This window comes from Stenotrophomonas sp. GW821-FHT09E08 (assembly GCF_059416125.1).
This window is the reverse complement of record NZ_JBWKOO010000012.1, coordinates 1-43,500: the sequence shown is the minus strand read 5'-3', so window position 1 is coordinate 43,500 and position 43,500 is coordinate 1. Positions and strand designations below refer to the sequence as shown.

Annotated in this window: 38 protein-coding genes; 13 read left to right on the top strand and 25 right to left on the bottom strand. The window is 67.0% G+C overall.

Features of this window, described 5'->3' with window-relative positions; translation table 11 throughout:
* Positions 1-29: 29 nt before the first annotated feature.
* Positions 30-881 (bottom strand): formyltetrahydrofolate deformylase, encoded by an 852-nt coding sequence (gene purU / locus AC07M7_RS15005; protein ID WP_136639137.1) that lies wholly within the window; start codon positions 879-881, stop codon positions 30-32.
* A gap of 114 nt (positions 882-995) precedes the next feature.
* Between purU and AC07M7_RS15000 the strand changes: the two genes are divergently transcribed.
* On the top strand, positions 996-1,907 hold the full coding sequence (locus tag AC07M7_RS15000) for a LysR family transcriptional regulator (protein ID WP_495207753.1): 912 nt from the start codon (positions 996-998) through the stop codon (positions 1,905-1,907).
* A 3-nt stretch (positions 1,908-1,910) separates the two neighbouring features.
* Here AC07M7_RS15000 and AC07M7_RS14995 read toward each other — a convergent pair whose 3' ends face one another.
* The 3 genes from AC07M7_RS14995 to AC07M7_RS14985 all read right to left on the bottom strand — a co-directional run bounded on the left by AC07M7_RS14995 (position 1,911) and on the right by AC07M7_RS14985 (position 4,379).
* On the bottom strand, positions 1,911-3,011 hold the full coding sequence (locus AC07M7_RS14995) for an NADH:flavin oxidoreductase/NADH oxidase (RefSeq protein WP_428709774.1): 1,101 nt from the start codon (positions 3,009-3,011) through the stop codon (positions 1,911-1,913).
* Between the two features lie 107 nt (positions 3,012-3,118).
* Positions 3,119-3,922 (bottom strand): NAD-dependent protein deacetylase, encoded by an 804-nt coding sequence (locus tag AC07M7_RS14990; protein WP_136639095.1) that lies wholly within the window; start codon positions 3,920-3,922, stop codon positions 3,119-3,121.
* A gap of 55 nt (positions 3,923-3,977) precedes the next feature.
* Positions 3,978-4,379, bottom strand: a complete 402-nt coding sequence (locus AC07M7_RS14985; RefSeq protein WP_065724127.1) for an acyl-CoA thioesterase — start codon at positions 4,377-4,379, stop codon at positions 3,978-3,980.
* 152 nt (positions 4,380-4,531) lie between these two features.
* Here AC07M7_RS14985 and AC07M7_RS14980 point away from each other — a divergent pair, with 152 nt between their 5' ends.
* Positions 4,532-5,167, top strand: coding sequence for a LysE family translocator (locus tag AC07M7_RS14980; RefSeq protein ID WP_253079592.1), 636 nt, complete (start codon positions 4,532-4,534; stop codon positions 5,165-5,167).
* 157 nt (positions 5,168-5,324) lie between these two features.
* Here the strand turns inward: AC07M7_RS14980 and AC07M7_RS14975 are convergent, their stop codons facing one another.
* Positions 5,325-6,344, bottom strand: a complete 1,020-nt coding sequence (locus tag AC07M7_RS14975) for a ribonucleotide-diphosphate reductase subunit beta (RefSeq protein WP_012509755.1) — start codon at positions 6,342-6,344, stop codon at positions 5,325-5,327.
* A 140-nt stretch (positions 6,345-6,484) separates the two neighbouring features.
* Positions 6,485-8,896 (bottom strand): ribonucleoside-diphosphate reductase subunit alpha, encoded by a 2,412-nt coding sequence (locus AC07M7_RS14970; RefSeq protein WP_004136104.1) that lies wholly within the window; start codon positions 8,894-8,896, stop codon positions 6,485-6,487.
* Positions 8,897-9,471: 575 nt separating this feature from the next.
* Here AC07M7_RS14970 and AC07M7_RS14965 point away from each other — a divergent pair.
* On the top strand, positions 9,472-10,308 hold the full coding sequence (locus AC07M7_RS14965) for a YggN family protein (RefSeq protein WP_495207752.1): 837 nt from the start codon (positions 9,472-9,474) through the stop codon (positions 10,306-10,308).
* 93 nt (positions 10,309-10,401) lie between these two features.
* Here the strand turns inward: AC07M7_RS14965 and zapE are convergent, their stop codons facing one another.
* Complete coding sequence (gene zapE / locus AC07M7_RS14960) at positions 10,402-11,502, bottom strand: cell division protein ZapE (protein WP_136640094.1); 1,101 nt, start codon at positions 11,500-11,502, stop codon at positions 10,402-10,404.
* On the bottom strand, positions 11,499-12,170 hold the full coding sequence (locus AC07M7_RS14955; RefSeq protein WP_495207751.1) for an alpha/beta hydrolase: 672 nt from the start codon (positions 12,168-12,170) through the stop codon (positions 11,499-11,501). Before AC07M7_RS14955 ends, zapE begins: the two co-directional genes overlap by 4 nt.
* Positions 12,171-12,213: 43 nt before the next feature.
* Between AC07M7_RS14955 and AC07M7_RS14950 the strand changes: the two genes are divergently transcribed.
* Positions 12,214-13,071, top strand: a complete 858-nt coding sequence (locus tag AC07M7_RS14950) for an EamA family transporter (protein WP_253079477.1) — start codon at positions 12,214-12,216, stop codon at positions 13,069-13,071.
* 301 nt (positions 13,072-13,372) lie between these two features.
* Here AC07M7_RS14950 and AC07M7_RS14945 read toward each other — a convergent pair whose 3' ends face one another.
* The 3 genes from AC07M7_RS14945 to AC07M7_RS14935 form a co-directional block, all read right to left on the bottom strand.
* Positions 13,373-14,818 carry an ExeM/NucH family extracellular endonuclease gene (locus AC07M7_RS14945; RefSeq protein WP_428709779.1) on the bottom strand — a complete coding sequence of 482 codons (1,446 nt, stop codon included), beginning with the start codon at positions 14,816-14,818 and terminating at the stop codon, positions 13,373-13,375.
* Positions 14,819-15,001: 183 nt separating this feature from the next.
* Positions 15,002-15,520: a c-type cytochrome gene (locus AC07M7_RS14940; protein ID WP_135271957.1), complete on the bottom strand. Its 519-nt coding sequence runs from the start codon at positions 15,518-15,520 to the stop codon at positions 15,002-15,004.
* A 197-nt stretch (positions 15,521-15,717) separates the two neighbouring features.
* Complete coding sequence (locus tag AC07M7_RS14935) at positions 15,718-16,335, bottom strand: TetR/AcrR family transcriptional regulator (protein ID WP_495207750.1); 618 nt, start codon at positions 16,333-16,335, stop codon at positions 15,718-15,720.
* Between the two features lie 160 nt (positions 16,336-16,495).
* Here AC07M7_RS14935 and AC07M7_RS14930 point away from each other — a divergent pair, with 160 nt between their 5' ends.
* Genes AC07M7_RS14930 through AC07M7_RS14920 form a run of 3 tightly spaced genes read left to right on the top strand, consistent with a single transcriptional unit; the run spans position 16,496 to position 21,304 of the window.
* Positions 16,496-17,659, top strand: a complete 1,164-nt coding sequence (locus AC07M7_RS14930) for an isovaleryl-CoA dehydrogenase (RefSeq protein WP_482998517.1) — start codon at positions 16,496-16,498, stop codon at positions 17,657-17,659.
* 10 nt (positions 17,660-17,669) lie between these two features.
* Positions 17,670-19,280 (top strand): carboxyl transferase domain-containing protein, encoded by a 1,611-nt coding sequence (locus AC07M7_RS14925; RefSeq protein WP_495207749.1) that lies wholly within the window; start codon positions 17,670-17,672, stop codon positions 19,278-19,280.
* An 8-nt stretch (positions 19,281-19,288) separates the two neighbouring features.
* Positions 19,289-21,304, top strand: coding sequence for an acetyl/propionyl/methylcrotonyl-CoA carboxylase subunit alpha (locus tag AC07M7_RS14920; RefSeq protein WP_495207748.1), 2,016 nt, complete (start codon positions 19,289-19,291; stop codon positions 21,302-21,304).
* Between the two features lie 18 nt (positions 21,305-21,322).
* Here the strand turns inward: AC07M7_RS14920 and AC07M7_RS14915 are convergent, their stop codons facing one another.
* A complete protein-coding gene (locus tag AC07M7_RS14915; protein WP_495207747.1) occupies positions 21,323-22,519 on the bottom strand; it encodes a putative peptide maturation dehydrogenase in 1,197 nt (398 codons plus the stop codon).
* A 119-nt stretch (positions 22,520-22,638) separates the two neighbouring features.
* Here AC07M7_RS14915 and AC07M7_RS14910 point away from each other — a divergent pair, with 119 nt between their 5' ends.
* On the top strand, positions 22,639-22,926 hold the full coding sequence (locus tag AC07M7_RS14910) for an NHLP-related RiPP peptide (RefSeq protein ID WP_136639972.1): 288 nt from the start codon (positions 22,639-22,641) through the stop codon (positions 22,924-22,926).
* Between the two features lie 4 nt (positions 22,927-22,930).
* Here the strand turns inward: AC07M7_RS14910 and AC07M7_RS14905 are convergent, their stop codons facing one another.
* The 4 genes from AC07M7_RS14905 to aceB all read right to left on the bottom strand — a co-directional run bounded on the left by AC07M7_RS14905 (position 22,931) and on the right by aceB (position 29,912).
* The gene (locus AC07M7_RS14905; protein ID WP_495207746.1) at positions 22,931-25,420 is read right to left on the bottom strand and encodes a putative peptide modification system cyclase; all 2,490 of its coding nucleotides are present in this window, start codon (positions 25,418-25,420) and stop codon (positions 22,931-22,933) included.
* A 42-nt stretch (positions 25,421-25,462) separates the two neighbouring features.
* A complete protein-coding gene (locus AC07M7_RS14900) occupies positions 25,463-26,506 on the bottom strand; it encodes a GGDEF domain-containing protein (RefSeq protein ID WP_046984329.1) in 1,044 nt (347 codons plus the stop codon).
* Positions 26,507-26,923: 417 nt separating this feature from the next.
* The gene (gene aceA / locus AC07M7_RS14895; protein WP_004153647.1) at positions 26,924-28,225 is read right to left on the bottom strand and encodes an isocitrate lyase; all 1,302 of its coding nucleotides are present in this window, start codon (positions 28,223-28,225) and stop codon (positions 26,924-26,926) included.
* A gap of 64 nt (positions 28,226-28,289) precedes the next feature.
* A complete protein-coding gene (gene aceB / locus AC07M7_RS14890; protein WP_495207745.1) occupies positions 28,290-29,912 on the bottom strand; it encodes a malate synthase A in 1,623 nt (540 codons plus the stop codon).
* Between the two features lie 110 nt (positions 29,913-30,022).
* Here aceB and AC07M7_RS14885 point away from each other — a divergent pair, with 110 nt between their 5' ends.
* Both AC07M7_RS14885 and AC07M7_RS14880 read left to right on the top strand, forming a co-directional pair.
* Positions 30,023-30,991, top strand: coding sequence for a LysR family transcriptional regulator (locus AC07M7_RS14885; protein WP_495207744.1), 969 nt, complete (start codon positions 30,023-30,025; stop codon positions 30,989-30,991).
* A gap of 205 nt (positions 30,992-31,196) precedes the next feature.
* Positions 31,197-32,105 (top strand): LysR family transcriptional regulator, encoded by a 909-nt coding sequence (locus tag AC07M7_RS14880; protein WP_495207743.1) that lies wholly within the window; start codon positions 31,197-31,199, stop codon positions 32,103-32,105.
* A 117-nt stretch (positions 32,106-32,222) separates the two neighbouring features.
* Here AC07M7_RS14880 and AC07M7_RS14875 read toward each other — a convergent pair whose 3' ends face one another.
* Positions 32,223-33,479, bottom strand: coding sequence for an MFS transporter (locus AC07M7_RS14875; protein ID WP_430767122.1), 1,257 nt, complete (start codon positions 33,477-33,479; stop codon positions 32,223-32,225).
* Positions 33,480-33,603: 124 nt separating this feature from the next.
* Positions 33,604-34,230, bottom strand: coding sequence for a signal peptidase I (lepB, locus tag AC07M7_RS14870; RefSeq protein ID WP_495207742.1), 627 nt, complete (start codon positions 34,228-34,230; stop codon positions 33,604-33,606).
* Between the two features lie 249 nt (positions 34,231-34,479).
* On the opposite strand from lepB, the gene AC07M7_RS14865 reads away from it, so the two are divergent.
* Both AC07M7_RS14865 and AC07M7_RS14860 read left to right on the top strand, forming a co-directional pair.
* Entirely contained in the window at positions 34,480-34,881 is a 402-nt protein-coding gene (locus tag AC07M7_RS14865; protein ID WP_495207741.1) for a hypothetical protein, read from the top strand.
* A gap of 3 nt (positions 34,882-34,884) precedes the next feature.
* Positions 34,885-35,331: a 3-dehydroquinate dehydratase gene (locus tag AC07M7_RS14860; RefSeq protein ID WP_004153636.1), complete on the top strand. Its 447-nt coding sequence runs from the start codon at positions 34,885-34,887 to the stop codon at positions 35,329-35,331.
* 213 nt (positions 35,332-35,544) lie between these two features.
* Here the strand turns inward: AC07M7_RS14860 and dcp are convergent, their stop codons facing one another.
* From dcp to arfB, 3 genes are all read right to left on the bottom strand, one after another.
* Entirely contained in the window at positions 35,545-37,701 is a 2,157-nt protein-coding gene (dcp, locus tag AC07M7_RS14855) for a peptidyl-dipeptidase Dcp (protein ID WP_046985334.1), read from the bottom strand.
* 111 nt (positions 37,702-37,812) lie between these two features.
* Positions 37,813-38,415 (bottom strand): lysophospholipid acyltransferase family protein, encoded by a 603-nt coding sequence (locus AC07M7_RS14850; protein ID WP_012509731.1) that lies wholly within the window; start codon positions 38,413-38,415, stop codon positions 37,813-37,815.
* A gap of 4 nt (positions 38,416-38,419) precedes the next feature.
* The gene (gene arfB, locus AC07M7_RS14845) at positions 38,420-38,851 is read right to left on the bottom strand and encodes an alternative ribosome rescue aminoacyl-tRNA hydrolase ArfB (RefSeq protein WP_004135621.1); all 432 of its coding nucleotides are present in this window, start codon (positions 38,849-38,851) and stop codon (positions 38,420-38,422) included.
* Positions 38,852-38,985: 134 nt separating this feature from the next.
* On the opposite strand from arfB, the gene AC07M7_RS14840 reads away from it, so the two are divergent.
* Positions 38,986-39,513 (top strand): DUF2059 domain-containing protein, encoded by a 528-nt coding sequence (locus AC07M7_RS14840; protein ID WP_046985336.1) that lies wholly within the window; start codon positions 38,986-38,988, stop codon positions 39,511-39,513.
* 75 nt (positions 39,514-39,588) lie between these two features.
* Here AC07M7_RS14840 and AC07M7_RS14835 read toward each other — a convergent pair whose 3' ends face one another.
* From AC07M7_RS14835 to AC07M7_RS14820, 4 genes are read right to left on the bottom strand one after another with little or no spacing between them, the layout of a single operon-like run.
* The gene (locus tag AC07M7_RS14835; protein WP_136640064.1) at positions 39,589-40,332 is read right to left on the bottom strand and encodes a pseudouridine synthase; all 744 of its coding nucleotides are present in this window, start codon (positions 40,330-40,332) and stop codon (positions 39,589-39,591) included.
* 43 nt (positions 40,333-40,375) lie between these two features.
* Positions 40,376-40,954: an O-methyltransferase gene (locus AC07M7_RS14830; protein ID WP_046985338.1), complete on the bottom strand. Its 579-nt coding sequence runs from the start codon at positions 40,952-40,954 to the stop codon at positions 40,376-40,378.
* A 5-nt stretch (positions 40,955-40,959) separates the two neighbouring features.
* Entirely contained in the window at positions 40,960-42,615 is a 1,656-nt protein-coding gene (gene ubiB / locus AC07M7_RS14825; protein WP_253079464.1) for a ubiquinone biosynthesis regulatory protein kinase UbiB, read from the bottom strand.
* A complete protein-coding gene (locus tag AC07M7_RS14820; RefSeq protein WP_046985340.1) occupies positions 42,612-43,247 on the bottom strand; it encodes a ubiquinone biosynthesis accessory factor UbiJ in 636 nt (211 codons plus the stop codon). The genes ubiB and AC07M7_RS14820 overlap by 4 nt, the downstream gene beginning before the upstream one ends.
* Positions 43,248-43,500: the final 253 nt, after the last annotated feature.

Below are 43,500 nucleotides of genomic sequence, written 5' to 3'. Positions count from 1 at the left end.
TCTCTGCTGTTGCCGGCCAGCGGCCGGCACTACCGGAACACGACCGTGCGGTGCCCGTTGAGCAGGATGCGGTGCTCCACATGCCGGCGCACGGCGCGTGCCAGCACCAGCGATTCAGTATCGCTGCCCAGCCGCACCAGTTCGCGCGGTGCCATCGCGTGGTCCACGCGGGCCACGTCCTGTTCGATGATCGGGCCTTCGTCCAGATCCTCGGTGACGTAGTGCGCGGTGGCGCCGATGATCTTGACGCCGCGCGCGTGCGCCTGGTGGTACGGCTGCGCACCCTTGAAGCTGGGCAGGAAGCTGTGGTGGATGTTGATCGCACGACCGGCCAGGGCGCGGCACAGCGTGGGTGACAGGATCTGCATGTAGCGCGCCAGCACTACCAGGTCGATGCGCTCGCGTTCGACCAGGTCGATGATCTGCTGCTCCTGTACCGCACGCGTATCGGCGGTCACCGGCAGGTGATGGAACGGCACCTGGTAGGACGCGGCCAGCGCTGCGAAGTCGGCATGGTTGGACGCCACCGCCGCGATGTCGACCTTCAGCTGGCCGCTGTGGGCACGGAACAGCAGGTCGTTGAGGCAGTGCCCCTGCTTGCTGACCAGCACCAGCAGGCGTGCGCGGCGTCGGCCATCGTGCAGTTGCCAGTCCATGCCGAAGCCGGCGGCGAGCGTAGCCATGGCGGCGTGTACGGTCTCCAACGGCAGGCTCGCATCGCGGTCGAAGTGCACGCGCAGGAAGAAGCGGCCGCTTTCCTCGTCGCCGAACTGCTGGGCGTCGAGGATGTTGCAGCCGTGGTCGAACAACAGGCCGGACACGCGGTAGACGATGCCGGTACGGTCGGGGCAGGACAGGGTGAGGATGGAATCGGGGCGCATCTTCCGAGTGTAGGGCAGCGACATGCCTGCCGGATCGATGGTCACCGATGCAACCGACCTGCTTGGTTCAGTCCCAAGCGATACTTGGGTTTCTCCATGGCAAGCTGGTCGGTCATGAACCTGTTGCAACTGATCCGCAGCTTCACCCGCACCGCAGAGACCGGCAGCATTGCCGCTGCGGCCCGCATCCTTGGCATCAGCGCCACCGCAGTCGGCCAGAACATCAACCGGCTGGAGGCGCATCTTGGCGTACGGTTGCTGAACCGAAGTACGCGCCAGCTGGCCCTCAGCGAGGCCGGCGCGCTGTACCTGGCGCAGGTGCGCCACATCGAAGCCGACCTGGCACGCGCGCAGGCGATGGTCACCTCCGGTGACATCGAACCGGCCGGACCGCTGCGCATCGCCAGCAGCAGCGCGTTCGGTCGCCACGTGCTTGCGCCGTTGCTGCCTTCGCTGCAGCAGCGCTACCCGCAACTGCAGCTGGAGCTGCGGCTGACCGACCGCGCCGTGCAGCATGGTCCGGAGGCGGTGGATGCCAGCATCCGCATCGGTGCGCAGCTGGAGGACGGCGTGGTCGCGCGGCAACTGGCGCGCGTGCCCTTCGTGTTCTGTGCCTCACCGGCCTATCTGAAGGCACATGGCACGCCGCAGCTACCCTCCGACCTGAGCGGCCATCGCGGTCTGCTGCACCGCTTTCCCACCGACGGCCGGCCGCTGCGCTGGTGCCTGCTGAAGGATGGCCAGCGCGTGGGCACCGCGCTGCCGCCGAGCATGGTCTGCGATGACATCGACGCGTTGGCGACGCTGGCGGCGGCCGGTGCCGGCATCACCCGGCTGGCTGCGTTCGTGGCCGAGCCGTACCTGCGCGATGGCCGCCTGCAGGCGGTGTTCGGCGCCGATACCGCGTGGCGACCGGAGCCGATGGAAGTCTATTTCTGCGTCAGCGACCGTCGCGACTTCACCGCCAAGATCCGCGCGCTGTTCGAGCACCTGCAGGCCGGCATGGCGCCGGCCTGGCGGGTGTGAGCCTCAGCGCGTCTTGAACACGCCGCGTGCATCGCGCGGCTCGCAGCGCAGGTACTGCGGCGCCGCGTCCACACTGTCACGCAGCGCGGCGGCGGCATGCCACGGCCAGCGCGGGTCGTAGAGGATGCCGCGCGCCAGCGCTACCGCATCGGCATGGCGATGGCGCAGGATCGACTCGGCCTGCTCCGGTTCGGTGATCATGCCCACCGCGATAACCGGCATGCGCACCTTGGCCTTGATCGCCGCCGCGAACGGAACCTGGTAGCCCGGGCCGACGTTGATCTTCTGGCGCTCGTCCAGGCCGCCGCTGGAGACATGCAGGAAGTTGCAGCCGCGCGCGTCCAGCACCTGGGCCAGCGCCTCGCTCTGCACCAGGTCCCAGCCGCCATCGACCCAATCGCTGGCAGAGATGCGCACGCCCACGGCGACCTTGTCGGACACCACCGCACGCACCGCATCGAACACTTCCACCAGCAGGCGCAGGCGGTTCGGCAGCGAGCCGCCGTAGCCATCGGTGCGGCGGTTGCTCAGCGGCGACAGGAACTGGTGCAGCAGGTAACCGTGCGCGGCGTGCAGCTCGATCAGCTCGAAGCCCAGGCGCTCGGCGCGCACCGCACTGGCGGCGAAGGCGGCGATGACTTCGGCGATGCCGGCTTCGTCCAGCTCCTGCGGTGCCGGATCGGTGGCATGGAACGGAAGTGGCGACGGTGCCAGCGTGGCCCAGCCACGCGCATCGTCGGCCGGCAACTGGCCACCGCCGTCCCACGGACGCTTCACCGAGGCCTTGCGGCCGGCGTGGCCCAACTGGATGCCCAGCGGCATCGGCGACCAGCGGCGGACGCTGGCCAGCACCTGCGCCAGCGCGGCCTCGGTGCCATCGTCCCAAAGGCCCAGGTCGGCCCAGCTGATGCGGCCGCGCGGCTCGACCGCGGTGGCTTCCAGGATCAGCAGGCCGGCGCCGGACTGCGCCAGGTTGCCCAGGTGCATGGCATGCCAGTCGCTGGCGCGGCCGTCTTCGGCGGAGTACTGGCACATCGGCGCGATGACGATGCGGTTGGACAGGGTCAGGGGGCCGAACGAGATCGGCGAAAACAGCTGGGTCACGGCGAGGCGGGGGAGAAGCGGATGGGGGGGCGTATTGCACCGCCGCACGGCCTGCGAATCAACCGTCTGGATGGATCGCTGTTTCGTGGGAAGGCGCAGACGCTGGGTCAGCGCACCCAGCCGGCCAGCGCCTCGGCGCAGTCGCGCTCGTCCTTGAACTGCAGCAGGTCGTCGGCGCGGGTGCGGCCACGGTTCAGCGCGGCTACCGGCAGCCCCGCCTTGGCTGCGGCCTGCACGAAGCGGAAACCGGAATAGACCATCAGCGAGGAACCCACCACCAGCACCGCGTCGGCCTGCTGCAGGTGATCGTGCACCGCCGCCACGCGTTCACGCGGCACGTTTTCGCCGAAGAACACCACGTCCGGCTTCAACACGCCGCTGCAGTGCGGGCACTCGGGCACCACAAACGTGGAGAAATCGGTCTCCAGGTCGGCGTCGCCATCCGGGGCGATGCCGGCCTCCAGCGCGTCCCAGCCGGGGTTGGCGTCCAGCAGGCGCTGTTGGAATTCCTCACGGCCACTGCGGCGCTCGCAGCCCATGCAGCGCACCAGATCCAGACGGCCGTGCAGGTCGATGACGTTGTGGCTGCCGGCACGCTGGTGCAGGCCGTCCACATTCTGCGTCAGCAGCACCTGCAGCGTGCCGCGCGCTTCCAGCGCGGCCAGGGCCTGGTGGGTGCCGTTGGGCTGGGCCAGGCCGAAGCGCGGCCAACCCAGCAGGCTGCGCGCCCAGTAGCGCTGGCGGGTGGCCGCCTCGCCCATGAAGGCCTGGTAAGTCACCGGCGGCGTGCGTTTCCACTGGCCATCGGTATCCCGGTAATCGGGAATGCCCGAAGCGGTACTGCAACCCGCGCCGGTCAGTACGAACAGGCGCTGGGCGCGGTCGATGAAGTCGGTCAGTGGCGGGGTCATGGCTGCCAGATGGGGGCGCGGCGGCGCCCCCGCAAGCGCAGGTTCAGCCGGCGGATCAGGCTGTCGGCAGCGGCGGCACCGCGATCGGATGGCCTTCCTCGTCCAGCGCGATCATCACGAAGTGGCCGCGGGTGCACAGCTTGCGCTCGCCGCTGTGCAGGTCTTCGGCGACCAGTTCCACCTCCACCTTCATCGAGCTGCGGCCGACTTCGACGATGCGGCCGATGGTTTCCACCATCTGGCCGATGCGGATCGGCAGCTTGAAGTCGACCTGGTCGCTGCGCGCGGTCACCACGGTGCGGCGCGAGTAGCGGGCGGCGGCCAGGAACGCGGCCTTGTCCATCCACGCCAGCGCCTGGCCACCGAACAGGGTGCCGAGATGGTTGGTGTGGTTGGGGAAGACAATTTCTGCCATGCGCACTTCGGTGGGCGGCACGGTCTCGGGGATCGGGGTCATGGGGGTGCTTCGGTGTGGGGTGCTGCGGATTCTAAGCGACCGGCGTGATGGCCATCGGAATGCACGTGCAACGGTCACCCGGCAGCGGCGCCTGCGCAGGCCGCGCCTGTGGCAGGCGTTACACTGCGCCACGCCCACTGCCAGGACTGCCCATGCCCGCCACTTCCGACCTGCTGGCCTTTGCGCTGGTGTCGCTGGCCATGGTGCTCACACCCGGGCCGAACATGATCTACGTGATCTCGCGCTCGATCTGCCAGGGGCCGGTGGCAGGCCTGATCTCGCTGGGCGGGGTGGCGCTGGGCTTCGTGTTCTACATGCTGTGCGCGGCGCTGGGCATCACCGCCCTGCTGATGACCGTACCGTTCGCCTACGACGCGCTGCGCATCGGTGGCGCGCTGTACCTGCTGTACCTGGCCTGGCAGGCGCTCAAGCCCGGCGGCCGCTCGCCGTTCGCGGTACGCGAGCTTCCACAGGACAGCCCGCGCAAGCTGTTCACGATGGGCTTCCTGACCAATCTATTGAACCCCAAGGTGGCGGTGATGTACCTGTCGCTGCTGCCGCAGTTCCTGCACCCGGACAGCGAAGGCAGCGTGTTGATGCAATCGGTGGTGCTGGGCTCCACCCAGATCGCGGTGAGTGTGACCGTGAACGGCATCATCGCGCTGACCGCGGGCAGCATTGCCGGCTTCCTCGCCGCGCGCCCGACCTGGCAGGTGGTGCAACGCTGGCTGATGGGCACGGTGCTGGCCGGGCTGGCGGTGCGCATGGCGGTGGAAGGGCGGCGGTAAGACATACGGTAGCGCCGGGCCATGCCCGGCGAGCGCGCAGCGCGGCCGACGTTGTCCGTCGTGCCGGACGGTTTCCGCCGGGCATGGCCCGGCGCTACCAACAAAAAACCCCGGCGTTGGCCGGGGTTTCTCGTTGCGACAGGCCTGACCGGTTCGATCAGAAGTTCATGTCGAAGGCGACTTCGCCCTGCACGCCCACCTGGTAGGCCGAGGCGCGGCGTTCGAAGAAGTTGGTCAGTTCCTGCACGTCCTGCAGTTCCATGAAGCTCAGCGGGTTGCGCACGTTGTACTTGCGCTCCATGCCCAGGCGATGGAAATGGTTGTCGGCGCAGTGCTGCAGGTACTGGCGCATGTCACGGGTGGAGATGCCCGCCACACCACCGGACAGCACGTCCTCGGCGAACTGCACTTCGCACTCGATCGCTTCGGCCAGCATGTCATAGACATCCTGCTTCATCTTGTCGTCGAACAGGTCCGGCTCTTCCTCGCGGATCACGTCCACGCACTCGAAGGCGAAGTCCATGTGCGCGCTTTCGTCGCGGAACACCCAGTTGGTGCCCGAAGCCAGGCCGTTGAGCAGGCCGCGCGAACGGAAGTAGTAGACGTAGGCGAACGCGGCGAAGAAGAACAGGCCTTCGATGCACGCAGCGAAGCAGATCTGGTTGAGCAGGAACTGGCGACGCTCTTCGCGGGTCTCGATGCGCTTCAGGTTCTGGATCGAGTCGATCCACTTGAAGCAGAAATCGGCCTTCTTCTTGATCGAGTCGATGTTCTCCACCGCGGCGAAGGCTTTGACGCGCTCGTCCGGATCCGGCAGGTAGTTGTCGAGCAGGGTCAGGTAGAACTGCACGTGCAGCGCTTCTTCGTACAGCTGGCGCGACAGGTACATGCGCGCTTCGGGTGCGTTCAAGTGCTGGTACAGGTTCAGCACCAGGTTGTTGGACACGATCGAATCGCCGGTGGCGAAGAACGCAACCAGGCGGTGGATCAGGTGACGCTCGCCCGGCGACATCTTGCTGTGCAGGTCGCTGATGTCGATCTGGAAGTTGATCTCTTCCACCGTCCAGGTGTTCTTGATCGCATTCCGGTACATGTCATAGAACTGCGGGTAGCGCATCGGGCGCAGGGTCAGTTCAAAACCGGGATCGAGCAGCATCTGCTTGGGCTTGTCGGCCATGGGTGTTTCCTTGTCTTCTCGGGTCAAAACGCCGGGCGTGGCCCGGCGCTACCTTGTCATTCCAGCAGCCGAGCATGGCTCGGCTCTATAAGTGCGAAGTGTTCGAGTGCCGACCAACGGTCGGCACCCACCACGCAATGTTATTGGCAGGCTTCGCAGGCTTCCGGGTTTTCCAGCGAGCAGGCGATGGCCTCTTCCGGGCTGAACACCTTCTCCGGGGCGGCGCCTGCGGCGTGGCTGACCGTGGTCTTGGCGATCTTGGTGGCCGGACGCGAACGCAGGTAGTAGGTGGTCTTGATGCCCTGCTTCCAGGCGTACATGTACATGGAGGACATCGCGCCGATGTTCGGGCTTTCCATGAACAGGTTGAGCGAGGCGGACTGGTCGATGAAGGCGCCACGGTCGGCGGCCATGTCGATCAGCGAACGCATCGGTAGTTCCCACGCGGTGCGGTAGACGTGGCGCAGCGTTTCCGGAATCTGCGTGATGCCCTGGATCGAGCCTTCGGCCAGCTTGATCGCGTCGCGCATTTCCGGGGTCCAGTGGCCCAGCTTCTTCAGCTCGTTCACCAGGTAGCGGTTGACCTGCAGGAAGTCACCGGACAGGGTTTCGCGCTTGAACAGGTTGGACACCTGCGGTTCAACGCACTCGTAGCAGCCGGCAATCGAGGCGATGGTCGCGGTCGGTGCGATGGCGATCATCAGCGAGTTGCGCAGGCCATGTTCCTTGATGCGCTCGCGCAGGCTATCCCAACGCTCGGCGTCTTCAGGCACCACGTTCCAGGCATCGAACTGCAGCTCGCCGCTGGCCGCACGGGTGTCGGCGAAGGACGGGTGCTTGCCGCGTTCCTGGGCCAGTTCGACCGAGGTTTCCAGCGCGTGGAAGTAAATGGTCTCGGCGATCTTCTTCGACAGCGCGCGGGCTTCGGCGCCGTCGAACGGCAGGCGCTTGCGGAAGAACACGTCCTGCAGGCCCATGCAGCCCAGGCCGACCGGGCGCCAGCGCAGATTGCCACGGCGCGCCGATTCGATCGGGTAGAAGTTCAGGTCGATCACGCGGTCGAGCTGGCGCACGGCCAGTCGCACGGTGTCGGCCAGCTTGTCGAAATCGAACTCGCCGTTGCCGTCGAAGTGGTTGCCCAGGTTGATCGAACCCAGGTTGCACACCGCGGTCTCTTCGGCCGAGGTGACTTCCAGGATTTCGGTGCACAGGTTGGACAGGTGGATCACGTTGCCGGCGCGCAGGGTCTGGTTGCTGGCGCGGTTGCACTTGTCCTTGAAGGTCATCCAGCCGTTGCCGGTCTCGGCCAGGGTGCGCATCATCCGCGAGTACAGCTTGCGCGCGGAGATGGTGCGGTTGGCCTTGCCCTGTGCCTCGGCCTGCAGGTAGGCGGCTTCGAAGGCTTCACCGAACAGGTCGGTGAACTCCGGCACCACGCGCGGATCGAACAGCGACCATTCCTGGTCGGCCTCGACGCGCTTCATGAACAGGTCCGGGATCCAGTTGGCCAGGTTCAGGTTGTGCGCACGGCGCGATTCGTCGCCGGTGTTGTCACGCAGTTCAAGGAAGTCCTCGACGTCGGCGTGCCAGGTTTCCAGGTAGACGCAGGCCGCGCCCTTGCGCTTGCCGCCCTGGTTCACCGCAGCCACCGACGAATCCATGGTCTTCAGCCACGGCACGATACCGTTGGAATGGCCGTTGGTGGACTTGATCAGCGAGCCGCGCGAACGCACGCGGGTGTAGCTGACGCCGATACCGCCGGAGAACTTGGATAGCTGGGCGATATCGCCGTACTTGGAGTAGATCGACTCCAGCGAATCCTGCGGCGAATCCAGCAGGAAGCACGAGGACAGCTGCTCGTGGGTGGTGCCGGAGTTGAACAGGGTCGGGCTGGACGGCAGGTAGTCCAGGTTGCCCATGCGCTTGTACAGCGCCAGGGCCTCCGGCACGTCCTCGCTGAGCGCGCTGGCGATACGCAGGAAGAACTGCTGCGGGGTCTCGATCACCTTGCGGGTGTGCGGATGGCGCAGCAGGTAACGGTCGTACAGGGTACGCAGGCCGAAGTAATCGAAGTTCAGGTCCAGCGACATGTCGATCGCATCGTTGAGCTTGCGTGCGTTGGTCTGCACGAAGTTCAGCAGGCGGTCGTTGATCAGGCCCACTTCGTGGCCACGACCAACCGACTGCGAGAAGGCATAGATTTCCTGGCCCGAGACTTCCTTGGCGATGTAGTTGGCCAGCAGGCGCGCGGCCAGGCGGCCGTACTCGGGCTCTTCACCGATCAGCAGGGCGGCGGTGCGGATGGACAGTTCGTCCAGCTCGCGGGTGGTGGCGCCGTTGTACAGGCCGGAAATGGTGCGGGTGGCCACGCGCATCGGATCGACGGCGTGCAGGCCTTCGGAGGAACGCTGCACCGCGCGCACGATCTTGTTCAGATCCACCAGCTCGGTCGTGCCATTGCGCTTGGTCACACTCATCGCGTTGGCCGTCGGCGGCGACGTCAACAGGAATTCGCTTTCCTTCTCGATGGTGGCGCTGGATTCGGTGGTCACGGCGTGAGTCCTCTTGGCGTGATGGATGGTGGCTCGGTGCATCGGATGACGCGGCCCGGGACGTGACACCCCAGCATTGCAGACCGGCGTCGCAGGAATTGAGACCTGCGCCTGTGGCTGCTGCTGGTAGTGCTGACCGGTGCCGCTTCGGGCGTGGAGGGCGCATCACCGGAGGGTCCGGCGATCCATTCCATGGACCCGGCGGCTTGGGGTTCCCAACGCCGTCAGCCACAAGATAGTGGGGGTCAGGGGGTCCGTCAACGCCAAATGTAGTGAAATTCGGCAATCCCTTGCGCCGCAAGGATCGGGCCGTCGGCGCCCGCTTTGGACGCTTTGAACCTGCTGGAACGGGCTGCGCAGTCAAGCCCGAAAAACATCACGGCGGTAGCAATCAGCGCCCCACCAGCGGAACGATGACAGCTTCACATGACAGTGATGAAACTGGCTAGGGACAACCCTGTGGATAGGTGGTGGGCAGCCGGTGGGAATCCGGTGGACGGGTGACTTCCGGCCGGTGACGGCCTTGCCCAGGCAGCGGATGCTGGGGACCTTCGGTTCCGGAGAAGGATGTTCCGATGCGCCTGTCACTGCCCGCCCTGGCCCTGCTGCCCGCCCTGTTCATTGCCCCGGCACTGGCCGCCGAAGGACCGGACCTGCGTTCGGACCAGTGCGGCATCCATACCGACTACGACGTGCTGGTGGACAGCGGCGGCATCTGGCTGCGGCACGGCCCACAGGCACCGCATGAAGTGGTGTTCCACGACGGCGAGCTGAGCCTGGACGGCAGGATGGTGACGGTCAGCACGGCCGACGCCGCCCGCCTGCGGCAGATGGAGGCCGGTGCCCGCCAGCTGATGCCAGCGGCCACGGCGCTGGCCCACGAAGTCTCCGCAGTCACCTTCGATGCGTTGGACGCCGCCTTCGAAGCCATCACCGGCAAGTCCCGCAATCGCCAGATGCGTGCGATGCGCGGCGAGATGCAGGACTGGATCGACGCCAGCCTGGGCCGCGGCTACTGGGAACAGGAAGCCTTCGGCGACGGCTTCGATGCGCACATCGAGCAGATGGCCGAGACGATGGCCGGGTCGATGACCCGCAGCGTGTTGTGGCAGGTGTTCACCGGCCGCACCGGCGCCATGGAGCGCCGCGCCGACCGCCTCGATGCGGAAGTGGACCGCCGCATGGAGGCACGCAGCCAGCAGCTGGAGGCCAAGGCCATGGCGCTATGCCCGCTGGCGCGGTCACTGGCAGAGGCCCACGATGCGCTGGAGGTGCGCTACCAGGGCCAGCCGCTACGGCTGCTGCAGCGCGACGCGAGCGTACGGGTGGAGCACGGCACCGGCTCGGGGCTGCATGTCTCGGCCGGGCCGGATGAGCAGCCACGTGGGAATGCCGTGGCACCCTCCCGATAACTGCGCTGCGTATGCCGGCCAGCGGCCGGCACTACCGGAACCCTAGCGTGGTAGTGCCGGCCGCTGGCCGGCAACGCACTCCCGCAGAACCCCTCACGCCCGGTGCGGGGTACCCAGGTATTCGGCGCTCTGCATTTCAATCAGGCGCGAGGCGGTGCGCTCGAACGCGCCCTGCAGGCGGGTGCCGGAATACAGCTCGACCGGCGAAGTGCTGGCGGTACAGACCAGGTTGACATGGCGGTCGTACAGCTCGTCGATCAGATTGACGAAGCGGCGCGCGGCATCTTCGTTCAGGCGGTCGAACGCAGGGATGCCGCCCAGCAGCACGGTGTTGAACTCGTGCGCGATCTCGATGTAGTCCGACGGGCCGCGCGGGCCCTCGCACAGGGCGGCGAAATCGAACCAGGCAATGCTCTTGCCACGGCCACGAACCGGGATCTTGCGGCCCTCGATCTCGATGTTGCCGGTCTTGGCCGGCTGGCCGCCACTCAATTCGTTCCAGCGCGTGGCCAGCCAGTCGTCGCTGTCGGCGGCCAACGGTGCGCGGTACACCGGCGAGCGGGTCAGCGCGCGCATGCGGTAGTCCTCGGTGCCCTCGGCGTACAGCTCGACGCAGAAGCGCTGCAGCAGGCCGATGGCCGGCATGAAACTCTCACGCTGCAAGCCGTTGAGGTACAGGTTTTCCACCGCCGTATTGGAAGTAGTGACCAGGGTCACGCCCTCGGCGAACATCCGCTCCAGCAGCCGCGCCAGCAACATGGCGTCGCCGATGTCGGTGACGAAGAATTCGTCCAGCACCAGCACGCGCAGGTTGCTGCGCCACTCCTGGGCGATCTTCGCCAGAGGATCGCTCTGCCCCTGGTGCTCACGCAGGCGCTCGTGGACGCTGCGCATGAAACGGTGGAAATGGGTGCGGTACTTCTGCTTGATCGGCAGGCCGTCGTAGAACAGGTCGACCAGGAAGGTCTTGCCACGACCGACGCCGCCCCAGAAGTACAGGCCCTTGACCGGCTCGGGCTTCTTCCAGAACGAGGACAGGCGGTCCAGCCAGCCGTCCTCGGCACTGTCCAGCAGGCCCAGGTGGATGCGGTCCAGTTCGGCCAGCGCGGCGTGCTGGGCCGGGTCGTTCTGCCAGTCGCCACGGGCAACCCCTTCCGCGTACCGCTGCGACGGGGTCAACTCGGTTGCACTCATGCCGCCGCGCCCAGCCAGTGCTTGACGCCGTGGGTCAACGCGCCGCGCAGATCGATCAGCTTGCGGTGGAAGAAGTGGCTGGTCTCCGGCATGCGTACCAGCTCATGCGGGAACGCCAGCGTGTCCAGCCACTGGTAGACGGCCTGCGGATCGACGATCTCGTCCTGCTCGCCCTGTATCACCAGCCAGCGCGCCGGGGGCGCGATGCCATCGAAATCCCAGCGGCCGGCCGGCGGCGCGATCGAGATCAGCGCTTCCGGCTGCAGCTCGGCAGCAGCCTTCAACGAAACGAACGAGCCGAAGCTGAAACCGGCCAGCCACAGGCGGTCGTCGGGGCGCTGGCTCTGCACCCAGGCGGCAACCGCCTTCAGGTCGTCCTGCTCGCCCACGCCGTGATCGAACTCACCGGCCGAACCACCGACGCTGCGGAAGTTGAAGCGCACCGTGGCGATGCCCAGCTCGCGCAGGGTGGTGGCGGTCATGGTGACCACCTTGTTGTGCAGGGTGCCGCCTTCGGTGGACAGCGGATGGCAGATGATGGCCACGATCGGCTGCGCCGGCACATCGGCCTTGGGCAGGTCGACGACCACCTCCAGCGGACCAACCGGGCCATCCAGCACCAGGCATACAGTTTCGCCAGCGGCGACAGGGAACGAGGGCTTGTGCATGGCACCATGATAGCGTCCCCCGCCCCTGCCCTGTGCCCGCCCCATGCTCTACCTGTCCTTGGCCGTGATCTGCAGTGTGCTGGTTTCGGTGTTGTTGAAGCTGGCCAGCCGCCGCCAGCTGGATGTTGCGCAGATGGTCACCTGGAACTATCTGGTGGCGGCAACGCTCACCGCCGTGGTGCTGCAGCCGCCGATGGATGCGCTGCGCGCACCACACGCGCCATGGCTGTCGCTGCTGGCGCTGGCGGTGGTGCTGCCGTCGATCTTCCTGGTGCTGGGCCGCGCGGTGGCGGTGGCCGGCATAGTCCGCAGCGACGTGGCGCAGCGGCTGTCGCTGCTGCTGTCATTGGCGGCGGCCTTCCTGTTCTTCGGCCAGACCGCCACGCCGTGGAAGCTGGCCGGTCTCGGCCTGGGTCTGCTGGCGATGGTGGCCATCAGCCTGCGCCCGCGCGGACCGGCGGTGGCGTCCTCACCCGGTGGCTGGGGCTGGCTGCTGGGCGTCTGGGCCGGGTTCGCGGTGGTGGACGTGCTGCTCAAGCAGGTGGCGCTGTCCGGCACACCCTCGATGGCGGCGGTGCTGGCCAGCTTCAGCGTGGCCTTCGTGCTGATGCTGGCGTTGCAGCTATGGCGGCATTTCAGTAGCCGCAGCCGGCTGGCCTGGCGCAACCTCGGCGCGGGCGCGCTGCTGGGCCTGCTCAACGGCGGCAACATCCTTTTCTATGTGCATGCGCACCAGGCGATGCCGGAGAGCCCGGCCACCGTGTTCGCCGGCATGAACATCGGCGTGGTGGTATTGGGCGCGCTGGTGGGTGTGTTCGCCTTCGGCGAAGCGACCACGAAGTGGAACCGCGCCGGCCTTGCACTGGCGGTGCTGGCGATCGGGTTGATCGCCTGGGGGTGAGCGTTGGTTGCGGCGGGCCATTTCCGCGCCCGCGGTGGGATGTCACTTTTCTTTTCACGCGAAAAGAAAAGTAACCAAAAGAAACGCGCCGCCAGCCGCGAGCCGGTGCTGTGCACCGGTACCCTGCGCTTCTCGGTGAATCAGGGGTCGGCGCCGAACTCGCTGCGCTCAGACATCGGCGCCTCTTCGCCCCTGATTCACCTGCGATGCTCGGCTCGCTTGAAGGCGGACTGGTAGATCAAAAGCAACGGCAGCATCCGTGCCGATCAAGGTCCCTCCCAGAGCAGATCCCCGGCGAACCTTATCTGTCGAAACCCAGCAGCAGCGGATCATGGTCGGAGCTGCGCCACGGGCCCTGCATGTTGCGGCCCTGGTAGCCGCTGGCGTCCTGTTCGTCGGCATTGCTGTGCCACTCGGCGGCACCGCGCAGGCGCTTGGCCATGCCCGGGTTCAGCAGGGCGTGGTCGAGGCGGCCGGTATAGCCGTTGTAGACGTAGCTGTAGGGATGCTCGACCTTGGCCACCTTGAAGGCATCCTGCCAGCCCAGGTCATGCAGGGTGCGGATCGGGTCTTCCATCGCGTAGGCATTGAAATCGCCCAGCAGCACCGCGTCCTTGGCACCGGTACCGGTCGGGTCGGCCTGCAGCCAGGCGTGCAGCTGCTGCGCCGAGGTCACGCGGGTGGCGTTCCAGCAGCCCTGGTTGTCGTTGCGGTCGGCGTCGGCGCCGCTCGCATCGCGGCAGCCCTTCGATTTGAAGTGGTTGGCGACCACCACGAACGGCGCGCCCTGCTTGCCCTGGAAGGCCTGCGCCAACGGCACGCGGCTGTGCTCGACGAACGGGCCGCCGGTCAGCGTGGCCGGCTTGCCGACCGGCTGCAGGCGCGTGCTGCGGTAGATGATGCCGACCCGGATCGGATTGTCACCGGGGCCGCTGCCGGCGTCGACGAAGCGCCAGTCACCCTGCGCGCCGCGATCGCGGTTGAGCGCATCGACCAGTTCGGCGATGGCCGACTGCGGGCCGTAGCCGTCGTTCTCCAACTCCATCAGTGCAGCGACATCGGCGCCCAGCGCATTGACCGTGGTGACCAGCTTGGCCACCTGCGCCTTGTGCTCATCCGGCGTGCGCGCACCACGCAGGGTCGGGAAGCCGCCGCCCTGGCCGTCGCCATTGAAGAAATTCTCCAGGTTGAAGGCCGCCACGTGCAGACTGCCCGGCACCGTCGGCACCGCCGGACGCTTCAGCTCCGGCAGCTTCAGCACGCCTTCGACCTGCAGGCGCGGACGGCCCTGTGCATCCACGTGCACGACACCTTCCACATTGCGCAGCTGCATGCCGGTACGCAGCACCGGGTTGGCCGGCAGGTAGGCCACGCTGGCCGGGTCGCGGGCATCGCTGCCGTCGTCCAGCACCAGGCGGCGGCGCTGGTTGTCGGCCATCACCTGTTCGTAGCCCGCGGTACCCGGCGCGGCCACTTCGGTCGGCTGCCACAGGCGGCCATCGAAGGCCACGGTGAGCTGCCCAAAGCGCTCCAGGCCATCAGTGCCGGCCAGGGTCAGTGGCGCGGCGACGCGCACGTGCTGGCCGTCCAGTGCACGCCAGTCGGCCGGCGCGGCGGTCAGCACCACGGTGGCGCTGTTGCGCGCGGCGGCGGGTGACGCGACCGGTGCGACCTGCGGCTGGGCCTGGGCGAAGGCGCTGGCCGGCAGCAGCAGGGACAAGGCAAGAACGAGGGAACGGCGGCGCATCGACGGGCGACTCCATGGAAGAGGCGCACAGACTAACCCTGAAATGCGAAACCCCGCCTGCGCAGCGGGGGCATATGAGCGATCAGGCCTTGGTGGGCAAAGCCTGGTAGTGCCGGCCGCTGTCCGGCAACCTCATGACCTTCGTGCAATGCGTGGTTGCCGGCCAGCGGCCGGCACTACCGGTTACTTCAGGTTGCCCAGCATCCAGTCCACGGTGGCGTGGATCTGCTCCTCGGTCAGCGCCGGGTTGCCACCCTTGGGCGGCATGATGCCGCCATCGGGGCCGGTGTAACCCTCGATGGCGTGCTTGTAGAGGGTGTCCTTGCCCTGTGCGATGCGCTTGTCCCAGTGCGAGTGGTCCAGCGTCGGCGCCATGCCCACGCCGGTGGTGTGGCAGGCGGTGCACAGGTTGTCGAAGATCACCTTGCCGTCCTTGGTGCCGCCGTAGGCGACCTGCGAGGCGGCCTTGGCCAGTGCGGCAGCCTTGGCGGCGGCCTGCGCGGCGGCGCCGGTGCTGCCGGCATAGACCGCGCCGGTGGGCGAAATGCGCTGCTCGGTACGCTTGACCGCGGTGGGCGACACCTCGGGCGGAATCCGGGTATGGATGTAGGCGGCAAGCAGGATCAGGCCGAGGGTGATGGCCATCAACAGCGCGATCACCATGGAGAAGCGTTTCAGGAACTCCAGATCGTAATTCCGCACTCTTCGTTACCCCTGGCTGATAGTCGTTGGACCACGGCTGAGCGACTGCGTGATGAACCGAGTATAGAACGGGCTTTGCGTGCGACAACAGGCGTCACTGCTGGTGCGGCGCAGCATTCGGCCCCGGTAGTGCCGGCCGCTGGCCCGCATCTCCATCCCACCGGATAGATCATGCAGAAGCCGGCCAGCGGCCGGCGCTACCGAATTACCGGTGCGCCGATCGCGCGCAGGCAGAAGCTGCAGATCGCATCCACCAGCGCGTCTTCGTCGCGGTGTGCTTCGCGGCTGGGCGCGGTCGGGCCAACCATCGCCTCGGTGAAAGCTCCGACCAGGCAGGCGGCGGCCACATGCGCGTCTTGCGCCGGCAGCTCACCGGCCGCCACGCCCTCCTCCACCAGCCGCAGGAACACGTCGCCGAAGGCGCGGCGACCGCGCATGCGCTCGGCTTCCACCTCCGGATCGACCGGTTCGACGATGAAGGCATGGGCCAGCCCAGGCCCGGCCAGGGCACGGCGGACGAAGGCGGTGATCGCCAGCCGCAGGCGCTCGCTGGCCACCTCCGGGCCGCTGGCGATGCGCTCCATGATCGCCACTTCGTGGGCCACCGCGGCGTTGAGCACCTCCACGAACAGTTCGGCCTTGGACGGGAAGTGCCGGTAGATCAGGCCGGTGGACACCCCCGCCTGGGTTGCCACGGCGGTCACCGGGGCGTTGCGCCAGCCACCGGCGGCGACCCGTTTACGGGTCGCCAGCAGGATCCGTTCACGGACCCCGGCCAGGCGTTCTTCCATCAGTGCAGAGCGTTTGTAGGCCATGTTTTGATTCTAGATTCAATTGTTGAATTTGTATTCACTTCTTTCCCGAACCCCGTTACGCTGGGGCCCAATCGCCCGTGCGGGTGGCAGTCCCTGAAACCGCCGCCCGCTCCCCGCCGGGTGCGTCCATTCCCTGCAGTCCCGTCGTGGAGCCACCGCAATGCACGTGCCATCCCTGAACTTCGATCTCGGCGAAGAGATCGACCTGCTGCGCCAGAGCGTGGCCCATTTTGCCGCTGCCGAGATTGCACCGCTCGCGGCTGAAGCCGACGCAACCAACCAGTTCCCGTTGGCACTATGGCCGAAGCTGGGCGAACAGGGCCTGCTGGGCCTGACCGTGGAAGAAGAATACGGCGGCACTGGCATGGGTTACCTGGCCCACGTGGTGGCGATGGAAGAGATCTCACGCGCCTCCGGCGGCATTGGCCTGTCCTATGGTGCGCACTCCAATCTGTGCGTGAACCAGCTGCGCAAGAACGGCAACGAAGAACAGAAGCAGCGCTTCCTGCCCGGCCTGTGCAGCGGCGCCCTGGTCGGCGCGCTGGCGATGAGCGAGCCGGGCGCCGGTTCGGACGTGGTGTCGATGAAGCTGCGCGCGGACAAGCGCGGTAACCGCTACGTGCTCAACGGCAACAAGATGTGGATCACCAACGGCCCGGACGCCGACGTGCTGGTGGTCTACGCCAAGACCGACATGGACGCAGGCGCCAAGGGCATCACCGCGTTCCTGGTCGAGAAGGGCATGAAGGGTTTCTCCACCGCGCAGAAGCTGGACAAGCTGGGCATGCGTTCCTCGCCCACCTGCGAGCTGGTGTTCCAGGATTGCGAAGTACCGGAAGAGAATGTGCTGGGTCAGGTTGGCGGCGGCGTGCGTGTGCTGATGTCCGGCCTGGACTACGAGCGCGTGGTGCTGTCCGGTGGCCCGCTGGGCCTGATGGCCGCCGCCATGGACGTGGTGATGCCGTACGTGCATGAGCGCCACCAGTTCGGTGAAGCGATCGGCAGCTTCCAGCTGATCCAGGCCAAGATCGCCGACATGTACGTGGGCCTGGGCGCCTGTCGCGCCTATGTGTACGCCGTCGCGCGCGCCTGCGACCAGGGCCGCACCACCCGCCAGGATGCCGCCGGTGCCATTCTGTACGCCGCTGAAAAGGCCACCTGGCTGACCGGCCAGGCGATCCAGATCCTGGGCGGCAACGGCTACATCAACGAGTACCCCACCGGCCGTCTGTGGCGCGACGCCAAGCTGTATGAAATCGGCGCCGGCACCTCGGAGATCCGCCGCATGCTGATCGGCCGCGAACTGTTCCAGCGCACTCTGTAAGGCTATCGCGATGACCGTCCTGAACAGCCAGCTGCAACCGGGCAGCGAAACGTTTGAAAGCAACCGCGCGGCGATGCAGGCCGTGGTCGACGACCTGCATGCCACCCTCGCCCGCACCGCGCTGGGTGGCAGCGAAGCAGCGCGTGCCAAGCACACCGCACGCGGCAAGCTGCTGGTGCGCGACCGCATCGACGCCCTGCTCGACCCTGGCAGCGCCTTCCTTGAGATCGCGCCGCTGGCCGCGCATGGCATGTACGACGATGCCGTGCCTGCTGCGGGCGTGGTCGCCGGCATCGGCTGCGTGAGCGGCGTGGAATGCGTGATCGTGGCCAACGACGCCACGGTCAAGGGCGGCACCTACTACCCGATGACGGTGAAGAAGCACCTGCGCGCGCAGGAGATTGCCGAGCAGAACCACCTGCCGTGCATCTACCTGGTCGATTCCGGTGGTGCCTTCCTGCCGCTGCAGGATGAGGTGTTCCCGGACCGCGATCATTTCGGCCGCATCTTCTACAACCAGGCCAACCTGTCCGCGCAGGGCATCCCGCAGATCGCCTGCGTGATGGGCAGCTGCACCGCCGGCGGTGCCTACGTACCGGCAATGAGCGACGAGACCGTGATCGTGCGCGAACAGGGCACGATCTTCCTCGGCGGCCCGCCGCTGGTGAAGGCGGCTACAGGTGAAGTGGTCACGGCCGAGGAACTGGGCGGCGCCGATGTGCATACCCGCATCTCCGGTGTGGCCGACCACATGGCCGACAACGATCTGCAGGCGTTGGCGCGGGTGCGCGCGATCATCGCCCAGCTCAACTGGCGCAAGCCGGAACCGGCGATGGCGGTGCAGGCAACGGAAGAGCCGCTGCTGCCGGCACACGAGCTGTACGGGGTGATTCCGGCCGACACGCGCAAGCCCTACGACGTGCGCGAAGTGATCGCACGGCTGGTCGATGGCTCGCGCTTCGATGAGTTCAAGCCACGCTACGGCGCCACGCTGGTCACCGGCTTTGCGCATCTGAACGGTTACCCGATCGGCATCATCGCCAACAACGGCATCCTGTTCTCCGAATCCGCACTGAAGGGCGCGCACTTCATCGAGCTGTGCACCCAGCGCAACATTCCGCTGGTGTTCCTGCAGAACATCACCGGCTTCATGGTTGGCCGCAAGTACGAACAGGGCGGCATCGCCAAGGACGGGGCCAAGCTGGTGATGGCGGTGGCCTGCGCCAAGGTGCCCAAGTTCACCGTGGTGATCGGTGGTTCGTTCGGCGCCGGCAACTACGGCATGTGCGGCCGCGCGTACTCGCCCAACTTCCTGTGGATGTGGCCGAACGCGCGTATCGGCGTGATGGGCGGCGAGCAGGCCGCCAGCGTGCTGGCCACGGTCAAGCGCGATGGCATCGAAGCCAAGGGCAGCCAGTGGCCGGCAGCGGAGGAAGACGCCTTCAAGGCACCGATCCGCGACCAGTTCGAGCAGCAGGGACACCCGTACTACGCCAGCGCGCGCCTGTGGGACGACGGTGTGATCGATCCGGTCGATACCCGCCGCGTGCTCGCCCTGGCGCTGTCGGCCAGCCTCAACGCCGCCCCGCAGCAGACGCGCTTCGGCGTGTTCCGCATGTAACCCGTGCCATGACCGAGCAAGCTCCTATGAAGCACGTTGCCATGTTCACCAAAGTCCTGATCGCCAATCGTGGTGAGATCGCCTGCCGCGTCATCGCGACCTGCCACCGCCTGGGCATCGCCACGGTGGCGGTGTATTCCGATGCCGACCGCAACGCGCGCCACGTGCGCCTGGCCGACGAGGCCATCCACATCGGCCCGGCCGCAGCGCGCGAAAGCTACCTGCGCGGCGACGTGTTGCTGGACGCCGCACGCCGCAGCGGTGCGCAGGCGATCCATCCCGGCTACGGCTTCCTGTCCGAGAACGCCGATTTCGCAGATGCCTGTGCCGCCGCCGGCATCACCTTCATCGGCCCGCCGGCCACCGCGATCCGCGCGATGGGCGACAAGAGCGCGGCCAAGGCGCTGATGGCCAAGGCCGGTGTACCGCTGACGCCGGGTTACCACGGCGACCAGCAGGAACCGGACTTCCTGCGCACGCAGGCCGACGGCATCGGCTACCCGGTGCTGATCAAGGCCAGCGCCGGTGGCGGTGGCAAGGGCATGCGCAAGGTTGATCGCAGCGAGGACTTCGTCGATGCACTGGCCAGCTGCCAGCGTGAGGCGGCATCGGCGTTCGGTAACGACCACGTACTGGTCGAGAAGTACGTCGAGCGTCCGCGCCATATCGAGATCCAGGTGTTCGGCGACAGCCACGGCGATGCGGTCTATCTGTTCGAGCGCGACTGCTCGGTGCAGCGCCGCCACCAGAAGGTGCTGGAAGAAGCGCCCGCACCGGGCATGAGCGCCGAACGCCGCGCCGCGATGGGCAAGGCCGCGGTCGATGCCGCGCGCGCGGTGGGCTACGTGGGCGCGGGCACGGTGGAGTTCATTGCCGGCCCGGACGGCGATTTCTATTTCATGGAAATGAACACCCGCCTGCAGGTCGAGCACCCGGTCACCGAATACATCACTGGCACCGATCTGGTGGAGTGGCAGCTGCGCGTGGCCTCGGGCCAACCGCTCCCGCTGCGCCAGGAGCAGCTGGCCATCCATGGCCATGCGATCGAAGCGCGCCTGTACGCCGAGGACGCCGACCGTGGCTTCCTGCCCTCCACCGGCACCCTGCGCCGCCTGCGCCTGCCGATTCCGTCGGCCCATGTGCGCGTGGATACCGGCGTGGAGGAAGGCGACAGCATCACCCCGTACTACGATCCGATGATCGCCAAGCTGATCGTCTGGGACGTCGATCGCGAGGCGGCCCTGCGCCGCATGAGCCAGGCCCTGGCCGACTGCCAGGTGGTGGGCGTGACCACCAATGCCGGCTTCCTGCGTCGGCTGGTGAACACCGATTCGTTCGCGCACGCGAAGCTGGATACCGCGCTGATCGAACGCGAACAGGCGGCATTGAACGCGTTCGGCGACAGCGACGATGCGCTGTGGCAGCTGGCAGCGGTTGCCGCTGTGGCCACTACCGCGCGCGCCGGCAGCGATGCGCGCGACCCGCATTCGCCGTGGCAGGCGCAGGATGGCTGGCGTCTTGGTGCCTCCGCCCCGCGCGTGCTGCCGCTGCAGCAGGGCGAACGCACGCACACGCTGAAGGTATGGGCGCAGGCCGATGGCTGGCGTGTGCAGAGTGATGACGCAGCACCGGTGCAGATGATCGGTGCGGCCGATGCACAGGGCCTGACGGTACAGCTGGGTGAGCGTCGCTGGACGTTGCAGCTGCTGCGCGAGGGCGACCAGCTGTACCTGTTCGGCGCCGATGGCCAGCACCGCTTCACCCTGCATGATCCGGTGGGCGAATCGGACACTGCCGTGGCCGACGCCGGCAGCCTGCTGGCCCCGATGCCGGGCAAGATCGTGGCCACGCTGGTCGCGGCCGGTACCGAGGTCAAGCGCGGTACGCCGCTGGTGGTGCTGGAGGCGATGAAGATGGAGCACACCCTGCAGGCACCGGCCGATGGCACGGTGAAGGGCTACCGCGCCAAGGCCGGCGACCAGGTAGGTGATGGCACGGTGCTGGTGGACTTCGAGGCGGCGTGAACGATGACGCGCCGGGCCCTAGGGCCCGGCTGCGTCGGCATCCCCCGCGCGTGGGTCCGAACGTGGCCACACGTGGCCATCCGGGTCCAGCTCCGCGGTGGTCTTTGTGCCACTGCGCCAGCCCAGCCCGCAGATCGCCAACGCACCTTCGGCCATCGGCTGCAGGCCAAATGCACGCCCGGCCTCGGCTTCGTTGATGGCCGCTGTAACAAAAGCGCCCAGGCCCAGTGCGGTGGCCGACGCATACAGTGCCTGTGAAACATGGCCGGCATCCAGCGTGACGGCACGGTAGGCCTTGGCATGGTTCCGATACTTCCAGAAGTTGCGCTCGAAGCGGCACACCAGCACCAGCAGCACGTGTGCATCGGCGAACCAATGCTGCCCGGCCAGCAAGCGCTGGCACAGCGACTCCAGGTCCTGTGGCTGTGCCGACAGCCGGCCGAGCTCGTGCGCCACCGCATGGTAGTGATACAGCCCCGGAGCCATTCCCTCCACGTTGCGTACCAGTAAGTAGGCCTCCAGCGGATGCAGGCTGCCGGCTGAAGGCACGTTCTTCTTCAGGAATCGGACACCTGGATCGGTTTCCACCTCGGCCTGTGCCATCAGCACCTGTTGCAGCACGCGGGCCAGCAGTGGCAACGGCAGCGCACGCCCGGTATCGAAGTTGCGGCAGGTAGCCCGTGCCTGCAGCTGCGGCTGCATCCGATCATCCTCGTAGCAAGGCAGTGCCTGCGCGCCATGTATACGCGGAGGTGCCTCGGGCGGCGGACTGCCGTAGCTGCGCACCAGATCGCGTGCGGTCACCAGCTGGTGCTGCTCCATGTCCTGCACGCTGTCCACCTCGTCCCAGCACGACTGCTGGTAGTGCAGCGCCGACAATGGCCACCAGTGACTGTCGCGTACCTGCTGCTCGATTGCCAAGGCCTGCGCGTGGGCAGGATCATCGCTGACCAGCAACCCCAGTTCCAGCAGCGTCAGGACATCAGCGCGCGCCTGCGGATCCGAAGGAAGCGGCTGCCATTGCTCTGCACTGCACTGAAGCAGCCACATGCAGCTTGCTGCATCGATCACACGCGGTTCCCGCAGGTGCGCGGCACGGACCTGCAGCGAACGCTCGAAATCAACGCCGGTACCGCCACCCAGTACGCCAGCCAGGTCGAACCTGGGGCGCTCGATCGGCTCCACCATCATCATCAGGCAACGGCGGAAATTCATGTGGATCTGTCATCCCAGGGCCTGCATGGCCGACGATGATAGCGCGCGGCCCGCAGGCGGCCATCAACTCCCCTGTACGGCAGCCGATACTTGTACTTTCCACCTTCTGGTAGTGCCCCATGTCTGCATCCCCCCTCTCCGCCGACGTCGTCCAGCAGCTGCTGGAGCGCCTGTCCCACGACGATGACTTCCGCGTAGCCTTCAGTGCCGACCCGGGCAAGGCCCTGCTGGCGCTGGGTGCCGACGAAGCTACCGTGCATGCCTGCCGCGCGCCGCTGGCGACGCTGGGGGGCAAGCAGGAGTTCGCCGAGGCGGCCTCGCGCATGAGCAGCCTGCTGAGCGCACGCGCGGCCTTCAACGTGCCGTTCCTGTTCGAGGACGGCCTGCCCGGCCTGAAGCACGATTGATCGATCAGGGTGCGACCGGCGCGCCTGTGCCAGCGGCGAGAGTTGTGCCCTTCTGGAGGGCAAGCCGCTGTGCGTCCATGACGTTCAGCGGCAGCAGCGCGTAGTCGCCGATGCTTTCGGCGAAGGCCAGGCCCGCATGACGCTGCAGCCAATGCGCCTGCCGAACGGCAGCATCGTGGTCGCCGCGAGCACGCAACAGGTCCAGCTGCAACACCCGCCACTGGAACAGGCTTGCATCGGGTCGCTGGGCCAGCAGTGACTGCGCATGCGCCAACTTGCCCTGGTCGAATGCGATACGCGCCTGCAGCAGGTTCCACAGTTCGCGCAGGCGAGGATCACCATCCCGTTCCGGCAGGGCCTGCAGCGCGTCCTGCCGATTGGCCACCACGGACGCCTGTCCGGCACGTACGGCATGGTAGGCCGTCGCCAAGGCAATGAATGCGTTGCGGCGCGCGGGCGCCGGCTGACTGCGATCGATGGCCGCCAATGCCCGGTCCAGTACCTGCTGGTACTGCTGTTCCACAGCCGGGGCACCGGCTTGTCCGCGCCAAGCCAGTGCCTGCAGGGCCAGGATGTCGCACATGCCGCCGCGAGTTCTGCATTGCGACGCCAGCTGTTGCATGTCAGCGGCCGCCTCCGTCCTGCGGTCCTGCATGGCCAGCACCGCCGCGCGCTCCATGCGCGTGCCAAGCCCGAGCGGTGCCATGGCTTCGAAACTGGCGTTGGCTGCAGCGAAATCACCGGTCAGTGCTGCCAGCACCGGCTCCATGCCATCGCCATTCCAGCCCGGATGCAGCCGGGCGCCCCGCAGCGCGGCATCTGCGGCGCCCGTCTCTCCGCGTGCCAGCTGGATCCGTGCGACGAACGCCAGCACCAATGCACGACGCGAGTGCTGGCGGCCAAGCAATGGCTGGGCAGCTGCCAGGGCGCCGTCATAGTCCCCCTGCGCGAACAGCATCAGCGCGTAGTTCATCCAGCCGGCCGGGTCGTCCGGGTACAACTCGGTCAGCATGCGCCATTTGTCAGCGATGCGTGCAGGCGGTGCACCTTCGAAATCGGCCGCCCAGGCATCGAGATAGAGCTGGTCGCGCGCGGTCAGGTGCGTACGCTGGCTGACCGCCTTGTGGTACAGCGCCGCGGCCTGCTCCAGGTTGCCCTTGGCGTGCTGGATGTTCATCTGCCCGACGTAGGCGAAGGCAAAGGCAGGATCCAGCCGGGTTGCCTGCTCGAAGAACATCAACGCATCGTCGTAGCGCGCGGCAGCCGTTGCATCCACGCCCTTGGCATACGCATGCAGTGCGTCCAGATTGGCGGTAGCCACGGTAGGCAACGGTCGCTGGTCAGCGCCGACGTCACGAAGCGCTTCGCCAAGGTCGGTACGCAACGCCGCAACCACGTGATCGGTCGAGGCGAGGATGGAGTCCAGCCCGCGGCCGTCGGCAAAGCGCGTGTAAACGGTCTGTCCACTACGCGGATCCACGACTTCGACACTGACCCGCACTTTGCCGTTGAGCTCCAGCACGCTGGGGATCAATACCGCACGAACTCCGTCACGCAGCGCGACCTCGATGGCCAGCCTGCGGTCCAGCCGCGCCTGCGGAGGGCGCTGCATCAGCTGCAGCGTGTCACGCACCTTCAGCTCGCTGAGGATGTTGACGAAGCGCGACTGCCCCAGGCTGATATACAGCGCCTGCTCCAGGCTGCTGTCCAGCTGCGGATAAGCCGTGGCGTTGTGCACCGCCGCCACGATCACCCAATCGCGTTCGGCGAAGGCGATGGCCGGTGCCGGCCGAAACAGTGTCCACAGCACTCCGCATAGCGCCAGCATGAGCGCCGCCTCGGTCACCAGCGCGGCTGGGCGACGCCACAGCGGCAGATCCCGCCACGCTTTTTCGCCCGAGCGCGGGCGACGTAGCGGGGCGCTGCCACGCAGTCCCACCTCGAAGACTTCCTGGCGTTCGCCGATGCCCTTGAAGCGCCAGCAGCCGTGATCCTTCCAGCGCAGCTCATCGGCCGCCCAGGGCAGTTCGCTGGCTGCCCGACGCGCCATCTGTTCGGCAGCCGAAGACAGCAGGACCTGTCCAGGCCACGCCAGCTGCATCAGGCGCGCAGCCATGGGCTTGGCCAGGCCTTCCACCTCCACCGGCTTTGCGCCGTGAGCAACGGCCTCGGCACTGTTGTTCCACAGCAGCACGTCACCCACGTGCAGGCCGGCGCGTGCACGCAGGACGACGCCACGTTCGCGCCCCAGTGCATCAACAGCGTTCTGGTAGGAAAGGGCAAAGCCGATGCCATCGATGGGACGTTCGAACAGGATGAACAATCCGTCAGAGCGATCGATCAGCTGGCCGTTCCAGCGCTGCTGCAGGCCCAGCACCAGACGGTCATGCTGCTGGAACAGCTCAGCGGCGGCAACGTCACCGATCCGCTCGACCAGCTGCAGCGAATCGCACAGATCGGTGAACAGCAGGGTCCGCACTTGCGAACTCTGCATCGGGAGGAAATCCGGAATGCCGTCCATTGCCACCTCTGCTGCTCATTGTCCGTTTTCGGAGTCGCCGCCCCAGCGCAGGCAGTTGCCGCCATCGCGCTTGGCCTGGTACAGCGCACGATCCGCACAGGCATACCACTCGCTCCAGCCTGCCTCCGGCACCAGCAGGCTGGCACCGATGCTGACCAGGCTGACATGCGGCGTGCCATGACTGCGTTCGAGCAGGCCATGCACCGCGCTGAGGATGAACTCGGCCGCGTGCTGCACGATCTCATGGTTGCCACGGCGCAGGATCAGGCAGAACTCATCGCCGCCGAGGCGGCAGGCCAGGTCCTGCTCACCGGCCATCGAGCGCAGGATGTTGCCCATGCTCTGCAGCACTCGGTCGCCGGCCTGGTGGCCGTGACGATCATTGATCTGCTTGAAGCGGTCGCAGTCGATCAGCAGCAGTGCCTGCGGCAACCCGTCACCATCGGCGCGGCACTCCTGCAGGTACAGGGTGAGGCCGCGACGGTTGTGCAGCCCGGTCAGTTCATCGGTACGCACCAGTTCACGGGTGTGGGTCAACTGGTGTGTGGTGATGTACAGGTTGTCCAGCGCGGTTTCCAGATCGTGGTTGCGCCGGCGCAGCTGGCTGATCAGGGCCTGCTCGTTGGTCAGCACGCGCATGATCGTGCGGCGCAGGAAGTAGGCGACCAGGCCGGGATCGGATTCCACCAGGCGATGGAAGTCAGCCGGGCCCAGCTCCAGCACTTCACAGTCGGCCAGCGCGCGTGCACTGGCGCTGCGCAGGTGATCGCCGACCAGTAGGCCAAGCTCACCGAAGAACTCATGCTGGCCGAGCGTCTTGATCACCAGGTCCTCGCCGAAGTCCAGTTCGATCTGGCCCTGGAGGATCACATACATCCGTTCGCCGCGATGGCCACGCTGGAACAACCACTGTCCGGCATGAAGCTTGCATGGGCGGGCAAATCTGGCAAACAATGCAACCTCGGCAGCGGAAAGCAGCGCGTGCACGATCTCGGCCATCGCCACCCGGGCGATACCTGACGTCACATCACTGTTCTCGGCCGCACCCCTGCCGGTCATTCCCTGCACCCGCCGCCAGCGTCCCCTGGTGAGCCGCGGAGCATAGCACCGCTTTAAAGTGTGCGCCCTATCTCATTTTTAATGCCCCGGCGATCTTGCCTGATGTGAGGATGCGTGGTGGCCGTTCTGGTCACGGGTGTCCGGGCAAAAGTCCTGCTGGATCAACCCGATGGCACTCTTCACAGGCTTTCGGCCAAGTTGCCGGTACGCGGGGGTGCGCCTGATTGACGCTGCTTGCTGACCACGCCTTTGCATCGATACAACAACGCCGGCAGGTCCCCCGACCGGCCGGCGTTGTCTGGCCCTTCCCTGGCCACCCTGATCGCCAGGAGTCCCGGTAGTGCCGGCCGTTGGCCGGCAACCCACCGATGTTCCCGCAGTCCACATTGTTGCCGGCCAGCCGCCGGCACTACCGCATCACGCCGCGCGTTCGCTGCGCCCGCCGTGGAACTGCTCTTCCTCGGTCGAGCCGGTCAGCGCGGTTGTCGACGACTGGCCCTGCTGGATCGCCTGGGTCACCGCATCGAAGTAGCCGGTGCCGACCTCACGCTGGTGCTTGACTGCGGTGAAGCCGCGCTCGGCCGCTTCGAACTCGGCTTCCTGCAGTTCCACGAACGCGCTCATCTGCCGACGCGCGTAGCCATGGGCCAGGTTGAACATCCCGTAGTTCAGCGCGTGGAAACCGGCCAGGGTGATGAACTGGAACTTGTAGCCGTAGCTGCCCAGTTCACGCTGGAACTTGGCGATGGTGGCGTCATCCAGGTTCTTCTTCCAGTTGAAGCTGGGCGAGCAGTTGTAGGCCAGCAGCTTGCCTGGGAACTTCGCATGGATTGCCTCCGCGAATTTCCGAGCGAATTCCAGATCCGGCTTGCCGGTCTCGCACCACACCAGGTCGGCATAGGGCGCATAGGCCAGGCCGCGGCTGATCGCCTGGTCCAGGCCATTGCGGGTCTTGTAGAAGCCCTCGACGGTGCGTTCGCCGGTAGCGAAGGGCTTGTCGTTGCCGTCGATGTCGCTGGTCAGCAGATCGGCAGCCTCGGCATCGGTACGCGCCACCAGCAGGGTCGGCACGCCCAGCACGTCCGCGGCCAGGCGCGCAGCGTTGAGCTTTTCTATCGCCTCGCGGGTCGGCACCAGCACCTTGCCGCCCATGTGGCCGCACTTCTTCACCGAGGCCAGCTGATCTTCGAAGTGCACGCCAGCGGCGCCGGCTTCGATCATCGCCTTCATCAGCTCGAACGCATTGAGCACGCCACCGAAACCGGCTTCGGCATCGGCCACGATCGGCTGCAGGAAGTCGATGTCGTCCTTGCCCTCAGCGTGGTGCAGCTGGTCGGCGCGCAGCAGCGTGTTGTTGATGCGCTTGACCACCGCCGGCACCGAATCGGCCGGGTACAGCGACTGGTCCGGATACATCTGACCGGCCAGGTTGGCGTCGGCCGCCACCTGCCAACCGGACAGGTAGATCGCCTTCAGGCCCGCCTTGACCTGCTGCATGGCCTGGTTGCCGGTCAGTGCACCCAGCGCGTTGACGAACTCGCGCTCATGCAGCGACGCCCACAGCTTCTCCGCACCCAGGCGGGCCAGCGAGTGCTCGATGTGGACGGTGCCGCGCAGGCGCACCACGTCGGCGGCGCTGTAGTTGCGCTGGATGCCTTCCCAGCGCGGGTTGGTATCCCAGTCGTGCTGGATCTGTTCGGCAGTGGGCAGCTTGCTCATGTCTTTCTCCAGTTCGGTTCGTGCGTGCAGCGGGGAGGGAAACGGCGGGATACGCGGGCGGCGATCAGTCGATGCGCGCGTAGGCCGGCAGGGTCAGGAAATCGGTCAGTTCTTCGCTGCGGCTCAGTTCGCCGAGCAGGGCGATGGCCTCGCTGATGCGCGCGCCACCGGGCAACGCAGCGGTATCGCCCAGCCGTGCCGGCAGCTGCGAAAGTGTGGAATCCAGCAGCGCCGGGTCGATCGCGGTGCCATCGTCCAGCTGCTGGCCCGGCGTATGCAGCCACTGCCACAGCTGGCTGCGGCTGATCTCGGCGGTGGCCGCGTCCTCCATCAGGTGATGGATCGGCACGCAGCCGTTGCCATCCAGCCAGGCGGCCAGGTAGCGCACGCAGACTTCCACGTTGCCTTCGAATCCGGCGCGGGTGATGGTGCCGGGCGGCCGTGCGATCAGTTCGTCACGGCCTGCGCGCACATCCTGGCGCAGCACGCTGTGCTGGTTCGCACCGGGCATGTGCTCATCGAAGATCGCCATCGCCACCGGAATCAGCGCCGGGTGCGCGACCCAGGTGCCGTCATGGCCTGCGCTGACTTCGCGCAGTTTGTCGGCGCGCACCCGGGCCATCGCCTGTTCGTTGGCGGCGGCATCGTTGTTGATCGGAATCTGCGCGGCCATGCCGCCCATCGCATGCGCGCCGCGGCGATGGCAGGTCTGGATCAGCAGTTCCGAATACGCCTTCAGGAACGGCTGCGTCATGGTCACCTGGCCGCGTTCGGGCAACACGCGGTCGGCGTGGCGGCGGAAGGTCTTCAGGTACGAGAAGATGTAGTCCCAGCGCCCGCAGTTCAGGCCGACGATGCGATCACGCAGCGCGTGCAGGATCTCGTCCATCTCGAACACCGCCGGCAGCGTTTCGATCAGCACGGTCACTTTGATCTGGCCGTGCGGCAGGCCGAGCATGCCTTCGATGTGCGACAGCGCGGTCTCCCACAGCGCGGCCTCTTCCATGCTCTGCAGCTTGGGCAGGTAGAAGTACGGGCCGCGATCCTTGGCCTGCAGGGTGCGGGCGTTGTGGAAGGCGAACACCGCCGCATCGAACAGGCCGCCGGCGAGGAACTGGCCATCCACGCGCACATGCTTTTCGTCCAGGTGCCAGCCGCGCGGACGCACGATCAGCACCGCCTGCTCCTCATAGGGGCGCAGCGCGTAGTGCTTGCCATTGGGTGCGGTGTACTGCAGGTCGCCGCGCACCGCAGCGGCCAGCGACTGCTGGCCGGCCAGCAGGTTGCGCCAGGTCGGCGAGGTCGAATCCTCGAAGTCGGCCATGAACACCTTGGCGCCGGAGTTCAGCGCATTGATGACCATCTTCGGGTCGGTCGGGCCGGTGATCTCGACGCGACGGTCCTGCAGTGCGGCCGGCAGCGGCGCCACGGTCCAGTCCCCGCTGCGGATCGCGGTGGTGTCCTGGCGGAAGTCCGGCAGGCCGCCCTGGTCGAAGAATGCCTGGCGCTCGCGGCGCGCCTGCAGCCGTGCCTGCCGGCCCGGTTCCACCGCACGGTGCAGCGACACCAGCAGGGCCAGCAGCTGCGCCGGCAGCAGCGTGTCCTGGCCGGCCACGCGGGTCGCCAGGGCGATGCCGGGGGTGGCCTTGCTGGCGGGGGTGGGAACAGCGGAAGCGACGGCGGACATGGGGCGACTCCAGCGGTGGGGGAACGTCTCCACGGTGCCGCCGGGGCCGAGTATTTGGCAAAACAGTTTTTGCAATGTTCTACATAAATTGTGCTAATACTTGTGACACGATGAGCACACGCCCCCCGCCAAGCCCTCGTTTTTCCTACAAATCCGACCGGCTGAAGCCGCTGCGCGCGTTCTGCCAGACCGTACGCCTGGGCTCAGTCTCACGGGCCGCTGAGGCACTTTTCGTCAGCCAGCCGGCCATCAGCCTGCAGTTGCAGGCGCTGGAACGGGAGCTGGGGGTGCCGTTGTTCGAGCGCAGCGGGCGCCGTCTGGTGCCCAGCCGCGAGGGCCAGCTGCTGTACGAAATGGCACAGCCGCTGGTGGAGAACCTGGACGGGCTGGAGGCGCGTTTCCGCGACAAGGTGCGTGGCCTGGACGCGGGCGAGCTGAACATCGCCGCCAACAGCTCAACCATCCTGTACCTGCTGCCGAAGATCGTCGAACGCTTCCGCCTGCATCATCCGGACGTGCGCCTGACCCTGCACAACGCGATCAGCGCCGACGGCACCGACCTGCTGCGCGAGGACGCGGCCGACCTGGCGATCGGTTCGATGACCGATGTGCCGGCCGACCTCAGCTACGCCCCGGCCTACCGCTTCGAGCAGGTGCTGATCGCGCCGCATGACCATCCGCTGGCCAGTGGCGGCGAGCTGGAGCTGGCCGACATCGCGCGCTATCCGCTGGTGCTGCCGCCGAAGCGGCAGATCACCTACCGCCTGGTGGACCAGGTGTTCCAGCGCCACCGCATCGCCTACACCGTGGCGCTGGAGGTGGGCGGCTGGGAGGTGATCAAGCAGTACGTGGCGATGGGCATGGGCATTTCCATCGTGCCGGCGCTGTGCCTGAACGAGGCTGACCGAGAGCGGTTGGCGGCGCGTTCGATGAAACGCTGGTTCCCCGAACGCAGTTACGGGGTGATCGTGCGGCGTGGCAAGGTGTTGTCGGCGCAGGCGCGGGCGTTCATCGAGCTGATCCAGCCGGAGTTGTTCAGTCCGCGCGACTACGACCAGAGCGGGCATTCGGAACGGTGAGGGTGTGCGGCAGGGCTGCGCCCTGCACCTGCCGAATCAACGGCAACGGCAGAGGCAACGGCAACGTCAAAGGCAACAGCGGGGATTCCGTGGGATGGCGGGGCGGTGTGGCCTGCTCTTGGTGGGTGTCGACCTTGGTCGACACGGTTGGTCCACGCCATGCGTGGATGACGATTCCCGGCGTCGGGCTGGATAGACTGCACCCATGTCCATCGAACTCCGCCACCTGCGCTACTTCCTCGCCGTTGCCGATACGCTGCATTTCGGACAGGCGGCGGAGCGGCTGGGTATGTCGCAGCCGCCGCTCAGCCAGCAGATCCGCCAGCTGGAGGACCTGATCGGTGCGCGCCTGTTCGTGCGCAGCCATCGTCGTGTACAGCTGACGCCTGCCGGTGAGCTGCTGCAGGAACGTGCACGCGCCATCGTGCAGCAGGTGGAAACGGCGGTGGATGAGGTGCAGCGCGCGCAGCGCGGTGAGCAGGGTGAGTTGCGCATCGGCCTGACCCGGGCCACGCCGCTGTCACCGCAGATTCCGCGTTCGATCCTGCGCTACCGCCAGCAGTACCCGCAGGTGCGACTGCAGCTGAGCGAGATGAACACCCTGCAGCAGATCGATGCGCTGCTCGATGGCAGCCTGGACGTGGGCATCATCCGCAAGCGCGCGTTGCCGCCGGAGCTGGTGGCCCACAGCCTGTTCGTCGATCCGCTGGCGTTGATCGTGCATGCCGACCACCCTGCCCTGCGCAGGCTGTCGAAGCAGGGCACGCTGTCGCTGCGCGACTTGGCGCAGGAACCGTTCGTGGCATTCCGGCGCAGCGCCGGCGCCGGCATCCATGACCACATGATCGCGTTGTGTGCCGCCGCCGGCTTCACTCCACGCATCGTGCAGGAGGCCGGTGAGGCTTCGACGCTGATCAGTCTGGCCGCCGCCGGGCTGGGTGCGGCAATCCTGCCGTCGTCGTGCGACCACATCCGCGTGGAGGGTGCACGCTTCGTGGCGCTTGCAGACGCCGGCGCGCATTCGGAGGTGCAGCTGGCGTGGCATCGCGAGGGGGTGACGCCGTTGATCCGCAATTTTGCTGGGCTGCTGCGCGGGGCGTTCGCGGAGGGGTGATGCGGTCGACCATGCAGCTTTGGTAGATGCCAACCTTGGTTGGCCTCCCTGCCAGAGCGCCGACCAAGGTCGGCATCTACCAGAGCAGCGACGCGCTCAAGTGGAGCGCGCGTTGGGTCACGCCGTCACCGGCTGCGGGGTGCGCTGCTGCAGCGCCCAGACGATGCCACCACCGATCAAAGTCAGCACGGCAGCGAACAGGCACACGCCCAGCCAGTCCCAGGCCGCATAGGCCAGGCCGCCGACTCCGCCCAGTACACTGGATCCGAGGTAGTAGGCAAACAGGTACAGCGCCGAGGCTTCCGCGCGCATCGCACCGGCACGGCTGCCAACCCAGCTGCTGGCCACCGAGTGGCCACCGAAGAAGCCGAAGGTCACCAGCGCGATGCCCAGCGCCATCGTGCTCAGCCATGGCATCGCCAGCAGCACGATGCCGGCACCGATCAGTGCGAACGAGATCGACAGGATGCGGCCGCGTCCGTAGCGCGTGGCCTGCTGCCCCATCCATGCCGAACTGAAGGTACCCACCAGATACACGCTGAAGATCAGTCCGACCACGGTCTGGCTGAGGTGGTACGGCGGCGCCAGCAGGTGGTAGCCCAGGTAGTTGTAGAGGGTGACGAACACACCCATCAGCACGAACGAGGTAGCGAACAGCCACGGCAGGCCCGGGTCGGCGAACAGCGTGCGCCAGCGCGACGGCAACTGGCGCAGGCCATCACGGCGGGGATGGAAGTGGCGCGACGGCGGCAGCTGCAGCCACAGCAGCACGGTGCTGGCCACTGCGATGATCGAGACCACACCGATGCCCCAGCGCCAGCCCCAGTGGTCAGCGATGATGCCGGCCAGCAGGCGCCCGCTCATGCCACCAATGGCATTGCCGCCGATGTACAGGCCCATCGCCAGGCCCAGCGCGCGGCTGTCCATTTCCTCGACCAGGTAGGTCATCGCCACTGCCGGCACGCCGCTCAGCGCCAGGCCAAGCAGGGTGCGCAGCACCAGCAGCGTGGTCCAGTCGTCCACCAGCGCAGTGCTCAGCGACAGCATGGCCGAGGCTAGCAACGCAGCGATCATCAACGGGCGACGGCCGACCGCGTCGGACAGCAGGCCGGCCAGCAGCATTGCCACCGCCAGCGTGCCGGTGGTCAGCGACAGCGACATCGCGCTGCCGGCGGCGGACACGCCGAAGTGGCGGCTGAACTCGGGCAGCAGCGGCTGCACCGTGTACAGCAGGCCGAAGGTGGAGAAGCCGGCCAGGAACAGCGCCAGCGCGGTGCGGCGGAAAGCCGGTGTGCCCTGCTGGATGCGGGTCTCGGCGTCGGAGTCGACGGTGTGTAGGCGGTGCTCGACGGCCGCCGTGGTTTCGCCAGTCATGGAATCGAAGGGCCGGTGGGGACGGCCGGGCGTGGGAGGGAACGGGCCTCAGACTAGGCCCGCCCATCCAGTCGATCCATAACCTGATAGGTCAGGATTGATACACAGGAAGTATCAATTCAGCTTACAGGCGCTGCCACTCGAAGCCAGCGCCTCGGCGGTAATACACCGCCACGGCGCGGCCGTAGACCTTGTCGGCGTCGACAAAGCCGAAGAAGCGGCCATCGAAGCTGTTGCCACGGTGGTCACCCAGCACCAGCACCTTGCCGTCCGGCACCACCAGGTCAGCGATGTCCGGGCCGCCGCCCATATCCAGGTCGAGGCTGGCATGGCGCTCGCCGAAGGCTTCCACGTCCTGCAGGTCGGCGATCTGAAGCGGCTGACCGTTGATGCTCAGATGGCCTTCGCGCAGCTGCACATGATCACCGGCCACTGCAGCCACGCGCTTGATCAGGCGGGTGCCGTCGGCCGGCGAGTCGAATACCGCCACTTCGCCGCGCTGCGGGGTGCCGGTCGCCATCAGTTCCTTTCCGGTAAACGGCAGGCGCAGGCCATAGGCGCGCATGTCCACCACCACCCGGTCGCCGGGCTGCAGGGTCGGCTGCATCGAGCCGCTGGGCACCACGTAGTGGTTGGCGAGGGTATCGCGGGCGGCGGCGAGCAGGCCGAGCATCACCAGCAGCGGCAGCGCCTCCTTCTTCAACCAGGCCAGTGCGCGTTCGGAAAAGGGAGGGCGGGCAACAGCATCCATGACAGGCTCCGGGTGATTGGTAGCTGCATCAGACCACATCCGGGCGCAGGAGGTTCCGTTAGCGCCGGGCCACGCCCGGCGAGCGCGCAGCGTGGCCGTTCCAACACGCCGCCGGGCATGGCCCCGCGCTACCGATGCACGGGTTACGCAGGTTTTACGCCCCGACCCGGCCGCGGGCATCGCACCTTTACGGGCAGCACGCGCATCGTGTGCCCACCGCGCCGCAGGGCGCATTCCGCAAGGTGTTGTATGACCCTCCTGGTGATCCGCCACGCGTCTTCGTCGGCGCCGCACCCGCAGCTGCCGGCGCAGCTGGCCGGCCATCGCGTGCTGTGCAGCGACTGCGCCAGCCTGTCCGAAGTGCGCCAGTGCCTGTGCCAGCCGCAGGCGCGCTCGGCCGACTGGGTGCTGCTGGATGTCGGCGTGGCCGACGAGGCGCAATGGCAGGCCGAGGGCGGCGCGCTGCAGGCGGCGCTGGAACGGTTGCCGGCGCAGTACATCGAGCTGCAGTCCCCCAGCGAACCCGGCCTGGATGCGCGCCTGCGCCTGCAGCACGGTCCCGCCGCAGTGGTGGTCGACCAGCGCAGCCAGCAGGCCGGTTACCCGTTGTCGCTGGCCATCGTTGGCCGCCGTCTGGCGCAGGAGGGCTGAGCCATGTCGATCTTCATCATCCGCGGCCCGGAAGCGGCCGGTGCATTGATCCGCACGGCAATGCCGCTGCCGGCGCCGGTACTGAAGTCGTTGGTGCATCGCGCGATCGACGCCGGCACCAGCGTCGCGATCCGTGCCTGCGGTTCGGAACAGGAACTGCTGGATGCCCTGCGCGTGGCCGATCACAGCCGCGGCGAGGTGACCCTGCTTGACCCGGGTGCGTGTGCCAACAGCCTGCGTCTGCAGCGGCTGCTGCCTTACCTGCACAACGCCTACGTGGAAGTGCATGACGACGGCGCGGTGGCAGAGCCGTGCCTGCCGGCCGGTGTCGGCCAGCGCCTGGGCATCGCCGCGGGGTATGGCGCGCAGAGTTATGTGCTGGCGCTGGACATCGCGCTGGACCACCTGGGGTTGGCCGAGCAGGCGAACCGGGTGCATGTAGGGACGTGATGGCCGGGCTGCGCCCGGCACCCGGGGGTAGTGCCGGCCGCTGGCCGGCAACCTCAACAACAACAGCAACAGCGGAGGCTGGCATTGCTTGGGATGGTGGGGTGGGTGTCGACCTTGGTCGACACATGGATCCACGCCATGCGTGGATGAGCGACACAACGAAAAACGGCGGGGTTGCCCCCGCCGTTCTTTCTTTCGTACTTCAGGCCGCGCTTACTTCAGGCCGCGGAACTTCAGCAGCGGCTCCACCGACGGGTCCTTGCCGCGGAAATCGCGGTACAGGGTCGACAGCTCCACGCTGTTGCCGCGCGAGAGGATCTTGTCGCGGAATTCCTGGCCATTGGCGGCGGTCAGGCCACCGTGTTCGGTGAACCACTGGTAGGCGTCATGGTCCAGCACTTCGGCCCAGAAGTAGGCGTAGTAACCGGCCGAATAACCACCACCCCAGATGTGGTCGAAGTAGGTGGTGCGGTAACGCGGCGGCACCTGAGGCAGGTCGACCTTGAACTTCTTCAGTGCGCTGGCTTCAAACGCACCGACATCCTGCAGCGGCGCATCGGCCTTCTGCGTGTGCCAGGCCAGGTCCAGCAGCGCGGCCGACAGGTACTCGGTGGTCGCATAGCCCTGGTTGAAGCTGCGTGCCTTGAGGATCTTGTCGACCAGTTCCTGCGGCATCGCCTCGCCGGTCTTGTAGTGCTTGGCGTAGTTGGCAAACACCTTCGGATCCAGCGCCCAGTGCTCGTTGAACTGCGACGGGAACTCGACGAAGTCACGCGAAGTGGCGGTGCCGGCGATCGACGGGTATTTCACGTTCGAGAACATGCCGTGCAGCGCATGGCCGAACTCATGGAACATCGTGGTGACGTCGTCGAAGCTGATCAGCGCAGGCTGGCCGTCGGCCGGCTTGGTGAAGTTGCAGACGTTGTAGACCACCGGCTTGGCACCGGTCAGGCCGTCCTGTTCGACGAACACGTCCATCCATGCGCCGCCGGACTTGGTGTCACGCTTGAAGTAGTCGGTGTAGAACAGGGCCAGCGAAGTGCCGTCCTTGTCGAACACTTCGTATACCTTCATGTCCGGGTTGTAGGTCGGAATGTCGGTACGCGGCTTGAAGGTGATGCCGTACAGCTGGGTGGCGGCGTAGAAGACGCCGTTCTGCAGCACGTTGTCCAGTTCGAAGTACGGCTTGATCTGCGACTCGTCCAGATCGTACTTGGCCTTGCGCACCTGTTCGGCGTAGAAATCCCAGTCCGAAGCAGCGACCTGGAAACCACCCTTCTGCGCGTCGATCACCTTCTGGATCTCGCCGGCTTCGGCACGCGCCTTGGCCGTCGCGGCCGGCACGGTGTCGGTCAGCAGCTTGAGCGCAGCGGCCGGGGTCTTGGCCATCTGGTCGCCCAGCTGGTAGTCGGCGAAGGTGTCGAAGCCGAGCAGCTTGGCCTTCTGCGCACGCAGCTGTGCCAGGCGCTGTACGGTCTGCCGGGTGTCGTTGGCATCGCCACGCTCTGCGCGGGTTTCCGAAGCCTTCAGCACCGCGGCGCGCTGGTCACGATCGGTCAGCGAACCGAGCACCGGCTGCTGGGTGGTGTTCTGCAGCGGCAGCAGGAACTTGCCATCCAGCTTGCGGTCCTTGGCGGCAGACGCAGCGTTGTTGATCGCATTGTCGTCCAGGCCGGCCAGCTTGGCCTTGTCGTCGACGACCACGGCGGCAGCGGCGGTAGCGGCCACCAGGCGGGTGTGGAACTGGGTGGAGAGGGTGGTCTCTTCCACGTTGAGCTTGCGCAGGCTCGCCTTGTCGGCGTCGGACAGCTGGGCACCGGCGCGCACCAGGCCGTCGTAGTAATGCTCGACCAGGCGCTTCTGCACCGGGTCCAGTTCCAGCGTGTCACGCTGGTCGTACAGCGACTTCACACGCGCGAACAGCTTCGGGTCGAGGTTGATCTCGTCCTGGTGCGCGGCCAGCTTCGGTGCGATGTCTTCCTGGATCTTCTGGCGCGCTTCGGTGCCGTCGGCCTGGACCAGGCCGAAGAAGATGCGCGACACGCGGTTCAGGGTCTCGCCGCTGCGCTCCATCGCCACCAGCGTGTTGTCGAAGGTGGCCGGCTCAGGGTTGTCGGCGATCTTGCGGACATCAGCCAGGTGCTGGCGCATCCCTTCTTCGAAGGCCGGCAGGTAGTCGCTGTCCTTGATCTTGTCGAACTGCGGGGCCTGGAACGGCAGCGTGCTGGCGCTCAGCAGCGGGTTGGTGGAGGCTTCGGCCGGCTGCTGGGCCGGGGCTTTCTGGGCATCGGACACGGGGGTGGACTCCTTGCCGGAACAGGCCGCCAGCGCCAGGCTGATGGCGGCGGCCAGGACTACGGTACGCGACATGTAAAACGCTCCTTGGGCAGACGGTATGGGATACCAGCCGTCCACCCTACTCCTGTCGCGCACGCCCGGCATGTGCCGGACGTGGCGTCTAGGCAGCGGCGCGCGGCCGGCTCAGACCGTGCCGCGGGTCTTGCCGATCCAGGGCCGGTAGAACTCGCGGATCGCCGCCATGTCGGCTGCGTCGTCTCCGCTGGGATGGAACACCGGGCCGATGCCGATGATCTTTTCCGGGTAATGGAAATACGCCGCCAGAACCGGCACATCAGCCATCCGCGCGATCTTCAGGAAACCGGCCTTCCAGTCCTTCACCGCCTTGCGCGTGCCTTCCGGGGTGATGGCAAACCACATCTTCTCGTTGTTGCGCAGCAGGTCCACCGCCTGGCCCACCGTGCCCTGCGGCGAACTGCGGTCCAGCGGGATCACGCCCAGCTTGTGCAACAGGGGGCCCAGTGGCCACCAGAACAGCGAGGCCTTGCCCAGCACCTTGACCTTCATGCCCAGTGCGATCTTGGCCGCCATACCCCACAGGCCATCCCAGTTGGACGAATGCGGGGCGATGATGAAGACCAGCTTCGGGATGTCGGGCAGGGTGCCGGTAACCTTCCAGCCGCCCATGCGCAGCGTGCAGCGCGCCAGCCAGCGCAGGAAGCGGTTGGGTTTGACCTGCGGCATGTTCGGCGGAATGGCCGGCAGCAACGGCGTCGGGTTGTTCAAGCAATCACTCCCAGTCACGTGATGAGCGCCCGCGCTTGACCTGCGCGCGCCCGCGTTTGGCGTCCAGACGACGCAGTTTCGACCCGAGGGTCGGCTTGGTGGCCTTGCGTGGCTTGGGCACGTGCAGCCCGGCCTGGATGAAGGCCGCCAGCCGATCGCGCGCATCCTCGCGATTGCGATCCTGGGTACGGAATCGTTGCGCGTCGATGACCAGCACGCCTTCGCCGGTCATGCGCCGGTCGCGCCGCGCCAGCAAGCGTTCGCGCAACGGTTCGGGCAACGAGGGCGAGCCGGCCACATCGAAACGCAGTTCCACCGCGGTGGAAACCTTGTTGACGTTCTGGCCACCGGCACCACTGGCACGCACGAACCGCTCGACGATCTCGCCGTCGGGGATTTCAAGCTGCGCGCTGATGGTGACCGGTCCACTGCCCATCCGCGCATTGTAGCGGCAGCCACGCGATGGAGTACGTCATTGCGCACCGTATGCCGCCGATCAGGTACCGAACACGCCGCCTTCGCCTCGGCTGCCGGTATGCTGGCCGTCCCATGTACTGCAGGAAGCCCCGCATGACCCGCACCACACCCGCCCTGCCGTCCCTGCTGCGCCGCGCCGCCCTGCTGCTGGCGCTGGCCGTGGCCAGCATTCCGGCACTGGCCGCCCCGCCGACCGATGGCGACATCAACCGCCTGCTGTCAGCCTCGCGCGCGCAGAGCATGATCGACACCATGCTGCCGCAGATCGAGGCGATGCAGCAGCAGCAGTTCCAGCAGGTGGCCGCGCAGCGCCAGCTCAACGCCCAGCAGCAGGAGCAGCTGAAGCGGATCCAGGCGCGGACCAGCCAGACCCTGCGCCAGGCCCTGTCGTGGCAGCAGCTGCGGCCGATGTACGTGGACCTGTACAAGAAGACGTTCAGCAAGGAAGACGTGCTGGCGATGGCCGAGTTCTACGAGAGCGCGGCCGGCCAGAGCCTGCTGGACAAGACCCCGGCCCTGATGCAGAACGTGATGGTGGCGATCCAGGCCCGCATGCAGCCGTTGTTCGCGGACCTGCAGAAGGACCTGGAAGCGATCGTCAACGAGCCGGAAAAGAAGTGAGGTAGTGCCGGCCGCTGGCCGGCTCCCCAGTACATCTGGAATCGCGTAGCTGCCGGCCAGCGGCCGGCACTACCGTCAAGCGGTATCCACCTGCCAGCCGAACAGGTCCAGCGCCTTCTGGAACCCGCCGTCCAACGGCGCACGCACGTCCACCGTGCCACCGTCCGGATGCGGGAAGCGCAGGCGCTCGGCGTGCAGCAGCATGCGGTGTACGCCCTGCATGCGGAAGATGCGGTTGTGCCGACCATCACCGTGGCTGGTGTCGCCGATCATGTGGTGCGACAGGTGCTTGAGGTGCCGGCGGATCTGCCGGAAACGCCCGGTCTGCGGCTGGCAGCGCAGCAATGCATAGCGCGAACTGGTGAACTCTCCGATCGGCACTGACAGCTCGCCGGTGGCCAGGCGCTGGAAGTCGGTCACTGCCGGCTTCTTCACCGGCTTGCCCGGGCCACCGTCGAGGTCGTGGTCGACCCGCCAGGACAACTCGGCCGGCCAGCCACGGCAGACCGTCAGGTAGTCCTTGGCCACTTCACCGCCCATCAGCGCCTTGCCCAGCGTGCTGGCGGTCTCGCGGTCGAAAGCCAGCAGCAGACAGCCGCTCGTCGCCCGGTCCAGGCGATGCACGAGGAAGATCGGGCGACCCAGCTGCTCGCGCAGGCGGTCGGCCAGGAAGTCGTCTTCGCCACGGGCCAGTTTGCTGTCGTGGACCATCAGCCCGGCAGGCTTGTTGACCACGGCCAGGCGCTCATCCAGGTACAGCAGCTGCAGGGGCGCGGTGTCGGTCTCGACCGCGGCGAGGGTATCGGGTTCGGTGCTCACCGCGGGATTATACGGGTGCCCTGATCGGGGTCAGATGCGCCGGTCAGGCGTTGCGCACGGCCAGCAACTCGCCGTTGCCCACCGGCACCAGACTGGTGCTGAAGTCCGGATCAGCATCCAGCAGCACGCGCAGCGGTTGCATCTCTTCCGCATGCGAGGTGGCGTTGTCCACCACCAGCAGGCCACCGGGGCGCAGCACGCGGCGCAGCTGCGGCCACCAGCCGGCGTACTGCCCGCGGTCCGAATCGAGGAACAGCAGGTCGATGCAGGCATCGGCGGCCTGCGCCAGCCAGAGCCCGGCATCGCCATGGACCAGGCTGATGCGATCACCCAGGCCACTCCGTGCAAACGTGGCTCGCGCCATCGCCACCTTGTCGTCGGCGTACTCCAGCGTGGTCACGTGGCCGCCGATGGCGGCGGCGGCCTCGGCCAGCCACAGCGTGGAATAGCCGTTGGACGTACCGATTTCCAGCACCCGGTGAGTGTTGCCGAATCGCACCAGAACCGACAGGAACTCACCGGTGTCAGGCGTGATGTTGAGCATGCGTCGGCCGCGCTCGCTTTCGCGTGCGTCGTTGTCGGCGCCGAAGCGGACCAGCTCGTCCTTGAGCGCTTTCAGCACGGGGCCTACTTCCACCACGCGCGCAGCAGCGCGACCGCACCGACCGCACCGGACAGCCAGCTCCACATCGGCAGGTCACCCCAGTACCAGCCCGGTGGCTGCACCACATACATCAGTGCGGCGATGGCCAGCAGGCCGACACCGGTGATCGCACCCACCGCGCGCTTCTGCAGGCGCTGCACGCTGGCATCCAGTGCGGCCAGGTCGCGCGAACGCATCGACAGTTCGTGGCGTCCTTCCACCTGCTGGGTCAGCCAGGCGTGTACCAGGCGCGGCATGTCCGGCGCGTGGGTCATGATTTCCGGCAGCCGCTTGCCGATCTCGCGCACCACGCGGCGCGGGCTGTAGCGCTCGCGCAGGATCTTCGCCAGCACCGGCTTGGCCACCGCCCAGATGTCGATCTGCGGGTCGAGCTGGCGGCCGACGCCTTCGATGTTCAGCAGGGTCTTCTGCAGCAGGATCAGCTGCGGCTGCAGGGTCAGCTGGTAACGCTGGGCCACGCGGAACAGCTTCATCAGCACTTCGGCCAGCGAGATCTGCGACAGCGGCCGGGTGAAGTACGGCTCGCACACCGAACGCACGGCGGCCTCGAGATCATCGATGCGCACGTTGTCCGGCATCCAGCGCGCCTGCACGTGCAGTTCGGCGATGCGGCGGTAATCGCGGTTGAAGATGGCCATGAAGTTCTCGGCCAGGTAGTACTGATCTTCCTGGGAGAGCTGGCCCATGATGCCGAAGTCCAGCGCGATGAAGCGCGGGTTGGCGCGGCGCGACGGATCGGTGTCGACCCAAATGTTGCCGGCATGCGCGTCGGCATGGAAGAAGTTGTCGCGGAACACCTGGGTGTAGAACACCCGCACCCCCTTGGCAGCCAGTGCCTTGCGGTCGATGCCCGCCTTGTCCAGTGCAGCAATGTCATCGGAGGGGATGCCCCACACGCGCTCCAGGGTCAGCGCGCGCTCGGCGGTGTGGCTCCAGATCACTTCCGGCACGTACAGGTCGTCGCTGTTTTCCCAGAAGCGGCGCAGCACGCTGGCATTGGCGCCTTCGCGCTGCAGGTCCAGCTCGGCGGACAGGGTGTTTTCGACTTCGGCCACCACTTCGCGCGGACGGATCTTGTCGGCGCGCGGATGGGTGCGCTCGACCAGGGCAGCCAGCGAATTGAGCAACGCGATATCGGCGTCGATCTGCTTCTCGATGCCCGGGCGCAGCACCTTGACCACCACCTGGCGGCCATCGGCCAGCGTGGCCGCGTGCACCTGTGCGATCGACGCCGAGGCCAGCGGCTCGGTGTCGAAGCTGGCGAAGGCCTCGCTGACCGGCAGGCCGAGCGCTTCTTCGACGATGCGGCGTGCGGTCTCGCCATCGAACGGCTTGACGCGGTCCTGCAGCAGGGTCAATTCATTGGCCACGTCCGGCGGCACCAGGTCGCGGCGGGTGGACAGGATCTGGCCGAACTTGACGAAGATCGGGCCGAGATCCTGCAGTGCCAGGCGCAGGCGTGCACCGCGCGACTGAGCAGCGATGTCGGCCGAAGCGCGCGGCACGAACGGCTTGGCCAGGCGCAGCCAGCGCTCGGCGGGGGTGCCCTGCAGCAGGTCGTCCAGGCGGTAGCGCAGGATCACCCGGCCAATGCGGCTGGCGCGCAGCACAGCCTTCATGCGGCACCCCGCAGGCGCTGTACGCGCGCGCCGAGACGTTCGACGTCATCGCGCAGCACGTCCACATCATCATGGAAGGCATCCAGCTCAGCGCGCGGCACCACGTCGCGCGATTCCTCGGTGATGAATTCGGCGGCGCTGTGGGCCAGGTCGATCGCGCCCTGCCGCGCGTGCTGCAGAGCGCTGCGCAGGGTGTTGGCAACCTGCACGCCCAGCACCTCGCCGAACACGCTGACGAAGGGCTGTTGCCAGTCCGGATCGAAGCCCTTGGCGAGCTGCTGCAGGCGGCGCGCCAGTTCGGCATCGCCGGCCACGCGCACGCGGCCCTTGCCGTTGTTGTCGGCACGCCGTGCACTGGCCAGCAACGGCAGCTGCGCGAGCACGCCGGCCAGGCTGCTGCGCACGGCCAGATCGGCTTCCTGTGCGTCCACTGGACCGACCCGCAGCTGGTCGCCATCGACACTGATGCGCATCGCCAGAGAGGGCGCTTCCAGGGTCAGGTCGATATGCCGGCCATCCAGGCTGGCCAGCGCGTGGCGGGTATCCGGATCCAGCGCCAGCGCGCGGTTCAGGGCGATCTGCAGGGCGCGGCCGGCGACCGGCTTGAGGGACTTGAGCAGGGAGAGAGCCATGTGTGCATTCTACCTGCGTGGGTGGGGGGCTTGGGCCGGGCTGCTGCCCGGCACCCGCAGAGGCACCGGCGAGAGCAACAGCAACGGCAACGTCAAACGCTGGCTTCCCGTGGGGAGGCGGGGTGGTGTGGGTTTACGGGGACGCCGTGAACCCGTCCATGGGGGCTTGGTCGCCGCTTGCTCGTGTGCGCTGTCCTGCGCACACGGCAAGACCGGGGTTGGGCGTCCTGCCCAACCCGCCCGAGGCATGCCT

Coding starts and splice junctions, on each gene's coding strand:
- purU (WP_136639137.1), bottom strand. CDS start 881: ATGCGCCCCGATTCCATCCTCACCCTGTCCTGCCCCGACCGTACCGGC.
- AC07M7_RS15000 (WP_495207753.1), top strand. CDS start 996: ATGAACCTGTTGCAACTGATCCGCAGCTTCACCCGCACCGCAGAGACC.
- AC07M7_RS14990 (WP_136639095.1), bottom strand. CDS start 3,922: ATGACCCCGCCACTGACCGACTTCATCGACCGCGCCCAGCGCCTGTTC.
- AC07M7_RS14985 (WP_065724127.1), bottom strand. CDS start 4,379: ATGACCCCGATCCCCGAGACCGTGCCGCCCACCGAAGTGCGCATGGCA.
- AC07M7_RS14980 (WP_253079592.1), top strand. CDS start 4,532: ATGCCCGCCACTTCCGACCTGCTGGCCTTTGCGCTGGTGTCGCTGGCC.
- AC07M7_RS14975 (WP_012509755.1), bottom strand. CDS start 6,344: ATGGCCGACAAGCCCAAGCAGATGCTGCTCGATCCCGGTTTTGAACTG.
- AC07M7_RS14965 (WP_495207752.1), top strand. CDS start 9,472: ATGCGCCTGTCACTGCCCGCCCTGGCCCTGCTGCCCGCCCTGTTCATT.
- zapE (WP_136640094.1), bottom strand. CDS start 11,502: ATGAGTGCAACCGAGTTGACCCCGTCGCAGCGGTACGCGGAAGGGGTT.
- AC07M7_RS14955 (WP_495207751.1), bottom strand. CDS start 12,170: ATGCACAAGCCCTCGTTCCCTGTCGCCGCTGGCGAAACTGTATGCCTG.
- AC07M7_RS14950 (WP_253079477.1), top strand. CDS start 12,214: ATGCTCTACCTGTCCTTGGCCGTGATCTGCAGTGTGCTGGTTTCGGTG.
- AC07M7_RS14945 (WP_428709779.1), bottom strand. CDS start 14,818: ATGCGCCGCCGTTCCCTCGTTCTTGCCTTGTCCCTGCTGCTGCCGGCC.
- AC07M7_RS14935 (WP_495207750.1), bottom strand. CDS start 16,335: ATGGCCTACAAACGCTCTGCACTGATGGAAGAACGCCTGGCCGGGGTC.
- AC07M7_RS14930 (WP_482998517.1), top strand. CDS start 16,496: ATGCACGTGCCATCCCTGAACTTCGATCTCGGCGAAGAGATCGACCTG.
- AC07M7_RS14925 (WP_495207749.1), top strand. CDS start 17,670: ATGACCGTCCTGAACAGCCAGCTGCAACCGGGCAGCGAAACGTTTGAA.
- AC07M7_RS14920 (WP_495207748.1), top strand. CDS start 19,289: ATGACCGAGCAAGCTCCTATGAAGCACGTTGCCATGTTCACCAAAGTC.
- AC07M7_RS14915 (WP_495207747.1), bottom strand. CDS start 22,519: ATGAATTTCCGCCGTTGCCTGATGATGATGGTGGAGCCGATCGAGCGC.
- AC07M7_RS14910 (WP_136639972.1), top strand. CDS start 22,639: ATGTCTGCATCCCCCCTCTCCGCCGACGTCGTCCAGCAGCTGCTGGAG.
- AC07M7_RS14905 (WP_495207746.1), bottom strand. CDS start 25,420: ATGCAGAGTTCGCAAGTGCGGACCCTGCTGTTCACCGATCTGTGCGAT.
- AC07M7_RS14900 (WP_046984329.1), bottom strand. CDS start 26,506: ATGACCGGCAGGGGTGCGGCCGAGAACAGTGATGTGACGTCAGGTATC.
- aceA (WP_004153647.1), bottom strand. CDS start 28,225: ATGAGCAAGCTGCCCACTGCCGAACAGATCCAGCACGACTGGGATACC.
- aceB (WP_495207745.1), bottom strand. CDS start 29,912: ATGTCCGCCGTCGCTTCCGCTGTTCCCACCCCCGCCAGCAAGGCCACC.
- AC07M7_RS14885 (WP_495207744.1), top strand. CDS start 30,023: ATGAGCACACGCCCCCCGCCAAGCCCTCGTTTTTCCTACAAATCCGAC.
- AC07M7_RS14880 (WP_495207743.1), top strand. CDS start 31,197: ATGTCCATCGAACTCCGCCACCTGCGCTACTTCCTCGCCGTTGCCGAT.
- AC07M7_RS14875 (WP_430767122.1), bottom strand. CDS start 33,479: ATGACTGGCGAAACCACGGCGGCCGTCGAGCACCGCCTACACACCGTC.
- lepB (WP_495207742.1), bottom strand. CDS start 34,230: ATGGATGCTGTTGCCCGCCCTCCCTTTTCCGAACGCGCACTGGCCTGG.
- AC07M7_RS14865 (WP_495207741.1), top strand. CDS start 34,480: ATGACCCTCCTGGTGATCCGCCACGCGTCTTCGTCGGCGCCGCACCCG.
- AC07M7_RS14860 (WP_004153636.1), top strand. CDS start 34,885: ATGTCGATCTTCATCATCCGCGGCCCGGAAGCGGCCGGTGCATTGATC.
- dcp (WP_046985334.1), bottom strand. CDS start 37,701: ATGTCGCGTACCGTAGTCCTGGCCGCCGCCATCAGCCTGGCGCTGGCG.
- arfB (WP_004135621.1), bottom strand. CDS start 38,851: ATGGGCAGTGGACCGGTCACCATCAGCGCGCAGCTTGAAATCCCCGAC.
- AC07M7_RS14840 (WP_046985336.1), top strand. CDS start 38,986: ATGACCCGCACCACACCCGCCCTGCCGTCCCTGCTGCGCCGCGCCGCC.
- ubiB (WP_253079464.1), bottom strand. CDS start 42,615: ATGAAGGCTGTGCTGCGCGCCAGCCGCATTGGCCGGGTGATCCTGCGC.
- AC07M7_RS14820 (WP_046985340.1), bottom strand. CDS start 43,247: ATGGCTCTCTCCCTGCTCAAGTCCCTCAAGCCGGTCGCCGGCCGCGCC.